The 57671-nt window shown below is 46.2% G+C and carries 50 protein-coding genes, 1 tRNA gene, 1 rRNA gene and 2 pseudogenes (1 of these 54 running past the window's edge); 34 read left to right on the top strand and 20 right to left on the bottom strand.

Annotated features, from left to right (window positions below):
• From DW769_RS11125 to DW769_RS11055, 14 genes and pseudogenes are all read left to right on the top strand, one after another.
• A protein-coding gene (locus tag DW769_RS11125) for a helix-turn-helix domain-containing protein (RefSeq protein WP_243105452.1) crosses the window boundary here: on the top strand, positions 1 to 447 show its 3' portion. It extends 408 nt beyond the left edge of the window; the window shows 447 of its 855 coding nt (coding positions 409-855); the start codon falls outside the window, past its left edge; its stop codon occupies positions 445 to 447.
• Position 448: 1 nt separating this feature from the next.
• Positions 449 to 1840: a tyrosine-type recombinase/integrase gene (locus tag DW769_RS11120; protein WP_182438773.1), complete on the top strand. Its 1392-nt coding sequence runs from the start codon at positions 449 to 451 to the stop codon at positions 1838 to 1840.
• Between the two features lie 161 nt (positions 1841 to 2001).
• A complete protein-coding gene (locus tag DW769_RS11115; protein WP_226855232.1) occupies positions 2002 to 2217 on the top strand; it encodes a hypothetical protein in 216 nt (71 codons plus the stop codon).
• A 797-nt stretch (positions 2218 to 3014) separates the two neighbouring features.
• Positions 3015 to 3341 (top strand): annotated as a pseudogene (locus DW769_RS11105) (GTP pyrophosphokinase); the annotation flags it as partial.
• 35 nt (positions 3342 to 3376) lie between these two features.
• Positions 3377 to 4936 (top strand): cardiolipin synthase, encoded by a 1560-nt coding sequence (cls, locus tag DW769_RS11100; RefSeq protein WP_055225912.1) that lies wholly within the window; start codon positions 3377 to 3379, stop codon positions 4934 to 4936.
• Between the two features lie 197 nt (positions 4937 to 5133).
• Positions 5134 to 6567: a phospholipase D family protein gene (locus DW769_RS11095; RefSeq protein ID WP_055225914.1), complete on the top strand. Its 1434-nt coding sequence runs from the start codon at positions 5134 to 5136 to the stop codon at positions 6565 to 6567.
• The gene (locus DW769_RS11090; RefSeq protein WP_044024695.1) at positions 6546 to 7256 is read left to right on the top strand and encodes a response regulator transcription factor; all 711 of its coding nucleotides are present in this window, start codon (positions 6546 to 6548) and stop codon (positions 7254 to 7256) included. Before DW769_RS11095 ends, DW769_RS11090 begins: the two co-directional genes overlap by 22 nt.
• Positions 7256 to 8299, top strand: coding sequence for a sensor histidine kinase (locus DW769_RS11085; protein WP_117802673.1), 1044 nt, complete (start codon positions 7256 to 7258; stop codon positions 8297 to 8299). The genes DW769_RS11090 and DW769_RS11085 overlap by 1 nt, the downstream gene beginning before the upstream one ends.
• Positions 8300 to 8330: 31 nt before the next feature.
• Positions 8331 to 9398: an FUSC family protein gene (locus DW769_RS11080; protein WP_118750388.1), complete on the top strand. Its 1068-nt coding sequence runs from the start codon at positions 8331 to 8333 to the stop codon at positions 9396 to 9398.
• A pseudogene (locus DW769_RS11075) lies at positions 9388 to 9557 on the top strand (CDP-alcohol phosphatidyltransferase family protein); the annotation flags it as partial. The gene DW769_RS11080 and the pseudogene DW769_RS11075, both read left to right, overlap by 11 nt.
• Before the next feature lie 353 nt (positions 9558 to 9910).
• Complete coding sequence (locus DW769_RS11070) at positions 9911 to 10090, top strand: hypothetical protein (RefSeq protein ID WP_055225919.1); 180 nt, start codon at positions 9911 to 9913, stop codon at positions 10088 to 10090.
• Positions 10074 to 10757: a Crp/Fnr family transcriptional regulator gene (locus DW769_RS11065; RefSeq protein ID WP_055225921.1), complete on the top strand. Its 684-nt coding sequence runs from the start codon at positions 10074 to 10076 to the stop codon at positions 10755 to 10757. Before DW769_RS11070 ends, DW769_RS11065 begins: the two co-directional genes overlap by 17 nt.
• 215 nt (positions 10758 to 10972) lie before the next feature.
• Complete coding sequence (gene hcp / locus DW769_RS11060) at positions 10973 to 12607, top strand: hydroxylamine reductase (RefSeq protein ID WP_118596011.1); 1635 nt, start codon at positions 10973 to 10975, stop codon at positions 12605 to 12607.
• A gap of 215 nt (positions 12608 to 12822) precedes the next feature.
• On the top strand, positions 12823 to 13152 hold the full coding sequence (locus DW769_RS11055) for a cupin domain-containing protein (RefSeq protein WP_118750387.1): 330 nt from the start codon (positions 12823 to 12825) through the stop codon (positions 13150 to 13152).
• Between the two features lie 95 nt (positions 13153 to 13247).
• Here DW769_RS11055 and DW769_RS16615 read toward each other — a convergent pair whose 3' ends face one another.
• Positions 13248 to 13499 (bottom strand): hypothetical protein, encoded by a 252-nt coding sequence (locus DW769_RS16615; RefSeq protein ID WP_118697722.1) that lies wholly within the window; start codon positions 13497 to 13499, stop codon positions 13248 to 13250.
• 579 nt (positions 13500 to 14078) lie between these two features.
• Here DW769_RS16615 and DW769_RS11045 point away from each other — a divergent pair.
• The 9 genes from DW769_RS11045 (at position 14079) to udk (ending at position 23695) form a co-directional block, all read left to right on the top strand.
• Positions 14079 to 14732: a YczE/YyaS/YitT family protein gene (locus DW769_RS11045; protein WP_022461580.1), complete on the top strand. Its 654-nt coding sequence runs from the start codon at positions 14079 to 14081 to the stop codon at positions 14730 to 14732.
• Between the two features lie 174 nt (positions 14733 to 14906).
• Positions 14907 to 15752, top strand: a complete 846-nt coding sequence (locus DW769_RS11040) for a purine-nucleoside phosphorylase (protein WP_117510620.1) — start codon at positions 14907 to 14909, stop codon at positions 15750 to 15752.
• Between the two features lie 30 nt (positions 15753 to 15782).
• The gene (locus DW769_RS11035) at positions 15783 to 17093 is read left to right on the top strand and encodes an amidohydrolase family protein (RefSeq protein WP_117510622.1); all 1311 of its coding nucleotides are present in this window, start codon (positions 15783 to 15785) and stop codon (positions 17091 to 17093) included.
• A 105-nt stretch (positions 17094 to 17198) separates the two neighbouring features.
• Positions 17199 to 18371, top strand: a complete 1173-nt coding sequence (locus DW769_RS11030) for a BMP family lipoprotein (RefSeq protein WP_117805238.1) — start codon at positions 17199 to 17201, stop codon at positions 18369 to 18371.
• 168 nt (positions 18372 to 18539) lie between these two features.
• Entirely contained in the window at positions 18540 to 20087 is a 1548-nt protein-coding gene (locus DW769_RS11025; RefSeq protein ID WP_416388191.1) for an ABC transporter ATP-binding protein, read from the top strand.
• An 18-nt stretch (positions 20088 to 20105) separates the two neighbouring features.
• Positions 20106 to 21227, top strand: a complete 1122-nt coding sequence (locus DW769_RS11020; protein ID WP_118750386.1) for an ABC transporter permease — start codon at positions 20106 to 20108, stop codon at positions 21225 to 21227.
• On the top strand, positions 21227 to 22162 hold the full coding sequence (locus tag DW769_RS11015; protein WP_055225933.1) for an ABC transporter permease: 936 nt from the start codon (positions 21227 to 21229) through the stop codon (positions 22160 to 22162). Before DW769_RS11020 ends, DW769_RS11015 begins: the two co-directional genes overlap by 1 nt.
• Positions 22163 to 22410: 248 nt before the next feature.
• Entirely contained in the window at positions 22411 to 23052 is a 642-nt protein-coding gene (gene deoC, locus DW769_RS11010) for a deoxyribose-phosphate aldolase (protein WP_022461750.1), read from the top strand.
• A gap of 13 nt (positions 23053 to 23065) precedes the next feature.
• Positions 23066 to 23695, top strand: a complete 630-nt coding sequence (gene udk, locus DW769_RS11005; protein ID WP_118750385.1) for a uridine kinase — start codon at positions 23066 to 23068, stop codon at positions 23693 to 23695.
• A gap of 87 nt (positions 23696 to 23782) precedes the next feature.
• Here udk and DW769_RS11000 read toward each other — a convergent pair whose 3' ends face one another.
• From DW769_RS11000 to DW769_RS16440, 6 genes are all read right to left on the bottom strand, one after another.
• A complete protein-coding gene (locus DW769_RS11000) occupies positions 23783 to 24661 on the bottom strand; it encodes a DUF3881 family protein (RefSeq protein ID WP_055225936.1) in 879 nt (292 codons plus the stop codon).
• A gap of 39 nt (positions 24662 to 24700) precedes the next feature.
• A complete protein-coding gene (gene serS / locus DW769_RS10995; protein ID WP_022461753.1) occupies positions 24701 to 25990 on the bottom strand; it encodes a serine--tRNA ligase in 1290 nt (429 codons plus the stop codon).
• A 179-nt stretch (positions 25991 to 26169) separates the two neighbouring features.
• Positions 26170 to 26685: a DUF4446 family protein gene (locus tag DW769_RS10990; RefSeq protein WP_022461754.1), complete on the bottom strand. Its 516-nt coding sequence runs from the start codon at positions 26683 to 26685 to the stop codon at positions 26170 to 26172.
• 11 nt (positions 26686 to 26696) lie between these two features.
• Positions 26697 to 27629 carry a ParB/RepB/Spo0J family partition protein gene (locus DW769_RS10985; protein ID WP_022461755.1) on the bottom strand — a complete coding sequence of 311 codons (933 nt, stop codon included), beginning with the start codon at positions 27627 to 27629 and terminating at the stop codon, positions 26697 to 26699.
• Positions 27629 to 28399 carry a ParA family protein gene (locus DW769_RS10980; RefSeq protein WP_022461756.1) on the bottom strand — a complete coding sequence of 257 codons (771 nt, stop codon included), beginning with the start codon at positions 28397 to 28399 and terminating at the stop codon, positions 27629 to 27631. The genes DW769_RS10985 and DW769_RS10980 overlap by 1 nt, the downstream gene beginning before the upstream one ends.
• A gap of 1126 nt (positions 28400 to 29525) precedes the next feature.
• Entirely contained in the window at positions 29526 to 29675 is a 150-nt protein-coding gene (locus DW769_RS16440; protein ID WP_158579819.1) for a hypothetical protein, read from the bottom strand.
• 732 nt (positions 29676 to 30407) lie between these two features.
• On the opposite strand from DW769_RS16440, the gene DW769_RS10970 reads away from it, so the two are divergent.
• Positions 30408 to 31370: an alpha/beta fold hydrolase gene (locus DW769_RS10970; RefSeq protein ID WP_117814430.1), complete on the top strand. Its 963-nt coding sequence runs from the start codon at positions 30408 to 30410 to the stop codon at positions 31368 to 31370.
• A 99-nt stretch (positions 31371 to 31469) separates the two neighbouring features.
• On the opposite strand, the gene DW769_RS10965 is transcribed toward DW769_RS10970, so the two are convergent.
• The 5 genes from DW769_RS10965 to DW769_RS10945 form a co-directional block, all read right to left on the bottom strand.
• Entirely contained in the window at positions 31470 to 32279 is an 810-nt protein-coding gene (locus DW769_RS10965) for a hypothetical protein (protein WP_055266712.1), read from the bottom strand.
• Between the two features lie 147 nt (positions 32280 to 32426).
• Positions 32427 to 34013 carry a DUF4340 domain-containing protein gene (locus DW769_RS10960; RefSeq protein WP_118750384.1) on the bottom strand — a complete coding sequence of 529 codons (1587 nt, stop codon included), beginning with the start codon at positions 34011 to 34013 and terminating at the stop codon, positions 32427 to 32429.
• Entirely contained in the window at positions 34013 to 35530 is a 1518-nt protein-coding gene (locus tag DW769_RS10955) for a GldG family protein (protein ID WP_118750383.1), read from the bottom strand. Before DW769_RS10955 ends, DW769_RS10960 begins: the two co-directional genes overlap by 1 nt.
• Positions 35531 to 35542: 12 nt before the next feature.
• On the bottom strand, positions 35543 to 36406 hold the full coding sequence (locus DW769_RS10950) for an ABC transporter permease subunit (protein ID WP_118750382.1): 864 nt from the start codon (positions 36404 to 36406) through the stop codon (positions 35543 to 35545).
• The gene (locus DW769_RS10945) at positions 36403 to 37512 is read right to left on the bottom strand and encodes an ABC transporter ATP-binding protein (RefSeq protein WP_118750381.1); all 1110 of its coding nucleotides are present in this window, start codon (positions 37510 to 37512) and stop codon (positions 36403 to 36405) included. Before DW769_RS10945 ends, DW769_RS10950 begins: the two co-directional genes overlap by 4 nt.
• A gap of 309 nt (positions 37513 to 37821) precedes the next feature.
• Here DW769_RS10945 and DW769_RS10940 point away from each other — a divergent pair, with 309 nt between their 5' ends.
• Complete coding sequence (locus tag DW769_RS10940) at positions 37822 to 39168, top strand: ArnT family glycosyltransferase (RefSeq protein ID WP_158579818.1); 1347 nt, start codon at positions 37822 to 37824, stop codon at positions 39166 to 39168.
• 82 nt (positions 39169 to 39250) lie between these two features.
• Here the strand turns inward: DW769_RS10940 and rsmG are convergent, their stop codons facing one another.
• The 8 genes from rsmG to rpmH all read right to left on the bottom strand — a co-directional run bounded on the left by rsmG (position 39251) and on the right by rpmH (position 46599).
• Positions 39251 to 39976, bottom strand: coding sequence for a 16S rRNA (guanine(527)-N(7))-methyltransferase RsmG (gene rsmG, locus DW769_RS10935; protein WP_117510643.1), 726 nt, complete (start codon positions 39974 to 39976; stop codon positions 39251 to 39253).
• A 124-nt stretch (positions 39977 to 40100) separates the two neighbouring features.
• Entirely contained in the window at positions 40101 to 41972 is a 1872-nt protein-coding gene (gene mnmG, locus DW769_RS10930) for a tRNA uridine-5-carboxymethylaminomethyl(34) synthesis enzyme MnmG (RefSeq protein ID WP_118750379.1), read from the bottom strand.
• 128 nt (positions 41973 to 42100) lie between these two features.
• Positions 42101 to 43489: a tRNA uridine-5-carboxymethylaminomethyl(34) synthesis GTPase MnmE gene (gene mnmE / locus DW769_RS10925; RefSeq protein WP_118750378.1), complete on the bottom strand. Its 1389-nt coding sequence runs from the start codon at positions 43487 to 43489 to the stop codon at positions 42101 to 42103.
• Positions 43490 to 43655: 166 nt separating this feature from the next.
• Positions 43656 to 44480, bottom strand: coding sequence for an RNA-binding cell elongation regulator Jag/EloR (gene jag / locus DW769_RS10920; RefSeq protein ID WP_118750377.1), 825 nt, complete (start codon positions 44478 to 44480; stop codon positions 43656 to 43658).
• A 13-nt stretch (positions 44481 to 44493) separates the two neighbouring features.
• Complete coding sequence (gene yidC / locus DW769_RS10915) at positions 44494 to 45789, bottom strand: YidC/Oxa1 family membrane protein insertase (protein ID WP_118750376.1); 1296 nt, start codon at positions 45787 to 45789, stop codon at positions 44494 to 44496.
• A gap of 23 nt (positions 45790 to 45812) precedes the next feature.
• Entirely contained in the window at positions 45813 to 46022 is a 210-nt protein-coding gene (gene yidD / locus DW769_RS10910; protein WP_022462271.1) for a membrane protein insertion efficiency factor YidD, read from the bottom strand.
• Positions 46019 to 46366 (bottom strand): ribonuclease P protein component, encoded by a 348-nt coding sequence (gene rnpA / locus DW769_RS10905; protein WP_022462272.1) that lies wholly within the window; start codon positions 46364 to 46366, stop codon positions 46019 to 46021. Before rnpA ends, yidD begins: the two co-directional genes overlap by 4 nt.
• A 98-nt stretch (positions 46367 to 46464) precedes the next feature.
• Positions 46465 to 46599, bottom strand: a complete 135-nt coding sequence (gene rpmH, locus DW769_RS10900) for a 50S ribosomal protein L34 (protein WP_005952426.1) — start codon at positions 46597 to 46599, stop codon at positions 46465 to 46467.
• 707 nt (positions 46600 to 47306) lie between these two features.
• Here rpmH and dnaA point away from each other — a divergent pair.
• The 9 genes from dnaA to DW769_RS10855 form a co-directional block, all read left to right on the top strand.
• The gene (gene dnaA / locus DW769_RS10895) at positions 47307 to 48647 is read left to right on the top strand and encodes a chromosomal replication initiator protein DnaA (RefSeq protein WP_118750375.1); all 1341 of its coding nucleotides are present in this window, start codon (positions 47307 to 47309) and stop codon (positions 48645 to 48647) included.
• A 342-nt stretch (positions 48648 to 48989) separates the two neighbouring features.
• Complete coding sequence (dnaN, locus tag DW769_RS10890) at positions 48990 to 50099, top strand: DNA polymerase III subunit beta (protein ID WP_022462274.1); 1110 nt, start codon at positions 48990 to 48992, stop codon at positions 50097 to 50099.
• 122 nt (positions 50100 to 50221) lie between these two features.
• A complete protein-coding gene (locus tag DW769_RS10885; RefSeq protein WP_117802687.1) occupies positions 50222 to 50431 on the top strand; it encodes an RNA-binding S4 domain-containing protein in 210 nt (69 codons plus the stop codon).
• A 40-nt stretch (positions 50432 to 50471) separates the two neighbouring features.
• The gene (recF, locus tag DW769_RS10880) at positions 50472 to 51569 is read left to right on the top strand and encodes a DNA replication/repair protein RecF (RefSeq protein WP_118750374.1); all 1098 of its coding nucleotides are present in this window, start codon (positions 50472 to 50474) and stop codon (positions 51567 to 51569) included.
• Positions 51570 to 53501, top strand: coding sequence for a DNA topoisomerase (ATP-hydrolyzing) subunit B (gyrB, locus tag DW769_RS10875; protein WP_118750373.1), 1932 nt, complete (start codon positions 51570 to 51572; stop codon positions 53499 to 53501). It begins immediately after the preceding gene.
• 29 nt (positions 53502 to 53530) lie between these two features.
• The gene (gene gyrA, locus DW769_RS10870; protein WP_118595954.1) at positions 53531 to 56038 is read left to right on the top strand and encodes a DNA gyrase subunit A; all 2508 of its coding nucleotides are present in this window, start codon (positions 53531 to 53533) and stop codon (positions 56036 to 56038) included.
• Positions 56039 to 56112: 74 nt separating this feature from the next.
• Entirely contained in the window at positions 56113 to 56817 is a 705-nt protein-coding gene (locus DW769_RS10865) for a lysophospholipid acyltransferase family protein (RefSeq protein ID WP_117762034.1), read from the top strand.
• 201 nt (positions 56818 to 57018) lie between these two features.
• Positions 57019 to 57106 (top strand) — tRNA-Ser (locus DW769_RS10860).
• A 420-nt stretch (positions 57107 to 57526) separates the two neighbouring features.
• Positions 57527 to 57671, top strand: a 16S ribosomal RNA gene (locus DW769_RS10855); the annotation flags it as partial.

The following is a 57671-nucleotide window of genomic DNA, read 5'->3' as shown; positions in this document are numbered from 1 at the left end:
ATGGCACAGCTACTTGGAACAACCAGAAGCGCAGTATATACAATTCTTGATAATCCGAAGTATAGTCATTTTTTTGAATTCATTGTGATTGCAGAAAAGAAAAGGATCACAAAAGAGAGTTTTCAAAAATTCCTGGAAGGTCAGGATCGGTATAAGCTGGATCCATCGAATGATTATGAAGAACTTGCACAGGAACAAAATATTGCCCTGGCCAATTTCCGGCGGAAGAAATTATCACAGACCGGAATACGAGGAAGCAATGGAAATATAAAGTATCTTACTTTTGATGAAGCTTCCTATCTGGCAAAGGTCAGCAGAAGCATGATCAACAAGTGGGCGGATAAAGGAAAGTTCACAGTAATAAAAGTTGGCAGTCGAGTTAGGATCCTTCGGGATGAATTTGAGGACTGGATGGAACAAAGAGATTTGGAAAGGAGCATGCAATAATATGGCATCAATAAGAGAACGAAACGGAAAATTTAATGTAATCTATTCTTATACGAATGAAAAAGGTGAGAGGAAACAGAAATGGGAAACCTATGAAACGAAAGCCGAAGCAAAGAGAAGAAAAAAAGAAATTGAATATAAAAAAGAGATGGGATCATTTGTCGTTCGTAAATGCAAAACACTGGATGAGCTTATTACAGAGTATGTTGCACTTTATGGAAAAGAAAACTGGGCGCTTTCTACATATGAAGGAAATGTCTCTCTTATCAATAACTATATTCTTCCAATTATTGGTGATACGAAACTTTCAGAGATCAATACCCGATTCATCGAAAGATATTATCAGAGTCTTTTGAAGAGACGTGCAGTTATCAATCCATTGAATAAAACCAGTCGAAATGAATTTGTATCTTCCAGTACGGTCAGGGATATTAATAAGCTGCTTAGAAACTGTTTTGAACAGGCAGTGAAATGGGAGTTGATGGAAAAGAATCCTTGCACCCATGCGACTGTACCAAAACATAAATCACAAAAAAGAGACATCTGGACAGCCGATACATTAATGTATGCGCTCAGTGTCTGTGAAGATGAGCGATTAAAGCTTGCAATAAATCTATCCTTTTCATGTTCCTTACGACTTGGTGAGCTGCTTGGTCTTACCTGGGATTGTGTAAATATTTCTCCTGAGGCAATTGAAGAAAACCGTGCATATGTCTTCATCAACAAAGAATCACAGCGTATAAGAAAAGAATCGTTGAATGCATTGGATGGAAAAGATGTGTTGTTGGTATTCCCGACAAATCATAAGAAGAATTCTACGGTCCGTATTCTGAAAACACCAAAGACAGAAAGCAGTGTGCGTAAGATATTCTTACCAAAGAGTGTCGCTAATATGCTGGTAGACTGGAAAGCTGAGCAAGATGAAATGAAAGAAATTCTTGGTGATGAATATATGGACTATAGCCTGGTTATGGCAAGTACCTTTGGTCTTCCTCTTGGTGATGGAGCAATCCGTGGTCCTTTAAAGAAACTGATCGAGGATTATAATCTTCCACCGGTTGTATTTCACAGTTTCCGTCATAGCAGTGTTACTTATAAGCTGAAATTGAATGGTGGAGACATCAAGGCGGTACAGGGTGATTCCGGCCATGCGCAGGTCAATATGGTTACGGATGTGTACTCTCATATCCTGGATGATGATCGAAGGAAAAATGCAGAGCTTTTTGAAGAAGCATTTTATGAGAAAAAGAATCTGGATCCACAGATGCATGTACAGCAGGAAAATAATAATGCACCTGTTGCTGATGAAGTCGATCCGGAACTTCTGGCAAAAGTATTGGCGAATCCAGAGATGCGGGCGTTGCTCAATTCACTGGCGAAAACGATGAAGTAATGAAAAATAGTGAAAAAATAGTGTAATTTTAGTGAAAAAACGATTCATAAAACGATATAATATATGGATGAAATGAGGATATTTATTGTGTATATGAATATTCTATCTCCATCATTTGATGATAGAATGATGGAGATAAATCTGAAATGAAGGAGATTCCTATGAGAGACTTTGATTTTATTGTAAGTCCTGCGAAGTTGTTAACACCTGAAATTGTTCAGATGGTTAGCAGCATCCATGAACATAAAGGCAAACAGGAATTATTTCTCGAAGCCAATGTAGATGAATTGAAAACACTCTTAGAAGTTGCATTGATTCAGAGTACGGGAGCATCCAACCGAATCGAAGGTCCATCTACTGGTTATGTCCGTATTTAAAAATATGAAAGCAGCTTATAAATTTGCCAGTCAAAAACGCATGGACAAACCGTCTCGTATGCGTTATATTATTTATAGACAAGAAAATATCTTGTACTTATGATAGGAAAGTTTAATTGAATACTGTTTACCATGATCGAACGTACGAAGCATGGTTGTCATATAACAGATGTCGATGGTAATATCAAGGCATTCCCCGATTATTAGCTGGAGCAAACAATCAGCTAACTTTCAGAGCTTTACAGAGCTTGACAGAGGGGGTATTCAGAATAACTCGAATTGAATCGGAAACAGTTTTATATAGTGTCCCACTTGGGTTTACCTTACCTCAGATTGACAGAGAGTGACAATAGGTTGGAGCTCTCCTAAGCGAGGGGTCGGAGGTTCAAATCCTCTTGGCGACGGGCTTCAAAGCGCTCGAAAATGTTAGCTGGATTAGCTGACAACGAACGCTTTTTTTGTTTTCTAATCACGTTCGTGACATGATTTTCCATTCAAAATGATCAATTACCAGCTAACGCAATCCGATTTTTGTTAGCTGACGGCTAATCAAAATCACCTGTTTGCAAACATGGGTTTCAGGAAGTCCAGCTAACATTTGGGTTTCGCTCTGTTGTCACCCCTTATTTGGGGATGGATACCTGGTTTGAAAAACTGATGGAGAAATAATCTGGGAAAATAGTTTAAAGTTTACATGTTATGATCATGTATGAAGTTGGAACAAAATAAAAGAATTGTGCTATACTATTGTTCAAGAAAAAACTCATTGACATATTTCAATCTATTTAGGAGGATAACAGCATGATATTAAAGTTATTGAAATAAAAGATTATATAAAAAATCCAAAATCGAATGGTTATCGAAGCTATCATATGATTGTTGAAATACCAGTATTTTTTGCTAAGGGTAAAACACCTATGCGTGTAGAATTACAGATTCGAACCAATGGTATGGATTTCTGGGCAACATTGGAACATCAACTTCGCTATAAAAAAGGAATTGAAGAAATGCCTGGCTATGATGAGATAAGTGAAGAATTACTTCATTCTGCAAGAGCTATCATTGAAGCAGATAATGAAATGCAGAGAATAAAAGACAAAATTGGTATGTTACACGAAATTTAGGGAGAAAACTGAGCAAGTAGGAAGGTGGAATATATATGAAACAAGATACTTTAGAGGGCAAAGCAAAAACAAAAAATGGGGTAAAACGGCTGTGCTTTTCCATAATCTGCATTCTTCTGGAAGTGATTTTTATTATTACTATCGTAACACGCTTGAATGAATATGCAGAAATCATAAATTTATTTACAAGGATTTTGAGTGGGATCTTGGTTTTGGGATTGTACGCATCAAATAAGACATCCTCTATGAAAATGCCTTGGGTCATCTTAATTCTAATTTTCCCAATTATGGGTGTAGGCCTGTATTTGTTGATTGGTTTGAATGGCGGCACACATAAAATGCGTGAGCGATATGCAGAAATTGATAGCAAATTGTTACCAATGCTCCCGGACAGTCAGGAGTGTTTGAGCAGAATAAAAGAAACAATTCCGAAAGCAGGAAATATAGCAAGTTACATACAAAGAAATTCGCAGTATCCAATCTATCAGAATACGGATATTGTGTATTTTGATGAAGCAGTGAAAGGATTAGAGGCACAGCTTAAGGATTTGGGGAAAGCACAGAAGTTTATCTTTATGGAATATCATGCGATAGAAGACGCTGAAGCATGGCATAAGATTCAAGATGTTCTGGAAGAGCGAGTAAAAGCAGGTGTGAAAGTTAGAGTATTCTACGATGATATGGGTTCTATAGGCTTTATTAACACAGATTTTGTGAAAAAGATGGAGGCAATAGGAATTCATTGCCGTGTATTCAATCCGTTTATGCCAGGTTTAAATCTGTTTTTGAACAATCGTGATCATAGAAAAATAACAGTTATTGATGGAAAAGTCGGATTTACAGGTGGATATAATCTAGCAAACGAATATTTTAATTACACACACCCGTATGGACAGTGGAAAGATACAGGTATTCGTTTAGAAGGAGATGCTGTTCAGTCGCTTACGGTGACATTTTTGGAAATGTGGAATGCAGTAAGTGATAAGGATGCTAATGATTCTGATTTTAGTAAATACCTTTTCCACTATGATTATGCGGCACAGCAAACTGGGTTTGTTCAACCTTATGCAGACAGCCCTATGGATAATGAGCAAGTAGGAGAAGAAGTTTATATCAGTATGATAAATAAAGCTGAAAAATATTGTTGGTTTATGACTCCATATCTAATCATAACAGATGAAATGACGCATGCGTTATGTCTGGCTGCTAAGCGAGGGGTAGACGTAAGAATTATCACACCTGGTATCCCTGATAAAAAATTCATTTATAATATAACTCGTTCTTTTTATCATGGATTGGTTAAACATGGTGTTCGTGTTTATGAGTGGACTCCTGGTTTCTGTCATGCAAAAATGAGTGTGGCAGATGACTGTATGGCAACTTGTGGAACAATTAATCTGGATTATCGAAGTTTATATCACCATTTTGAAAACGGCTGTTTTATGGCAGATTGTCAGGCAGTTGTGGAAATAAAAAATGATCTGATAAGAACGATGGGAGAATGTCGTGATGTGACAGACCAATATCAAACCGGACGAAGTGCATATTTGCGACTGGGACAATTATTTATGAGATTATTTGCTGGATTGCTATAAGAATCTGATGAAACGACCTTTCAAAAAACAGTTGATTTAGAAGTTAACTGTTTTTGAAAGGCCGTTTTTGCTATATCTAACAGTCTGTTGTACAAAGAAGATTTTGCATTGATGAAAAAACAAACCTTGTTGAGGTTAAATTGAGATTGACTTTGTATTGTATAAGTATGAAATAAAAAGGAATCAGGTGATATACAATGAAAAAGTATAAAATATGTAAAATCCTTCTTGTTATACTGGCAGTTTTTTTATGTGTGGCTTTTTATGAATTGCTCGGAATCCACGTTGCATATAAAAAGCAGCCGGAAGTGTCCAATACAACCAAAAAAGAAACAAAAAATGGGTCATGGAACGAATGCAGTGAAAATACAGAACGGGCAGTAATCATAGAAAAGAATCCAGAAGCGCTTTTACAAAGAGTGCGTTTGATCAAGAATGCAAAAAAGGAAATTATTCTTTCTACTTTTGCATTTCAATCCGATGAAAGTGGAAAATTGATTTTAGGAGCACTGCATGATGCGGCAGACAGGGGTGTACATATTCGTCTGTTAGTAGATGGAATGGAGAGCTGGATTGATATGGAAGGAAATCCGTATTTCTATGGATTATCTTCCCATGAGAATGTTGAAATTAAACTATATAATAAGGCCAATCCGTTGAAACCGTGGAAAATGATGGGTAGAATGCATGATAAATATTTGATTGCAGATGGAAAGAGATATATTCTTGGGGGAAGAAATACATACAATTATTTCCTGGGTGATTTTCCGGGACATAAGAACTATGACAGAGACGTGTTAGTGGTTTGCGATGAACCTGAGAAAGAAAATTCAGTTAACCAGTTGTTAGAGTATTTTGAAACGATATGGGAACAAGAAGACAGTGGTTATTTTCATGACAATAAAAAACTGGCAAATAGAAAATCTGTAAAGAACGCAGTTTTAGAACTGCAGAACGGCTATCAGAAATATTTTGAAGAGAATAAGGAAAGAATCTGCGATACCGATTACACGGACGAAACTTTTGAGACAGAAAAGATTGCATTAGTGTCAAATCCTATCCACACAGGTTCCAAGGAACCAGTAGTCTGGTATCAACTGGGAGAACTAATGAAAAATGCAAAAGAGCGCGTGAAAATTCATACACCATATATTATTTGCAATGATATGATGTATAATACATGGAAAGAGATTGCGGAGAGAGTTCCGGATTTTTCTATCATGACCAATTCGGTTGCCAACAATGGAAATCCGTTTGGTTCTGCTGATTATGCGAGAAACAGAAACAGAATTTTAAATACAGGAATTGATATCTGGGAGTATGAAGGCGGCTATTCTTACCACGGAAAAAGCATCCTGATTGATGATGATCTATCCGTAATCGGTTCCTTTAACATGGATATGAGAAGCACGTATCTGGATACGGAACTGATGCTTGTAATACGTAGCAAAGAGATTAATAAACAGTTGGAAGAAGGCATGATGGAATATGAAAGAGTGTCCCGACAGGTATTGGAAGATGGAACCTATCGTGATCCATATCATGTAGAGCCAATCGAATTAACAAAGAAACGTCAGAGAAAAATATTTTTGGTACAGCATCTGCTTGGATGGGCAAGGTATCTGTTTTAATAAGGAGGAAGGAAAACGTGTTTCAAATATTGATTGTAGAAGATGATAAAGAATTAAGCCAGCTATTCCAAAAAGTGCTTGAGAAGAATGGATATCAGGTCAAAAGTGCATCGGATGGAGCACTGGCATTAGAAATATTGGATAAAGAGTATATTGATCTGATCATTTCCGATATTATGATGCCGGTTATGGATGGTTATGAACTGGTGTCGGAACTCCGTTCAGCAGGATATCAGATACCGGTACTTATGATCACTGCGAAAGGTTCCTTTGATGATATGCGCCAGGGATTTCTTTCGGGAAGTGACGATTATATGGTAAAACCGGTAAATGTGAATGAAATGGTTTTAAGAGTTGGAGCACTGCTTCGCCGTGCACAGATACTGAATGAACACAAAATTGTGATCGGTTCAACAGAGTTTGATTATGATGCAATGACGGTTACAACTGATAAGGAAAGTCTTGTTTTGCCTAAAAAAGAATTCCTGCTTTTATATAAGCTTGCAGCTTCGCCAGGCAGAACATTTACAAAACAACAGTTGATGGATGAAGTATGGGGATACGAGACGGAGGCAGACCCACATACGATAGAGGTACATATAGGAAGAATCAGAGAGCGTTTTAAAGATAACCCTGATTTTGAAATCGTAACAATGCGTGGAATTGGATACAAGGTGGTGAAAAAATAATGGAACAAAAGAAAGAAAAAGGATTGCGGATCCGATCCTGTCTGACTGGTGCAATCTGGCTGGCACTTGTATTTTCAACAGTCATATCTGCTTTATTATTTGCTTTTTTGAATCATTTTTTTAATCTGCCGGGCAGCATATCTGTGCTTGGCTGGCTTTTGATTTTCAATACATTGATTGCCGGGCTGATCACTTCCTTTATTAATGCAAAGTTACTGGAACCAATTACCAGACTTAGTAAAGCAATGAAGGAAGTTTCTCAGGGAGATTTTGAACAGCATTTGGAAACGAACAGCCGTATAGCAGAAGTTGGAGAATCTTATCAAAGTTTTAACGTTATGACAAAAGAACTTCGTGCAACAGAGGTGCTGCAGATGGATTTTGTATCTGATGTTTCTCATGAGTTTAAGACCCCGATTAATGCCATTGAAGGATATACAATGCTGCTTCAGGGAGAAGAACTGTCTCCGGATCAAGAGGAATATGTAGAAAAAATCTTATTTAACACCCAAAGACTTTCCGGATTGGTTGGTAATATTTTGCTGTTATCCAAGTTAGAGAATCAGAATATACCAATGAAAAAAAAAGAATATCGTCTGGATGAACAGATCCGCCAGGCATTTCTTTCATTGGAAACAAAATGGACAGAAAAAGAAATTGGTTTTCAGGTAGAATTGGAGGAAGTTAAATATACTGGGAATGAAGGACTTTTTATGCATATCTGGATAAATCTTTTGGATAATGCGATTAAGTTCAGTCCTTCAAAGGGGACAATTACGATGTTTCTGAAACAAGAACAGGATTCTGTTAAGTTCATTCTGGAAGATGAAGGACCAGGAATAGAGGATGATGTAAAATCCAGAATATTTGACAAGTTCTATCAGGTAGATGGATCTCATAAAGCAGAAGGAAATGGCCTAGGTCTTGCACTTGTAAAACGGATTGTAGATAGTGCCGGAGGAACAATCAAAGCAGAAAACCGTGAATATGGTGGATGCAGATTTGTTGTAGAGCTTCCAATCCAGAAAGATAAGGCCATATAAGTTTAAGAAAAACAGATAGAGGAGGAATTACATGACATTTTATCAGGAGTTGCAGTTAAATCAGGCAGGTTCTAAAAACCTGTTGAAAAAGAGTGAAACACTAAAAGAAAAATCATATCATATGTGGGTATATCTGGTGAAGATAGCTGCTACAATGGCATTTTGTTTTTGCTTTGTTAGTATTTTCAGTATCCTATTTGGAAATGAGAACAGCATTGTAGGTGTAGTAGTCTTATTATGTCTCATGGTGTTTAGAAATGCGGATCTGGGGATCCACACCGGACAATCTACGATGCTTTTGGCTTTGTTCTTTGTAATTATGACTGTATGTCCGCATTTAGCAAATCAGTTTTCACCGGTATTGGGAATGCTGTTAAATATTGCGGCACTGGCTGTGTTGATTCTGTTCGGATGCCATAATCCATTCATGTTTAATCAATCTACATTGGTTCTTGGGTATCTACTGCTATATGGTTATGATGTTACGGGAAAAAGCTATCAGATGCGATTAGTCGGAATGGCTTTAGGTGCAGCACTTACCTGCTTCGTATTTTATCGAAATCATAAAAACAGAACCTATAAAAGAAATCTGAAAGATCTGATACAAGAATTTGATATCACTTCTTCCAGAACAAAATGGCAGATATGTCAGATTTTATGCGTACCGATTGTCCTTTGCATTGCAGAACTTTGTAATATGCCACGTGCAATGTGGGCTGGTATTGCGGCCATGTCCACGATTTTGCCGTTTATGGAAGATATGCACTACAGAGTCCGTAAAAGGATTGTCGGAAATATTGCAGGTGTTATATGTTTTACAGTATTATATTTTCTGCTTCCTTCGTCAATCTATGCATATATAGGAATTCTTGGTGGAATCGGTGTAGGATTTTCAGCACAATATGGCTGGCAGGCAGTATTTAACACATTTGGTGCTTTAGCCATTGCAGCAGAGACTTATGGACTACAAGGAGCGGTTAGTCTTAGAGTGATTCAAAATGTTTTTGGTGTTGTGTTTGCTTTAGCATTTTGTGTTATATTTTATTGGTTTATGTCTAAAAAAAAAAAGGAAAGTAAGGTGACCGTACATGCAGAGTGAAGTGAATCAGGAAGAAAATTTGAATAGAATTATTACGGTTCCTAATCTTCTTTCTTTTTTCGGCTTTGTCTGATTCCGGTAATTATATGGAGTTATTGTGTAAAGAAAAATCCTCTGTTAGCTGGTGAAATCTTATTGCTGTCTGAGCTTCCCGATATGTTCTGGTAAAGACTTGGACCATGGCAGAAGCTCTGTTAGAAAATCAGTTTTTTTATCCTCCACATGTTTAGGGATTTCTCTGAGCAGATGTCGAACTTTCCTATTATATAAGAAAATTCCGCATAGCCGCTGATGATAATGAGCTACATATCTTCCCGGATTTTTCTCAGCACCGAGCAGACTTCCAGTTCAAGTTCTTCCCCCAGGATCCTACCTTCCATCCTTTCTTTTCTGTCATACCCTGCTGTAAGTATAGCATAGACTTTTGTTTCCGACATTAAAAATTCCATCGACATCCGTTTCTGCACACGGTATAATAGGTATCATGTAAAGAAAAAGGAGGTTGTTTTCTTATGTTATCCTGCACCTACGAAGTAGTCGCCATCGATGGTGATTACGCGCATTTACGCCGCAATGACATCGAACCGGAGGACAATGAAATGAAACTGGTTGCCCGCGCACTGCTGCCGCCGGAAATTATGGAGGGCAGTATTTTGAAATACGAGATGCTGCAGTATGAAATCATTGGCTGATGCTGTTTTTCCGGCCGAGGTGTTTTCTCTCCCGCTCTTTCATGGCATCTCGGAAACCGGGCGGACGGCTCTTGTTTCGAGCGGGTGGCTGCGGACGTGTTCGTTTGAGAAAAACCAGACCATTTATCACATGGGTGACCGCGTGTCCGAACTGGGGATTGTGCTGTCCGGCAGCGTTTTCGTGGAGAATACGGATCTCTGGGGCAACCGCAGTATCTTAAGCAAGATCACCCCCGGCCAGGTATTTGCCGAAACGTATGCCTTCTGTCGGGAGCCGATGATGGTGAATGTCACGGCAGCCGAAGCCTCGACGGTTCTCTTTTTCAATCTTCGAAACCTCGACCAGACCGCCGATGGTGATGATGCATGGCTGTCCCAGCTTCGCAGTAACATGCTCCGCATCTCCATGCAGAAAAATCTTACCCTCTCCAACCGCATTTTCTGCACTACACCAAAGACGATCCGCGAGCGCGTGCTGGTCTACCTCGCCGCGCAGTCTGCCAAAACCGGCGCCGACACCTTTACGATCCCCTTCGACCGCCAGGGCCTCGCCGACTACCTGAACCTCGACCGGAGCGCCCTCTCCAAAGAACTCGGAAAAATGCAGAAAGAGGGAATCCTCGAATTTCATAAAAACAAATTTACGCTGCGTCATCCGTCTCTCTAGGCGGTACCGCAGCGTAAATTTTTTACCGTTTCATCGTTTCAAATGCTTATTTTTCATAAACGAATATACACAAAAAGTATTTTCCGTGGTTATAACCACATACTTTTCCTGTTATATCCGATATTCTGTACGTGTAAATTATGAAACTCCGCGCAGATCTGTTTTTCCCTCTGCGCTTAACCCCTCGGAAATACCCTACAGGAGGAACTATTTTTATGGAACAGAATATGTTTTGCTACCAATGTCAGGAAACTGCCGGCTGCTCCGGCTGTACAAAATCCGGTGTCTGTGGAAAGCGCCCGGAGACAGCGGCGCTGCAGGATCTGCTGATCTGGACGACGAAAGGACTTTCCGCCGTGACGACACAGCTCCGCCGCGAAGGAAAAACCGTCGATGCCAGCGTCAATCATCTCATCACCGAAAACCTGTTTACGACCATCACAAACGTGAACTTTGATGATGATACGATCCGCGCACGAATTGAGGCAACGCTTGAGACCAAAGCGCTTCTCGCTCAGCTTGCCGACTGCTCCGCTCTGCCGGAAGCCGCCCTCTGGAACGGCACAACCGATGAGTTTGCCGCAAAAGCAGTAACCGTCGGCGTACTTTCCACGGAAAATGAGGACATCCGCTCTTTACGCGAGCTCATCACCTACGGTCTGAAAGGACTTGCCGCGTACACCAGCCATGCCAATGTTCTCTTAAAAGAAAACGAGGAAATCGATGCCTTCCTGCAGCGTGCTCTCGCCGCAACGCTCGACGATTCCCTCTCTGCAGAGGAACTGACGGCTCTCGCACTCGAGACCGGCTCCTACGGCGTGCAGGGAATGGCACTGCTCGATGAGGCCAATACTTCCGCTTACGGCAATCCGGAGATCACCACCGTCGATCTCAGTGTCGGCACCCGCCCGGGTATTCTCGTCTCCGGTCATGATCTGCGCGACCTCGAGATGCTGCTCGAGCAGACCGTGAACACCGGCATCGATGTTTACACCCACTCTGAAATGCTGCCTGCACACTACTATCCGGCGTTCAAAAAATATGAACATTTTAAGGGAAATTATGGTAACGCCTGGTGGAAGCAGAAAGAAGAATTTGAAGCCTTCAACGGCCCGATTCTGATGACGACGAACTGTATCGTGCCGCCGAAGGACAGCTACAAAAACCGTATTTACACAACCGGAGCGGTTCGTTATCCGGGATGCCCGCACATCGACGGCGTCATCGGTGATACAAAAGATTTCTCTCTGCTCATCGAACAGGCAAAGCACTGCGCACCGCCGACGGAACTCGAGCAGGGAACCATTGTCGGAGGCTTCGCCCATGCACAGGTACTCGCCCTGGCAGACCAGATCGTCGATGCCGTGAAATCCGGCGCGATCAAAAAATTCGTTGTCATGGCTGGATGTGACGGCCGTGCAAAGAGCCGCAGCTATTACTCTGATTTTGCACAGGCACTGCCGAAAGACACCGTGATTCTGACCGCCGGCTGTGCAAAATACAAATACAACAAGCTGAACCTCGGCGATATCAACGGCATTCCGCGCGTCCTCGATGCCGGCCAGTGCAATGATTCCTACTCTCTTGCCGTGATTGCACTGAAATTAAAGGAGGTCTTCGGCCTCGACGATATCAACGATCTGCCGATCATCTACAATATTTCCTGGTACGAGCAGAAAGCTGTGATTGTTCTTCTGGCACTGCTGTCGCTTGGTGTCAAGAACATCCACCTCGGCCCGACACTCCCGGCATTTTTAAGCCCGAATGTTGCAGCTCTTCTCGTTGAAAACTTCGGCATCGCCGGAATCGATACCGTTGAAAACGATATGGAATTGTTTTTCGGGAAATAAAGAAAACCCCTTGCTTTCTTTCATTTTTCCACGTATACTGTATATGTTCAGACAAAAATATCTTTGAATTTGGGCATATCAGAAAACGGACCTCAGATTCCATTTCTATACACGCCCGACACCGATGAGTCATCTCATCTTAATCACACATTTTTAGAACGTGCCTGGGAATTTTTTCAGACACGTTCTCATTCTATCACGGAGATTTATGAACTATGAGCATCATGAAAAATATCAATAAAGCCAAGATTATGGTCTTAAAAGATCAGGTTTCCTACCAGGAAGGCCAGATCGTCAGCAAAACACTGGTACAGAATGAATCCGTCAGCATCACCTTATTTGCCTTCGACAAAGGCGAAGAAATCAGCACCCACGAGTCCGGCGGCGACGCCTTCGTCACCTGCCTCGACGGAACCGGTGAAATCACCATCGACGGCGTAAAATACGAACTCCACGAAGGCGAATCCATCGTCATGCCGGCAAAACATCCGCATGCAGTGTATGGCAAAGAGCAGTATAAGATGCTTCTGGTAGTGGTATTCTAACGTATCCTTTTTGAACCAATTATTGATATGCCTGACAAAATAAGGCAGCATGCCTCAGGATTTCCTGTGATATGCTGCCTTGCCTTTTTATTCATTTACGCCTTTTCTATCAGGCATTCATTCTTTTTGGTCTTTTTATCATAATTAATTCCAACCAGTAGAATATCTCCAATATACGGTTCCAATGATGCAATGTACTTTTTCTCTTTGATCTGATCCGTCTCCACCCACAGATGGGCTATGAGCTCCTCAGCAAATGGGATTCCACAAGACCATACGCCGAGGCGGCGCTCTACCACCATCTCTGGTACGACGAAAAAGGCGGCTATCCGCGCGAGTATACCCATAAAGGCAACGACAACGCCATTCTCTACCAGATCCTCACCTGCGCCGATTGTCTCGGTGCGCCAACCGATTCCGTCGGGCGGCTGATCACCGCGGAACGCGAACAGTTATACCGCGAAGTCTTCGGTAAAAACGTGGAGCTGGTTCTATAACTTTGGTTTCTGTTTATGGCGTTAATTCGTATATCCGTATATTGTAGTTCTTTTCAAGACTCTGTCCGTCTCGCGTGGACACATTGTAAAATGCACAAATTTCATTCAGCTCATATGTTTATTTCGTTAATTTGTTAATGAACGTGTTTTTTCAATTTTATGTTTTGTGTTAATTTATGTTCATTTATTATTCATCATTTTGTGAACATTAAGTTGACATCATCAAAAGAAAATAGTTTACATTTTGGAAAAAATATACTAAAATAACAGAAACGGTCAAATCTCCGCCAAAAAACGGCGGAGATTTTTCTGGAAAGAAGGGCGAAAAACGTGTTGGAAAGACGATCGAAAAATTTCGAAGGAAATGCGTAGAAAATCCGCCCGAAAAGGTGAAAAACCAAGCATAAATCACAGGGAGGAACTCATACTATGAAAGAAATCATCCAGGGCTTCTACCAGAAGAAACATTTCTGGACCCGCCTGATTCTGGTCATCGCTGCCGTCATCCTGATGGGCTTTGCGCTCTCATGGCTGCTTCTCGTCGATCTCGGCACCGATCCATGTACCTTGTTAAACCAGACCATCTCCACCCGCCTCGGCATCAGCATCGGAAACTGGCAGGCGCTCTTCAATACCGTCCTGCTCATCTTCGTTATCATTTTCGGCGGCAGAAACTTAGGCTTCGGAACCCTCGCAAACATGTTTCTCGTGGGATATTCCATCGACTTTTTCTCCTGGATCTGGGCGAAAGTCCTTCCGGCAGACCTCTTCACCTCGATGGGTGTGCGAATCGCCGTGCTGATCCCGGCGCTGATCCTGTTTATCCTTGCCGCATCCTTCTATATGGATGTTGATATGGGAACTGCACCGTACGACGCAGTATCCTTCATTATCTCCACCCACCTGCCGAACGTTTCGTTCCGTGTGATCCGCATCGTCTACGACTTCGTTGTCACCGCGATCGCCGTTCTGCTCGGCGGAAAACTCGGCATTGTTACCGTGCTGATGGTTATTACCCTCGGTCCGGTCATTGAATGGCTGGGAAATATCATGAAACAGCATCTGAATATTTTTGATGACTGAAATCATTGCTTTTCCGCGCTTTCTATACTACAATAGAACTACCAGATGATCTTTTTTCTAAAAGAAAAGCCTGCCTCCGGGACTCACATCTCTGTGGCAGGCTTTTCTTCCCTAAAAATAGCCGAAAAAAGACTCAAAAAGCAGAAAATCATTTATATTAAGGAGGTTTTTCCTATGAGCAACACCCCAAACCCTGTTTACGAAAAACTGATGAAATGCTACGAGAGCTTCCGCTCCCAGATCGATTTCCAGCCGGAAGTCGCACTGATTCTCGGTTCCGGCCTCGGTGATTTTGCGAATGATATCCGCGTTACCGCAACCCTCGATTACCACGATATCGAAGGCTTCCCGGTTTCCACTGTTCCGGGCCACGCGGGCCGTTTTATCTTCGGCTACGTCGGCGATGTGCCGGTTGTCTGCATGCAGGGCCGCGTTCATTATTATGAAGGCTATCCGATGACCGACGTCGTTCTCCCGACCCGCCTCATGAAGCTGATGGGCGCAAAAGCACTGTTCTTAACCAACGCCGCCGGCGGCATCAAACAGGGCACAAAACCAGGCTCTCTGATGCTGTTAAACGGCCAGATCGCCTGCTTCGTTCCATCTCCGCTTATCGGGCCGAACATCGACGAGCTCGGCACCCGTTTCCCGGATATGAGCCAGATCTACGACCTTGAATTCCAGAAAATCGCACGGAAAGCCGCAGCCTGCCTTGATATCGACCTGATGGAAGGCGTTTATCTGCAGCTCACCGGCCCGCAGTACGAGTCCCCGCAGGAAATCGCCATGTGCCGCACCCTCGGCGCAGACGCGGTCGGCATGAGCACCGCCTGCGAAGCCATCGCTGCACGCCATATGGGCATGCGCGTCATCGGTATTTCCTGCATTACCAATCTTGCCGCCGGCATCTCCCCGCAGCCTCTGTGCCATGCGGAAGTTCAGGAGGCAGCTGACATGGTTGCACCGCAGTTCAAAAAACTCGTTGCCGCAACGATTCAGGGCATCGCAAAGACACTGTAAACAGCACGTAAAATAAAGGAGAGATCTTTTTTGAATACACGTTTTTACAACGCCAAAATTCTCGTACTCGACGCTGAAAACCATTTTTCCATCGCCGAAGACGAACTTCATGTCACCGGCGACACCATCACCTATATCGGACCTGGTAGAAAAGCAGATCCAGATGCCGCAGAGACCCCTGTCTTCGACCGCGAAATTGACGCCCGCGGCAATCTTCTGATCCCGGGCTTTAAAAACGCACACACGCACACCCCGATGACCTTCCTCCGCTCCTACGCGGACGATCTCCCGCTCCACGAATGGCTCGAGCGCCAGGTCTTCCCGAACGAGGCAAAGCTCGCCGGGGACGACGTTTACTGGCTCAATATCCTCGGCATCATGGAATATCTGACGAGCGGCATCACCTCCAATTTCGACATGTACATCCAGCAGAAAAACAGCATCGCTGCCACGGTCGACACCGGATTCCGCACCGTTCTTACCAGCGGTCTCAACAACTTCGTCGACAGCCCGGAAATTCTCGAAGAGATGTATAACTATGTCAACAAACTCTCCGACCGCACCTCGTATCTGCTCGGTTTCCACGCCGAATATACGACCGGCGGCCCGCTTCTTGAATCCGTTGCCAAACTCGCCGAAAAATACCATTCCCCTGTCTGGACACACAACGCCGAAACAAAAAGCGAAGTCGAGGGCTGTAAAGAGCGCTGGGGACTCACCCCGACACAGCTGATGGAACGCTTAGGCATGTTCCAGTACGGAGGCGGCGGCTACCACTGCATCTGGATGGAGGACCGCGATTTTGAGATCTTCCGTGACCGGAAACTGACGGCCGTTACCAATCCCTCCTCAAACCTGAAGCTCGCCTCCGGCATCTGCCCGCTGAAGCGTTTTTACGATAACGGCATCAACCTCGCCATCGGCACTGACGGGCCAGCCAGCAACAACTGCCTCGACATGTTCCGCGAAATGTTCCTGACCACCGGTCTTTCCAAAGTCCGTGAGATGGACGCCGCAGGAATCCCGGCTGATGCGATACTCTACATGGCAACCGCAGGCGGCGCACACGCGATGCAGCTTACTGACTGCGACCGTCTCGCTGCCGGCAAAAAGGCCGATCTCGTCATGATTGACCTCCATCAGCCGAACATGCAGCCGGAGAATAATCTGATCAAAAACCTCGTTTACAGCGGCAGCAAACAGAACGTAAAGCTTACCATGGTAAACGGTCAAATCCTCTACGAAAACGGCGAATTCCATATCGGCTTTGACCCGGAAGAAATTTATGCAAGATCCAACGCCATTATCCGAAGAATTTCCGGCTCGCATGCAGATAATTAGTGGATTTCACGCAGTTTTTCCTTTGCTTGACATACTTTTTTCTTTTATATTATAATGTAGCCATACACGCAAAAACGCTGTACCTCTTGAAAGGAGAATACTATTATGAAAAAGAAAGTAGTTAGCTTACTGCTTGCAGCCGCCATGACAACTGCTGCACTCGCAGGATGCGGTTCCTCCAACGGCTCCTCTTCCTCCGACGCATCCACAAGCGCCGATTCCACCAGCGCAACTTCCGCTTCTGCTTCCACAGATGGAGAAAAAAAAGACGCCGCAGGTGAGAAAATTGCCATGATCACAGACTCCGGAGATATCACCGACGAATCCTTCAACCAGATCACCTGGGAAACTGTATGCGCCTACGGCGATGCAAACGGCGTAGAGTACGAGTACTACAAACCGGCAGAGGATACCGATGAAGAGCGTATCAACTCCATCGATCTTGCTGTTTCCGAGGGTGCTACCGTTGTTGTAATGCCAGGTTACCTGTTCGGACCTGCCATCGCTGAAGAGCAGGACACCTATCCGGATGTAACCTTCATCGCAGTCGATGTTACCGAAGGTGATATTGTAAAAAACGGCAAAGCTGTTGATCTCGGAAAGAACGTGTACATCTGCTCCTTCGAAGAAGAGCAGGCCGGCTACCTGGCTGGATACGCTGCAGTAAAAGACGGCTACACAAGTCTTGGTTTCCTCGGCGGTATCGCTGTTCCGGCCGTTATCCGTTTCGGTTACGGTTATGTACAGGGTATCAACGCTGCTGCTGAAGAAGACGGCGTAGATGTAAACGTAAAATATTACTATGGCGGCCAGTTCTACGGCGATGACTCCATCACCGCCCGTATGGAGGGCTGGTATGCAGACGGAACACAGGTTGTATTCGCCTGCGGCGGCGGTATCTGGACATCTGCTCTGGATGCAGCTGAGACACACGACGGAAAAGTTATTGGTGTAGACGTTGACCAGCGTTCCAAAATCGGCGAGCGCTGCCTGACTTCCGCTATGAAAGGTCTTCCAAGCGCCATCAACAACGCTCTGGATTCCTACTTCAACGGAAACTTCTCTGAACTTGGCGGAACTGCTCAGCAGCTTGGACTGAAAGACGGAGATTACATCGGCCTTCCTACCGATTCCGAATCCTGGGGATTCACAACCTTCACACAGGATCAGTATGAAACTGTACTGGCTGGTATCCGCGATGGTTCCATCGAAATCTCCAGCGATACAGAAAATCAGCCGGAAGTAGGTTCTCACGTAACCGTTGATTACATCAGCTAATGTGCATACTGTTTCTGTAACAATATGCCTTTTGGGGAAGAGAATATTATTTCTCTTCCCCTTTTTTTCTGTCACACAAAATGCTATACTAGACATAATGAAAGCCCGCAGTTCTGCCCTGTTTTCCATGCCTTCGGCAGTCCTGCCAAACCACGCTTGAAAGGGAATATGTATATGGAAAATGAGTACATTATTGAGATGTTGAACATCACCAAAGAATTCCCGGGTATCAAGGCGAACGACAACATTACGTTACAGCTCAAAAAAGGAGAAATCCATGCTCTGCTTGGAGAAAACGGTGCAGGAAAATCAACCCTGATGAGTATTCTTTTTGGTCTGTATCAGCCTACCTCCGGAATCATCAAGAAGAATGGGCAGGAAGTCCATATCAACACGCCGAACGACGCCAATGATCTCAACATCGGTATGGTGCACCAGCACTTTAAGCTGGTCGAATGTTTCTCGGTTCTCGACAACATCATCCTCGGCGTAGAGCCGACCAAAGGCCTTTTCCTCGAGAAAAAGAATGCCCGTGCAAAAGTCATGGAACTGAGCGAGAAATACGGTCTGATGGTCGATCCGGACGCTCTGATCTCGGATATCACCGTCGGCATGCAGCAGCGTACCGAAATTCTGAAAATGCTCTACCGTGACAACGAAGTCCTGATCTTCGACGAGCCGACCGCGGTTCTGACGCCGCAGGAAATCGACGAGCTGATGAAGATCATGAAGAACCTCGCAAAAGAAGGAAAATCCATCCTCTTCATCACCCATAAACTCAACGAGATCATGGAAGTTGCCGACCGCTGTACGATTCTCCGCAAAGGAAAATACATCGGAACCGTCAACATCAGCGAAACTTCCAAAGAAGAGCTCTCCCGCATGATGGTCGGAAGAAACGTCAGCTTCTCCGTCAACAAAAAGCCGTCAAAACCGGGCGACACCGTTCTGAAAGTAGAGCACATAACCGTACCGAGCAAGGTGCACGGAAACAACGCCGTCAAAGATGTTTCATTTAATGTAAGAAAAGGCGAGATTGTCTGCATCGCAGGTATCGATGGAAACGGCCAGTCCGAGTTCGTTCAGGGCCTCACGGGACTGGAAAAAGTATCCGGCGGTAAAATTCTGTTCAACGGACAGGACATCACGAAAGCTTCCATCCGCGATCGCTCCAAGATGGGCATGAGCCACATCCCGGAGGACCGCCATAAACACGGCCTCGTGCTGGATTACTCCATCGAGCAGAATATGGTGCTGCAGCGTTACTGGCAGCCGGAATTTGAATCCTTCGGCTTTATCAAATCAAAAGCCGTGCGCGAATATGCCGAGCGCCTGATCGAGCAGTACGATGTCCGCAGCGGCCAGGGTCCTGTGACCATCACCCGCAGCATGTCCGGCGGAAACCAGCAGAAAGCGATCATCGCGCGTGAGATCGACAAAGATCCTGATCTTCTCGTTGCGGTACAGCCTACCCGTGGTCTTGATGTCGGAGCCATCGAATACATTCACAGCCAGCTCGTTGCACAGCGCGACAAGGGAAAAGCCGTTCTTCTGGTTTCTCTGGAACTGGATGAGGTTATGGATGTTTCCGACCGTATTCTTGTTATGTACGAAGGAGAGCTGGTCGGCCAGCTGGATCCGAAAACCGTTTCTGTCGAAGAACTCGGTCTCTACATGGCAGGTGCAAAACGGGATCCGGTTCCCGAAGAAGTATAAAAGAGAGGTAAGAAAAGCATGAACGAAAAAATGAAAAACGCTCTTCTATCCATTGTCGCTTCTCTTGTATGTATTGTGATCGGTCTTCTTGTGGGATTTATCATTTTATACTGCATCAACGCGGAAAACGCAGTGGATGGATTTACACGAATCATCAAAGGCGGCTTTTACTTAAAGCCGAAGGGAATCGGAAGTGAAATCGCTCAGTCCGCTCCCCTGATTATGACCGGACTTTCGGTTGCATTTGCTTTTAAAACAGGTCTGTTCAACATCGGTGCTGCCGGACAGTACACCGTCGGTGTCTTCGGCGCCCTGTATTTTGCCATCATCCTCCACATGCCATGGTATGTATGCCTTCTGGCTGCTATGGTCTGCGGAGCCATCTGGGGAGCAGTTCCTGGTATCTTCAAAGCATACTTCAACGTAAATGAAGTTATTACTTCCATCATGTTCAACTGGATTGGTCTTTATCTTGTCAATGAGCTGATGTACAACACCATCCCGGGCATGTATGATCAGAAGACCACACGTACTTACAAATTAAGCTCCGCTTCTCCAAAATCCCTGATTCCGGACTGCGGCATGAACTCCATTTTCCGTACCAGTTCCACAACGATTGCGATTTTCATTGCGATTGCCATTGCGGTCATCATCTACATCGTTCTGAACAAAACAACCTTCGGCTATGAGCTGAAAGCCTGCGGGTTCAATAAGGATGCTGCCAAATACGCCGGCATCAGCGAGAAGAGAAACGTTGTTCTCTCCATGACCATCGCAGGTGCGCTTGCCGGAATCGGTGCAGGCCTCTACTTCCTCTCCGGTGCATCCGAGTGGAACCCGCAGGTATCGACAGCACTCCCGGCCATCGGATTTAATGGTATCCCGGTTGCGCTTCTTGCACTTAGCAACCCGATCGGCGTTATCTTTGCTGCTCTCTTCGTTGCTCATATTTCGGTCGGCGGTGCTTACCTGCCTACGAAATATTATCAGCCGGAGATCGCGGACCTGATCGTTGCCGTTATCATTTACCTTTGCGCATTCGTTACCCTGTTCAAGGGCATCGTTGCAAACCTGTTCAAGAGCAAAAAAGAGCAGAAAGCAAATGCCAATGCAGACAACGGAAAGGAGGAGAAGAAATAATGTTCCTTTTAATTAAATTTACCTTACTGTACGCCGTTGTTCTGATGCTCGTTGCGATGGGCGGTATGTTCTCCGAGCGAAGCGGTGTCATCAACATCGCGCTGGAAGGAATCATGGCGATCGGCGGCCTTGCCGGTGTCTTCGTCCTGGTTCTGTTCCCGGACCTCCCGGCTCCTGCACTTGTGGCACTTTCCATTCTGGCGAGCGCCGTATCCGGTATGATCTACTCTCTGCTGCTTGGCTTCTCCGCCATCACACTGAAAGCAGACCAGACGATCGGCGGAACCGCGCTGAACATGCTGGCTACTGCCATTGCCATCGTCCTGGTAAAAGCATTCAACAACGGCTCGGATGCCGGAAACGGTGCAGCTTCCGCAAAGCTGAACTACACCAACGCCGCTTTCATTTACAAGATCGGACCATTTACCGTGAACATCTTCCTGTTCATCGGCATCATCCTTCTGATCTGCAGCTACGTGTTCCTCTTCAAAACGAAATGGGGACTGCGCCTGCGTGCCTGCGGTGAGCATCCACAGGCAGCCGACTCTGTTGGTATCAACGTATACCAGTGGAGATACACCGGTGTTATCATCTCCGGTGCACTCGGCGGTATCGGCGGATTTGCCTACATCGTTCCGTCCGTTACCACCTGGAACTTCGAAGTCGGCGTAGCCGGTGCCGGATTCCTTGCCCTCGCTGTTATGATCTTCGGTCAGTGGAAACCGTTCCACATTGCCGGAGCAGCCGTATTCTTTGCGGTATTCCGTTCCCTGGCAAACATTGCGGACTCCACCGTCCTCTCCCATCTGGGACTGTCCAAGAACATTTACAACATGATGCCGTTTATCGCATCCATGATTATTCTCGCCTTCACATCCAAGAATTCCCAGGCTCCGAAAGCCGAAGGTATTCCATACGATAAGGGCGCAAGATAATATGTAACTATTCAGAGCCATGTGAAATGGAAGAAAAAATTGCGAATCATGCTTGCATGAATGAGCGGTTTTTTCTGGAATTTCATATGGCGAGCAGCCACATCGAGATGCAGCGCAGCGGAATCGAGATGTGGCTCTGAATAGTTACAATTTTTAAAGGCAGAGCCGTTAAATCCGAACTGTGTTTTTTCGGCTCTGCCTTTTCTCTATCATTCTGATTTATTTTTCATCAAAGAAAGGAAAAAATTATGCTGAACACCAAATTATTTGACCACACTATTTTAAAAGCAGACGCAACCGAAGCACAGGTTGCAAAGATCTGCGACGAGGCACTTGCACATGATTTTGCTTCTGTCTGCGTCAACCAGTACTACACCAAATTCGTTGCTGAAAAGCTCAAAGGATCTGACGTCAAAGTCTGCACCGTTGTCGGCTTCCCTCTGGGCATGTCCGATACCCGTGTAAAAGCGTTTGAGACCCGTGCAGCCATCGAAGACGGTGCACAGGAGGTTGATATGGTCATCAACGTCGGAGCCCTCAAAGACGGCAAATACGACTTCGTACGCTCCGATATCCAGACCTTAAAAGAAGTATGCGGCAAGGACATCGTTCTGAAAGTCATCATCGAGACCTGCCTTTTAACCGATGAAGAGAAAGTAAAAGCGTGCGAGCTCGCAAAAGAAGCCGGCGCTGACTTCGTAAAAACCTCCACCGGATTTTCTACCGGCGGTGCAAAAGCGGCTGATGTTGCCCTGATGAGAAAGACCGTAGGCCCGGATATGGGCGTAAAAGCTTCCGGCGGAATCCACAACGCAGACGAGGCACAGGCTATGGTAGATGCCGGCGCAAGCCGTCTCGGAACAAGCGCAACACTGGCTATCATCGGATAAAAAGGAGTTTCTTATGGATACGATACTGATAGGAATTGCCGGAGGAATCGGCAGTGGAAAAACGACACTGGCAGATAAGCTGGTAGAAAGTTTTGGACGCGATGAAGTGAGCATTCTGCGCCATGACAACTATTACAAACGCCATGACGATATTCCTTTTGAGGAGCGTGCCAAATTAAATTACGATCATCCCGATGCCTTTGATACCGACCTGTTATGCCAGCACATTCTCGAGCTGAAAGCCGGAAAATCCATCGAGATGCCGGTTTACGATTATGCCATGCATAACCGCTCGGATAAAACGATTCTGGTCCATCCTGCCCCGGTTATCGTGCTCGAGGGCATTCTCCTCTTCGTTGAGAAGGATCTCTGCGATCTGATGGACATCAAAGTCTTTGTCGATACCGATGCGGACGTGCGGATTCTCCGCCGGATCCTGCGCGATGTAAAAGAGCGCGGCCGTTCCCTGGACAGCGTTGTAACGCAGTACCTGACGACCGTAAAACCGATGCACGAGCAGTTCGTAGAGCCGAGCAAGCGCCGTGCCGACGTGATCATCCCGGAGGGCGGACAGAACACCGTTGCGCTTGAAATGCTGATCGAGCGGGTGCGTAAGCATCTGAATCTGGTGCAGAACCAGTAAACATCCGTTTATCGCTATAAAAATCTGCAAAAAAAGAACGAGGACTGAATTTTCTCTTTTTCCGTCCTCGCTCTTTTTATTTTTCCCTTACAGATGTTCCAGCATTCCCTGCAGCCAGATCTGGCCTTTGAAACGTCTTCCCACTTCCGGTACTCCAAATAAATCCTTTTCGTTGATACAGATGTCTATCGGCACATCGTTGCAGACGAGGCCGAGCTCATACACCTGCTCGCCCGTTACCGCGTTCTTCGTTGTATTCATCTCCGTAATTTCACCCATCACGCTGTACTGGTCACATTCGAGACCGCTCGGCATGAAAAAGCTATCTACAATAGAAAAGACATCTTCCTTCGTCAGACGCTGGGAAATCATGGCATATGTGTCAATATCATCCATGGTGAGACTTTCCATCGCATCCTCATCCCCGTTTCTGGCAGCCGAGATCAGTGAATTCTTCTGCTGCGTGCTGCGGCGCTCCTTCTCGACCTGTTCCGGGTCTTTCTGGATCGGAAGCAGAATTGTTCCTTCCGCTGCAAGACCGGAGACAGAAAGCGGGAGCGGAAGCGGCTGCAGCGCATTTTTCTGTTTCATCTCAAGATATTCCGCTGCATGCGTCAGATAAAAGATCATCGTGATGCCAAGCCGCATATCGTCGCAGGCGCCTGCAAACGATTCCTTATCGACGTGGCGCTCCACCGATACCTCCTCGTAGGAGCTGATCTGCCCGCCCTCGAAATAGGGATAATAATATTCCATCTGGAAACGGTTGTTCTCATCAATTTCCCCACAGACCGTGATACCACAGTCATATGCATATTCTTTCGAAAATTCAGCAAAAAGGTGGTGTTCTTCTGTTTCCACAATCTTTTTACGGTCGTAGTTTTCTACTACATCACGAAGAATCTCCTGGAGTTCCTTCGTCGTCTTGATCTTTGAAAATCCAATGGTTTTCAGGTAAGCGTGCATAAGAACACCTCCTCTCATTCCTTTGTATTTCTTATGCGATTAGTGTTTCGGAACCAGTTTCTCTTTTCCGCCCATGTACATACGAAGAACTTCCGGAATGCTTACGGTTCCGTCTGCATTCAGGTTGTTCTCCAGGAATGCGATCAGCATACGCGGCGGAGCAACTACGGTGTTGTTCAGGGTATGTGCCAGGTATTTCTTTCCGTCCTCGCCGTTGACACGGATTTTCAGACGTCTTGCCTGTGCATCGCCAAGGTTGGAGCAGCTTCCTACCTCGAAGTATTTCTTCTGACGCGGAGACCATGCCTCAACATCGACAGATTTTACTTTCAGGTCAGCCAGGTCACCGGAGCAGCACTCCAGAGTACGAACCGGGATATCCATGGAACGGAACAGGTCTACGGTGTTCTTCCACAGTTTGTCATACCACATCATGCTGTCTTCCGGTTTGCAGACAACAACCATCTCCTGTTTCTCGAACTGATGGATACGATAAACACCACGCTCCTCGATGCCGTGTGCTCCTTTTTCTTTACGGAAGCACGGAGAGTAGCTGGTCAGGGTCAGAGGCAGTTTCTCCTCCGGGATGATGCTGTCGATGAATTTACCGATCATGGAGTGCTCGCTGGTTCCGATCAGGTACAGATCCTCGCCCTCGATTTTGTACATCATGGACTCCATCTCAGCGAAGCTCATAACACCGTTTACGACGTTGCCGTGGATCATGAAAGGCGGTACGCAGTAGGTAAATCCTCGGTCGATCATGAAATCTCTTGCATAAGAAAGGATGGCAGAGTGGAGGCGTGCAATGTCGCCCATCAGATAATAGAATCCGTTTCCTGCAACTTCTCTTGCTGCGTCCAGATCGATTCCGTCGAAGGACTCCATAATGTCGGTGTGATACGGGATTTCAAAATCCGGTACAACCGGCTCGCCGAAGCGCTCTGCTTCTACGTTCTCGCTGTCATCTTTTCCGATCGGTACGGAAGGATCGATGATGTTCGGGATCACCATCATGATCTTCTTGATTTCTTCTTCTACTTCTTTTTCTCTTGCAGAAAGAGCCTCGATGCGGGAACCGTCAACAGCTACCTGTTTCTTTACTTCCTCAGCCTCTTCTCTCTTGCCCTGGCCCATCAGTGCGCCGATCTGTTTGGAGATTTTGTTTCTTTTTGCACGAAGTGCCTCTACTTCCTGTTTGATGTCACGGTTTTCTTTGTCCAGCTCGATGACTTTATCAACCAGCTCCAGTTTCTGATCCTGGAATTTATTTCGGATATTCTGTTTTACAACTTCCGGGTTTTCTCTTAAAAACTTAATGTCTAACATAATTTCCTCCTAGTAGATCTTATCCCCTCATTTTGGCGGGATTCTTTTTGTTCTTTCCAGCCCGGAACCACTGCCGTTTTTCCAGCATTTATGCGGGTTTGGCGCGTTCCAGTACCATCATATAACAGTATATGCATTTTTTCAAGCGTTCTTTCATGCTGTTTTTCTGCGGTCCGCTTTTACATCAGATCGATCGAATTCATCGTAATTGCCTGGCGCAGCGCGTCGATTTCCTCGGCGCTCAGCATGATATAGGACTCGCCTTTTACGATCTCTTTCAGATATAAAAAACAGTTGTCACGGCTGTGGATTGCATTCAGGATAAAACCTGTGTTTTCTTTGTCGAGCATTGCCAGCGCAAAACTCATCTTTCCGCCCACATCGTCAAACGCATCATATTTTACGATTCCGTATTTGTTCAGCGTCATGCCCTGGATCTTTTTCAGATCCGCAAGATTTTTTTTCGTCAGCTCATTCTGCTTGTTCAGTTTGTCAATTTCCTTGAACCGCTGATGAAACAGCTTTTCGAGTGACTGGGCGTCTTTTCCCTTCATAAAGCTTCTGTACTTCTGGTTCAGTCTGCTCAGACGCAGCGACATGCTGACCGTCATAATCATCATCACGATAATCAGTACAATCAGAAGAAGTACAACAACGCCAAGGTCAATTCCTACCTTACTAAATAAATCGCTCATTATTCTACCTCTTACTGTATTGATTCAAACAGATCCATGATTCTCTCGAGCTCTTCCTGGGAATAATACTCGATCTCGATCTTTCCTTTGTGCTTTGCCCCGCGGTGAATGGAAACCTTCGTACCAATGATGCTCTTAATTTTCTCTTCCAGACCTTCGTAGATGGCTTCCTCTTCCAGATTGACTTTCTTTTCTTTCTTCACCTTCGGATTCAGGATCTCTTTGACCAGGCGCTCGGTCTCACGGACACTGAGCTTTTCATCGAAGATTTTCATTGCCGTATTGTACTGGAGCTCTTTATTCTCCAGCGCCAGCAGCGTACGCACATGACCGGTTGTCAGCATTTCATCGACAACCATCTGCTGTACCCTGTCGTCCAGTTTCAGGAGACGCATCGAGTTTGTAACCGCCGTTCTGCTCTTGGAAACGCGCTCTGCGATTTCATCCTGGCGGAGATGGAACTCTTCCATCAGGCGTTTGTATGCGTGTGCCTCCTCAATCGGGTTCAGGGATTCTCTCTGAATATTTTCAATCAGGGAAATCTCGACAACTTCCTGCTCGGTAAAATCTTTGATGATGACCGGTACTTCTTTGATTCCGGCAAGCTTTGCAGCCCTCCATCTCCGTTCCCCTGCGATGATCTCATAATAATCATCTTTTTTCTGCACCAAAATCGGCTGCAGAACTCCGAACTGTTTGATGGATTCCGAAAGTTCGATCAGGCCGTCCTCGTCAAAGGATTTTCGCGGCTGTTCGCGGTTCGGTTCAATTTCGGAGATTTTCAGTTTCATCTCGACTGGTTTTTCGACAACTTTTTCAACAACCTTCTCGACTACTTTGACCTCCGGTTTTGCCGGTTTCTCTTTTGCTTCTGCTTTGGCCGAATGTCCCGGTGAAATCAGGGAATCCAGGCCCTTGCCTAAGCCTCCTCTTCTCGCTGCCATTACTCTTCATCCCCCCTGTGAATCACTTCGTCTGCCAGGAGACGGTAGCTCTCTGCACCGGTGGACCGCTTGTCGTAATAGTTGATCGGCATACCGTAGCTCGGTGCCTCCGCAAGGCGGACATTTCTCGGAATAATGGTTTTGTAGATATTCTGATCCAGGCTGTCTTTTACGTTTTCTACTACCTGCAGAGAAAGATTCGTTCTCGCATCGTACATGGTAAAGACAACGCCTTCCATCTCCAGTTCCGGATTCAGACGCTCCTGCACCAGCTCAATCGTGTGCATAAGCTGGGATAAGCCCTCCAGTGCGTAATACTCACACTGAATCGGCACCAGAACGGTGTCCGCGGTGGTCATCGCGTTGATTGTCAGCATATTTAAGGATGGCGGACAGTCAATAATAATGAAGTCGTACTGATCGCGGACCTGATCAATTGCGTTTTTCAGGATGAATTCTTTGTCTTCCACCCCGATCAGCTCGATCTCCGCTCCGGCCAGATTGACATTGGAAGGGATAAGGGAAAGATTGTCAAAATTCAGAGGAATGATGCAGTCCTCCAGTTTTGACTCTCCAAGAAGCAGCTCATAGATGGTATTTTCCACTTCATTTTTCTCTACTCCCATTCCGCTGGTGGTATTTCCCTGCGGGTCCATATCAATGGTCAGAACTTTTTGTCCCATTTCTCCTAAACAGGAAGAAAGGTTAATTGCGGTGGTAGATTTACCTACGCCGCCTTTCTGGTTTGCAATTGCAATTGTTCTTCCCAAAATATGTATTGCCTCCTTTCATCTTTTTGTTTTCCATTTGCAGTTTTTCCTTTTTACAGGAAATGACCTGCCGGCACTTCTTTCAAAAAAATGATTCATGCGGCAGGTGTTTTGGCATATAGATAGGAAAAATCTCCTTTTCTATGCCAGTCTATCTGAGGAATTCTTCAGATTCTATCTCAAAATTGCCCCAATTTGGGACAAAGATATTTTATCATACTACGCCGGATTTTACTACTGGAAATGTTTCACGTGAAACATTTTCTGCATTTTTGCATGATTAGGCGGTTTGAAGCATAAGAAAATTGGAGATTTTTGGCGATGTTTCACGTGAAACATTTTGAAAAGCACTGTTTTACAATAATTTTTCTCGGTTTTTACGCTGTTTAAAGGCTTTTTGGAATTTTTTCAGCGATGATTTTGCATTTTTTTGATGGTTTCCAAGTAATTCTGCAATGTCAGAACATTTTTTTCTGTTTCACACAGTTTTTATAAAATGTTTCACGTGAAACATTTTAATTTTTGACGTTTTTGAGGTATAAATATACTGGAAACGTTATTTTAATCGTGTGATGCTCTTTTTCAAGGAAATCTCATGTGATTAGAAAGAAAAAATCAACTTATCAGGATATTATTGATACATAGATCAGGAATCAAAACTGTTTATGGTTGTTCGGTGATCGTAAATGTCTCTTTTGTATATAAAATGTATTTTTATTCACCAGGGCTCTGTTTTTTCATCGTTCTTCCTCACTTTTTTCAAATTTTCAGCATTTTTCTCTTTATTTTCATCAGTAAGAGGCATAATCCGTGAGACATTCTCTTTTTCATTTTTTCTCCAGTTTTTCTCTTTTCGGGCGGTTTTTCTTTGATTTTTTTTATTTTACAGGCCAAGCTGCACATTTTCTGTTTTTTATCGATTTATTTGATTTCACTATAATTTTTCTGTTTTTATGGTTTTAATATTTTTCTCTCGCTGCCACGTCTTTTATCCTCTTTTCCATCTTTCTGGCTTACCTTTCTCTTTTTTTGTAAACAATCTCACTTTTTCTCTTTTATCAACATTTTTTATTCCTTCTCTCCGTTTTTTATCCCTCATCGCCATTTCACACCATTTTCTTGCCTTTCACTGCCTCTCCCTCCCGTTTTTATTCTTTTCGCCCATGTCTATACTACATTTTCCCCTTTTCAGTCGTTTTTTGCCTTTTCTCAACTCATTTTTATCTTTTTTTGCTTTTTCCGCCTCTTCCATCGTTTTATACCCTCTTTTTGCCATTTTTTAGATCGTCCTTCATTTTTTCGTTTCTACTTATGTCACTTTCCCCGTCTCATTTTTCACGTTTCACGTCTCTCAAAATGTTTCACGTGAAACATCGTTTTTTACGATTTTCGGTCTTCGGCGATCAGTGAGAAGCGATTTGCTTCCCGGCTTTCCGAAAATCACTCTCATTTTTCACCTCTCTTATTTTTAAAATAATCGTATTTTCTATTCTATTTTTGATTTTCTCCGTCTTTTCTACATTTTTCCTGTATTTTCGCGTGTTTTACGTAGTTTTTCGTCTCTGTTTTCTCTCTTTTATTAAATTATTTAATTATATTTTTATATTTTCGTATGAATTGAACTTTTATATTCGTTTTTTCGGATTTTCCAAACCATTTACTAAACGCATTTTGGGACCATTTTTTCATGGATTTTTACCAATCTGGAAGGATTTTATCCCATAGTGCCGTTTTCATGCTTTTATGTGTATTATTGCATCATTTTTTCTCTGTTTTTTGCAGTTATGTAAACTATTTAAATATGCCATTCGCCAGTAGTTGACATAACGTAGTTCTCCTGGAATTGTCTACGCTTTTCGTCAAATTGCGTCTTATTTTCGTCTCTTTTTCTCATTTTTCCCTTAATTTTTGCATTGTATCTTTCCCTTTTTTCGCTTATAATAAGCTCAACACAACGTTTCGAACCGATTCCTCCCCTCCGGGAGACCCCTGAAAGGAGTTTTATCATATGAAACACAGCAAAAAACTGGTCACCTTGAGTGTCCTCACTACGATGTCCGGCGCAGCGATTTACTTTCTGAATAAAACGCTCGATACCGCCGCCGTACGGAAAAACCTGCTCGCCTCGGCTGAAAAAGAGATCTTTTCCTGGCAGTTCGGCGATATTTTTTACACAAAAAAAGGCACCGGAACCCCGATGCTCTTACTTCATGACTTACATTGTGCCTCCAGCGGCCGCGAATGGCAGTATATTGAGGATACTCTCGCAAAGGATCACACCGTCTACACACTCGATCTTCTCGGCTGCGGCCGTTCCGACAAGCCGGCGATCACGTACACGAACTTTTTATACGTACAGCTCATCGTCACCTTCATCAAGCAGGTCATCGGATGTCCAACCGACGTAATTGCATCCGGTTTATCCGGTTCTTTCGTCGTAACCGCCTGCAATACAGCCCCGAAATGCTTTGGCCGAATCATGATGATCAACCCGACCGACCTTGCCAAGCTCAACAAAATCCCGGATAAACGCAGCCGCTTCCTGAAACGCATGATCGAGCTCCCGCTCGTCGGAACGCTGCTGTACCACACGCTCACCGGCCGATCCAACATCGAGCTTTTATTCACCGAGAGCTACTACCACAACCCGTTCCACCGCTCGCCGGAGGACGTAGACGCATTCTATGAGTCAGCCCACCTCCAGAGCAGTGCCGGAAAGTACCTTTTTGCAAGCCTTGCGGGCAATTACGTGAACCTCAACATCGGCCACGCCTTAAAGCACATTGACAACAGCATCTTCCTCATCGGCGGCGAGGAAGAGCCGGGCATCGCAGAAACCTTTGCGCTGTACACAGCGCTCAACACCTCCATCGAAACCCAGATCCTGCCGAAAACAAAGCACATGCCGCAGATGGAGGCCCCGCAGGCCCTCTTAGACCAGATCCAGATCTTCTTCGCACCGGTACAGTAATACCCCCTTCTGCTCCCGGCCTCGAGCGAAAAAAATGAGACAAAAAAACGGAGAATTTACTGATATTTCCATGTCAGTAAATCCTCCGTTTTTCTATTTTTAACCCGGCTCACAGTCCATTTCCAACGCATCTTCCTCTGCGCCCGGATAATCCGTTGGCGGCGCTGTATACGTTTCCATTCCCTCTTTTATTTCATCCATCGTATAAATATTAATTCTCTCCTCCGGCGCTGCATCCGGGTCAAATTCCACCGTTTCTCCCAGTGCAAGCATCATTGGCTCATCCGCATTTCTTTTCTCATCTGCAATCTCATACGCGTTTACATATTCACCCGACGCAGTCTCTACATACTGTCCAAACCCGTCGCAAAGCCGGTAATAAAGCTCCTTTTCCGCATCTTTCTCCAGAAAATACAAGGATTTCTGCCCGATCACCGGATCAAGGTCGCAGAAGCTGATCTGTATATAGTTCTCCCGCCGTTCCTCCTCCGAATACTCCGCTTTCAGCTCCTCTGCGTTCCAGTACGTAATTCCCGCATCCTCCATGGACTGCAGATACTCTTCCACCGTAACTGCTCCGCCCGGCTTTCGAACCGTAATATGTTCTCCGGCTTCCATATCACCTTTCAAAACGTCATCCACCCGCAGTGAAATATCGGTTGCAATCTCAATTCCCCCGGCAAAACAGCTATAATCCTCTACCGTTCCTAGAACAATGAGATCGCTTCCCTCTTTCTGCTCATAAAAGCTATTATAAAACCGATCCCACTCCTTCAACCCTCCGTACTGCATATTTACCTTTGCCGGATCCAGATTTTCAAACCGCATTTTCTCCTCTGTTTCCGCCGTTTCTGCATTACCGCAGCCCACCAGCAGAATACACAATACTGTCAAACAAACCTTTTTCATCCTTTCACCCCCCCATCCACCGTCTTTGTTATACTCCCATTATACTTCTTCCGCTTTCATTTTCCCATAAAAAAGCGGAAGACTTACTGATTTTTTCACTCTCAGTAAATCCTCCGTTTTCAATTTTAACCAGATTTTAATGACTCTTTATTCCGCTGATTCTGACGTGCTGTCTGAAGAACTGTCATCTTCCGTCTTTGCCGCAAGCAGTTTCCCGTAATTTTCCAGCATGGTCTTCACGTTATTTTTATTCACAAGAGACGGCACTCCGTCCTCATCTACCGTGTAATAGAAGCTCGAATCATACGGGCTGTAAGCAAATGTCAGGTCGCCGTCTGTCATATGGAAGACTGCGGTAAACTCGGCATCCTTGGCCTGTACGAGGCTCTCATCCTTCGTCTGCGCCTTCAGGCCAATGAGTGAAGAATAGAATGTGGTAAACGTTGATTTATCAATCGTTTCATCGCCGCAGGTGTAACTGATTTCCTGTGTTGTGGAATCGCTGTCGTCATCCTTTTTCTCTTCCACATGGCGTACATACGTCTTCGTCTCGCCGTTATACGTAATATCAAGACTCGTCAGATCCGATACATTTTCCATGCCGATATACATGTTCCAGAAATCAGATGCCTTCTTTCCGGTGAAGGTTTCAACGTTCGAAGCCGTCATCAGATGAACTTCATTCGAGCCGTCCAGCTTCACGTAATAAGAACCGCCGTCCTCATTTGCATTGCCGACATACAATACCAGATCTTTCTCCACCGTAACGGTTGTCGTTTCGGAAGAAGAGCTCGTTGCAGTGCTGTCGCTTGATGCAGAATCTGTTGTGGAATCCGAAGAAGTATCTGCCGTTGTTGTATCGTCAGCCTCAACCTCCTGCTCTTCCGTGTAATGCACGCGAATCGTCGTCTTTGGCTGATCCAGTCCGTACTGGGAAAGATCCGATGCGTTGTACGTAACAAGATCTCCAAAGCTAAGAGATGCCACCGCACTTGTCATGGTGCCGATCGAATCCGCATCACCGCCATGTGCCGCTCCATCTGCGTCCACAACCTGCCATTCATCCGTCTGGAGTGCCGAATCAGCAGCGCTTACTTCTTTTGTCAGCGTATATCCGTTCTCACCCTCCACCTGCAGCTTCGTAATGTTTTCCGCCGTCACAGATGGCATGGATTCCGTTGTCGCCCACTCCATCATATCGGACGGGAACATCGTTCCAAGCGATGTGCTTACCAGATAAACCTTACTCGTATCATCGTTCAGATAAATATAGTATCTGCTCGAGCTGTTCTTATCTCCGACATGAATCGTCGTTTTCTCGTCTCCCGCAGTCACTACAACCTCCTGAGACGGCGTCTCGAGTCCAAAATCGGCCATAGAATCGATTTCATCGCCTTCAATGACTCTTTCTGCTGTCATGCTGCTAAGAGAGCTTAAAACGCTCGTTATCTTGCCCTCATCCAGTGGGAATCCATCCTCCTGATCGTATGTCCAGATATCGGTATCATCGTCTCCTGCTGTTTTCGTAAAGGACACCGTCTCTCCGTTGATCTGGAACGAAAGCGCTGTTACATCATCTTTTGAAAAATCAACCACTTTTTCGGCGTCTGCACCAGAATCCGAACTGCCGCTGTCCGCATCGGCGGTGCTGTTTTTCTTCGTCAGCACCACCAGTACGGCAAGAAGCAGTACCAAAAGGATCAGGCAGGCCGCCATCTTTCCTTTTTTCTTCATCACTGTTTTCTCCTCTTCATCCAGATCATCACGCCAATCACAACAAGTACCAGCGGAATTCCCGCAATGGTAATAATAGACCAGGTGTTAACTGCTCCCTGTGTAAATACCAGGTTTGTATAGCTTGTGCTCTTGCTTGGAATAACAACGGTCTGCTCCACATCACACATGGAGGTCAGTGCAGTCGCTGCCAGCTTCGAGTTCGCACCGCTGATTGCCTGGTCAATCTGGCTGCTCAGCATCGATGCACTCGAGAAATAAATGATCTGTGTCTCTTTATCATCTACAGTCTCTGTGATGGAAACACCAAGGTCAAATGCGCCCGTCTCACTGTCCGCACTCTTCGACCAGGTGCTGTTCTCCGGGTCATTTTCAATATAAGCGTCCTCGGTGGTCGTCAGAAGGCTCTTGATCGTAATGGTATCACGATAAGAATCGAGCTTCTGAATTGCCTGTGCAACCGGCATCAGAATGTAATTACTCTTTACTTCGGTTGTAATGTCATCACTCTGAATGTTCGGCAGCAGATAATACGGCATCTGCGGATAATAATGCTGGGAATCGGTCTCCACAACAATTCCGCTGGAGCGTTTCACGCCGTAGTTCTCCAGTATGGAATCTAGATTCGGCATATCCGTTCCGGTATAGCTGGTGAACATCAGAAGTTTTCCGCCGTTTTCCAGGTAGGTAATGACTTTATTTGCCTCATCCTCGGAGAAATCGGTGGTCGGGGACATGATCACAAGCTCCTCGGCATCCTCCGGGATATCGTCTGTCATCAGGGCAAGATCACTGATTTCCACATTGTTTTTGTTAACGGCATCGCTGAAGTTCGTAGAGAGATCACTCTCGGAAGCCTCGCCGTGGCCGGTTACCCAGTAAACCTTCGGGTTGTTTTCACTCGTCACATACGTGATGGCGCTGGTAATCTGACCCTCGCCGTCAAAGCCGGTCGTCTGTGTCTGATAGGTCTGATAGTTTGTGGAAGTCTCCCACATATCACTGTTGCTGACCACCTTGCTCTTATCGCCGCATACGACAATTACACTGTTTGCAGCTACCGTCTGATCGGTATACTGACTCGTAAATTTCGGATACAGATCCGGGTCTTTTGTCTCTACTTTGATATGGTCAGAAAGCTCATCGTAGTGCTCCAGCAGCTTCTCGATGGTGTCATCCTCACTGCCCTTCTGCACAATATAATACAGGGTAACGTCTTGATCGAGATCCTTTAATGCCGTTTTCGTCTCATCTGTAATGGAATACATTTTCTGCGTACTCAGGTCAATCTGTGTTTTGCTGGTCGGAATCTGCGCCACAATCAGGTTAATAACCACAATCACAGCCAGAACTATCACCGTCATAATTGAAGAATAAGAGCCCTGTTTCAGGTGCTTTTTCTGCTCCTCGCCGGTGAACACTTCCTTCAGATGTTCTTTGGAGAACGTCTTTTTCAGCTTTTCTTTGATGTTAAAATTCACTTTATGCTGTTTCTTTTCTTTCTTTTCGCTGCTCATCGTCTCCACCTCCTAATTCCAGCGTTTCTTCTGCAGGGACTGCATTGCAAGGAAAGTGCAGATTGCAATGACGGACAGATAGTAAACAATACCACCGATGTCCAGAATACCGTTCACAAAGTTATCCATATGGCCTGCCATGTTGAATACACCGAGCAGATCCTGGATTTTTCCCTCAAGAAGGGTGGATTTTGTGAAATAAACTGCTGTCAGCGCACCCTCGCCAATCACGGCAATCACACCTGTAATGATCGGGTTTTTAATCATACTGCCGATCCAGAGGCATACCAGTGCAATGATGATAAAGAACGCAAAGAAGGAGCTTCCGGCTCCCTCCGGGAAGAAGTTTGCGATACCGCTCTCCACGTAGCACAGGAACAGGATCACAAAGCCGACAACGGCTGCGATGACCTGGCTCTCGGTGATGGAGGAAACGAACACACCGACCGAAATATAGGCTGCTCCCAGCAGGAAATAGCCAAGGATCGAAGTGTAGGATACAGCGTAGGAAACTGTTCCGTGGGTTCCAAGAAGCAGCGGATACAGGCACATAATCAGCACTGGAATCACATAAATGGTGAGAAGTGCCAGATATTTTCCAAGGATAATATCGGAAATTTTTACCGGTGCGGTAAGGAGCAGCTGATCCGTTTTATTTTTCTGCTCCTCCGACAGGACACGCATTGTCAGAACCGGTACTGCGATCAGCAGAATAAATGCGGAATTCTGCAGCGCGTATCCGATCTCCGGGTAACCCTGCTGCAGGTTGATGGCCGTAAAATACAGGCCGAACAGCGCCAGAGTAAACGCCATAAACAGATATCCGACCATGCTCGTCAGATAGCTTTTTAACTCTTTTTTATAAATCGCCGTCATTGTGCGTCTCCCTCCTCCTGTTTTGTTTCAGCGGCTGATTCCGCTGCATCTGTGCTTTTTTCTTCAGACGTTTCCCCGACAGCCGTTTTGTCTGCTTCTGGTTCACATTCTTTTTCACGTTCTTTTTGCTTCAGCTGTTCTTTCTCTGCTTTTTTCAGCTTTCTTGCAGCCTTTCCGGAATCATCTGTCAGCTCCAGGAAGACGTCTTCCAGAGACATCGAGGAGGAAGTCAGCTCGAGGATCGGGCAGTTGGCCTTTGCCAGTGCATAGAACAGCTCCTCGCGGATATCCTTATCCTTTTCCGTGGTAATTTTTACCTTAATCTGCTCCTCATTCGGCGTATTTTCATATTGAATCTCTTTTGCATCGAGCGCATTAAGCGCCGGAACCAGCTGCTTTCTCGTTCCGTGAACGGTACATGTAACCGTGTTTGATCCAAGCATCAGTTTACTTAAGTTTTCCGGGGTGTCGCTCGCAACAAGCTGTCCCTTTGCAATAATCATAACGTAATCGCAGACAGCGCTGACCTCGGAGAGGATGTGGGAACTTAAGATAACGGTATGTTTTTTACCCAGTGATTTGATCAGGTCGCGGATCTCAATGATCTGCTTGGGATCCAGGCCTACCGTCGGCTCATCGAGGATGATGATCGGCGGATAACCGAGCACTGCCTGTGCCAGTCCGACCCTCTGTCGGTATCCTTTCGACAGATTCTTGATCAGACGGTTCTGCATATCGGTGATCTTCACCAGATTCATGACCTCAAGAATCTGTTTCTTTCTCTGATCCTTTGGAATTTTCTTTAATTCCGCCACGAATTTCAGATATTCCAGAACGGTCATGTCCGTGTAGACCGGCGGCAGCTCCGGCAGATAGCCGATGCATTTTTTTGCCTCCTCCGGCTCCTCCAGGATGTTGTGCCCGTTGATCAGCACTTCGCCCTCCGTAGATGCCAGATAGCCGGTGATGATGTTCATGGTTGTTGATTTTCCGGCGCCGTTTGGGCCAAGGAAACCATAGATCTGGCCTTCTTCTACGGTAAAACTCAGGTTGTTGACAGCTACGTGGTCGCCATAGCGTTTCACCAGGTTTTTAACCTCTATCAATGTTCCTTCCTCCTTGTTTCTTAAAGCAGTCCCAGCCCGCCCTTGGGGGTGAAAGAGCCGGAGATGCTCTCATTTTCTAAAGACACTTTATCTTATTCTGAAAATGTGATAATTTGCTGGAAAATTTGTGAAAAAACGGTGAAGGCATGGAGCAGTTTGTTTGTTTTTCGACGAAAAATCAATTTCTTTTACCATAAGAATCATGTATACTATAACGTATCCGCGGACGGACGCTTTTCCATTTTTGTTCCGCCGCGAAACATTACGCCGGACTTTTCCCGTCCGGGACTGGAGATTTTAGGAGACTCTATGAATAAAAAAGACTACTACTGGGCCAAGTATATGCTGATTTTCAGCTTTTTCTGCATCTCTTTTGGCACCTCGATTTTCCTGAAAACCGAACACGCCCCCGATGAGGCGATGCGGATGCTGATTCCGGAATACATCGTCTCACACCACACACTGCCGAACGGCATGGAAGAATCGGTGCGCCATCCGCTGTGGGGATTCTCCTATGCGCTGTATCCGTATCTGACCGCGATCATCAGCTCCGTGTTTATGGCCATTACATCGCTGTTTACGAAAAGTGCAGCGGCTCTTTTAACTGCCGCTCGCCTCACCAGCGTCCTTTCCGGCACCGGCACACTGATCGTTGTGTTTCTGATCGGCGAAGAGCTCTTTGAACGGCGCGAATCCGCACTGCTCGGCGGTATTTTCGTCGGTTTTCTGCCGCAGTTTGTGTTCCTCTCCTGCTATGTGAACAACGACTCGTTCGCCGTTTTCACGGTCGCACTGATCATCTATTTCTGGATTCGCGGCATGAAAAGCGCATTCTGCAAAAAAGACTGTATCGGCCTGGGAGCAGGCTGCGGACTCTGCGCGCTGTCGTACTATAACGCCTACGCGTACCTGCTGTGCAGCATTCTGCTGTTCTTCGCGCTGATGATTCATTTCCGGAAACCGGCAAAAGAAATTTTTGTCAAAGCGCTGGCTGTTTTCGCTATCGCCTTCCTGATCGGCGGCTGGTTCTTCATCCGCAATGCCGTCATCCACGACGGCGATCTGCTCGGCATGCGCACCTCGAATGAATCCGCAGCGCTGTACGCAGCCGATGAATACAAACCAGAGAATCGTCAGACCCCGGCATCCGAAGGCTGGAACTTCCAGCAGACGTATTTACAGACCCCGGAGGGCCGCACCTCCAACTGGCTGTTCTCGACCGTCAGCAGCTTCATCGGCTCGTTCTCCTACATGACCGTCCATCTCCCGATGGTGCTTTATCTGCTGTACGGCGCCCTGATGGCATTCGGATTCCTAGTGTTTTTGTTCCTCGGCATGGTTCCGCACTGGTTCCACAAAAAGCCGCAGCTTCTCCTCTTTGTGATGCTGTTCCTCGCCTGCCTGGTCACGCTGTTCATGGACATGTACAACACGTATTTCAGCGACTACCAATCGCAGGGCCGTTACCTGATGCCGGCGCTCGTCCCTCTGATGATCTGGATCGACGACGGCTACTCTTCTCTCACCGCGAAACTTCCCGCCGAGTGGAAGCGCGCCTCCTGCCATCTGACACTCCTGCCTGGAACGATCTGGCTGGTACTGTTCCTCATCAGCTACATCAGATTTCTGATTCCGGGCTGCTGTATGGCGTCCTAAACGTTTTCAGAACGTCAAAAAGCGCTGCAAAGAACTTTTTTCTTCTGTTCTTTGCAGCGCTTCTTTTATTTTTTTGAATTTTTTACTGAATCGGCTCCTTCGCCGGTGTTCCCGCTTTTCTCGGGTACTTTTTCGGCGTTGCCTTCACCTTCTCGATGCAGACAAACGATCTCTCATCCTCGGTTCCCGTAAGCTGGAAGTAAACCGGCTCTTTCGCCTCGCCGCCGAGCACATGAATTGCTTTTTGGGCCGCGGTAAGCTCCTCATTCAATTTGCCCGATTTATACGAGACAAACCGTCCTCCCACCTTCACATATGGCAGACAATATTCCGAAAGGGAGCTTAAATTCGCCACTGCCCGCGACACCACGAGATCAAACTGCTCCCGGTAATCCTTCTGGCGTGCGAAATCCTCGGCTCTTCCGTGAACCGCCGTGATTTTCGAAAGGCCAAGCTGTCCGATCACCTCATTCAGGAATTTCACTCTCTTATTCAGTGAATCCAGCAGTACAACTTCCACCTCCGGAAATGCGATTTTCAGCGGGATTCCCGGAAAACCGGCTCCCGTTCCCACGTCGAGAATGCGTCCCGCCTGTTCCACATCACAGACCTTCACCAGCGACAGACTGTCGAGAAAATGCTTCGTAATCACCTGATCGAACTCCGTAATCGCCGTCAGATTCATAAACGAATTCCACTCTACAAGCAGCTCATAATACTGCAGAAACTGCGTTTTCTGCTCCTCGGAAAGTGTGATTCCAAGCTCAAAAAGGCCGCGCTCAAATCCTTCAAGATTGTATTCTTTCATGTTGTTCTCCGTTCTACTCTATTCTTCCAAGTGCCCGCTGCACTTTTTGTTCCTGTCCACGCAGTATCAAAACACTTGCTGTTTCGCTGCATAAGAATGTAATTCAGCCATGCATATCTGTCCTTTATTTATGTCCCAGATACACCAGCAGAACCGAAATATCCGCCGGGGAAACGCCCGAAATACGGGACGCCTGGCCGATGTTGATCGGACGGTACAGGTTCAGCTTCTGTTTCGCCTCGATGCGCAGGCTCTGGATCTCGTCGTAATTGATATTCTCCGGGATCTTCTTCTCTTCCATCTTCTTGAACTGCTCCACCTGCTTCATCTGGCGCTTGATGTAGCCGTCGTACTTGATGTTGATGTTGACCTGCTCCTGCACATCCTCCGGCAGCTTGGGTCTTTTCGGATCTACTTCCGCCAGCATCTTATAATTCAGCTCCGGCCGGCGGATCAGCTCTGCGAGCGAACTTCCGCCGGAAAGCAGCGTTGATCCATACTCTTCCAGAAGCTCATTGATGTTCGAGCTCGTTCCCACATACGTATTCTCCACGCGCTCAATCTCTTCCTGAATCTGCTGTTCTTTTACTTTCAGTGCCTCATACTGCTCCTCGCTGATCAGACCCACGCGGTAGCCGTATTTGCGCAGACGCAGATCCGCGTTGTCCTGACGGAGCAGCAGACGATATTCCGCGCGGCTCGTCATCATTCGGTACGGCTCGTGGTTCTCTTTCGTTACGAGGTCATCGATCAGAACACCGATGTACGACTCGGAACGGTCGAGCACAAGCTCCTCTTTTCCCTGCACGCGGAGCGCCGCATTGATGCCCGCGATCAGGCCCTGCGCCGCAGCCTCCTCGTATCCGGAACTGCCGTTGAACTGGCCGCCGGAAAACAGATTCTTGATCGCCTTGAACTCGAGGGACGGCAGAAGCTGTCTCGGGTTGATGCAGTCGTACTCGATCGCATACGCATTCCGCACGATTTTTGCATGCTCCAGACCCGGCACGGTGTGATACATCGCAATCTGCACATCCTCCGGCAGCGAGCTTGACATGCCGCCGACGTACATCTCGTTCGTGTATCGTCCCTCCGGCTCCAGGAACACCTGATGGCGGTTTTTATCGGCAAATTTTACAACTTTATCTTCAATGGATGGACAGTACCGCGGGCCTGTTCCCTCGATCATGCCGGAATACAGCGGCGAACGGTCGAGGTTTTCGCGGATAATTTTGTGCGTTTCTTCATTCGTATACGTCAGCCAGCAGGATTCCTGATCGATCTGTACGCTCTCCGGATCGGTCGAGAATGAGAACGGCACAACGCGCTCATCGCCAAACTGCTCTTCCATTTTCGAAAAGTCAATGCTCCGCTTGTCAATACGCGCCGGTGTTCCTGTTTTAAAACGCACCATCTCCACGCCGTTCGCTTTCAGGGAATCCGTCAGATGCGTCGCCGCCTGCAGTCCGTTCGGGCCGGTATATGTGCTCACATCACCGTAAATACACCGCGCATTCAGATAAACGCCGGTACAGAGAACGGCAGCCTTACAGTGGTAAACCGCGCCGGAAACGGCCTTTACACCCGTCAGAACACCGTCTTCCACGATCAGCTCCGCAATCTCCATCTGGCGGATCGTCAGATGATCGGTATTTTCAAGAACCTCGCGCATCGACTGGCTGTACGCCCGCTTATCCGCCTGCGCACGCAGCGAATGCACCGCCGGTCCCTTCGATTGATTCAGCATTTTCGACTGAATAAACGTTTTGTCAATATTTTTACCCATCTCGCCGCCGAGCGCATCGATCTCTTTTACGAGGTGTCCCTTCGACGTGCCTCCGATGTTCGGGTTGCACGGCATCATGGCGATGCTGTCGACACTTACCGTAAATACAACCGTTTCCAGCCCCATCCGCGCTGCCGCAAGTGCTGCCTCGCATCCCGCATGGCCTGCGCCGATGACGGCAATATCAATTGTTTCTTCTAAAACTGCCATTTTTCTTTTATCCTCTTTCTCTATCTACAGCTTCAGATTCTGTCTTAAGCTTTTTACTCTGTCAAAATCCGGCTGTCGTTCCTTGTAACTCTATTCCGGCAGATCTTCGTAATCTGCATTTGCTGCCTTTATTTACCTGTACAGAATTTGCTGAAAATCTCATTCACAAGGTCTTCTCCCACCGCTTCACCGATGATCGAACCCAGCTCCTCATACGCATTCATAAGATCAATGGAAAAGAAATCCTCCGGCATACCCATTTCGATGCTGCCTGCCGTCAGCTCCAGACTCTTTTTTGCTTCCAGAAGCGCCTGTTTATGGCGCGCATTCGTGATGTAAACCTCATCGTTGAACGAAATTTCGCCCTGGAAAAACATCTTTTTCATCTGTTCCTCCAGCTCTTCCATACCCGTCTCTTCCCGCGCGGAAATGCTGATGACCGGAGCGCCTGTCTTTTGCTCCATCTCCTCTTTTTCGATCACCGCAGTCAGATCCGACTTATTCAGCAGCACAATCGCCTTGCGCCCTTTCAGGATTTCCATGATTTTTGCATCATTCTCATCGAGCGGCACGGATGCATCCACCACATAGAGAATCAGATCTGCGTCCTTTGCATGCTCCAAAGCACGATCCACACCGATTTTCTCGACCGTATCCGCCGTTTTTCGGATCCCCGCCGTATCCAGAATCCGAAGGGAAATGCCCTTTAAGACCAGATTTTCCTCGAGCACGTCGCGTGTCGTTCCGGCGATATCCGTCACAATCGCTTTTTCCTCGCCTGCCAGCAGATTTAAAAGCGATGATTTTCCGGCATTCGGTTTTCCAAGGATCACCGTCTTGATGCCCTCCTGGATCATCTTGCCCTCATCCGCAGATGCAAGCAGCTTTTCCACCTGCTTTTTCTGCTCCGCAACAACCTGGGCCAGCCGCTTTGGATACCCGTCCAGGCTGATGTGCTCCGGGTCGTCGAGCGCCGACTCAATAAATGCGATCTCGTAAATCAGCTTCTTGCGGATTGCCCGGATCGCCTTTTTCACCGTTCCGCGAAGCTGGCTCTCGGAGCTTTTTAAGGCATAGGCACTTTTCGCCGAAATGACATCCATGACCGCTTCGGCCTGCGTCAGATCCATTCTTCCGTTCAGAAACGCCCGTTTCGTAAACTCGCCCGGATCTGCCGCCCGCGCGCCCGCATGTAAGACTGCCTCAAGCACCTTTTTTACCGCCAGCACACCGCCGTGACAGTCGATCTCGACGGTATTTTCACCTGTATATGTTTTCGGTCCTTTCATTACCATGACAAGGACCTCATCAATCACTTCCTCCCCTTCGGTAATCCAGCCATAATGAATGGTGTGCGATTTGACCGCGGAAAGCTTTTTTCCTTCTTTTTTTGCACGGAATACGCGGTCCGCCACTTCGAATGCATCGTTTCCGCTGATTCTTACAATACCAATTCCCGCCGGCGCCATCGCTGTGGACACTGCGGCAATTGTATCATCCAAATGAAATCCTGCCATTGTTTCCAGTCCTTTCTAAAACCTCTCTTTTTGGGGATCCCAGTATTCAGATCCACATCTTTTCTTTCGCATGGCTCTGAATAGTTCCATTTTAGCAGAAAACCAGAAAAGACGGTACCCCGTATTTTACACAGGTACCGTCTTTTTGCATATTTTTTACGCTTTCTTATCGTTTCGGCGCTACAACTACGTGGCGGTATGGCTCGCTGCCCTCGCTGTAGGTCTCCACGAATTTATTTCCCTGCAATGCAGAGTGGATGATTCTTCTCTCGTAAGGATTCATCGGCTCCAGAGAAACCGGTCTTCTGGTCTTTTTCACTTTGTAAGCGATGTTTCTTGCCAGATTTTCCAGTGTTTCTTTTCTGCGTTTGCGGTAGTTCTCCGTATCAAGTTTGACACGAACGTAATCCTTCTGCTCTTTGTTGACCACAAGGCTGGTCAGATACTGAAGGGAATCCAGTGTCTGTCCGCGTTTTCCGATCAGGATGCCCATATCCTCACCGGCAAAATCAACTTCAAGAGAATCGTTCTCGGCATTGTACTCCATCTGGATCTCAACCGGGAGCTCCATGGCTTTGAATACACCGCTTAAGAACTCAAGTGCCGTTGCCTTGATCCGGGCGATTTCTTCGTCTGTTCTCTGAACCACCTCGCGCTCTTCTCTTGGCTCGGAATGTCTTGCGTTTTCTGCCTGACGCGGAGCAGCTTTTCTTTCTGTTTCTTTTTTTACAGCTTCTTTTTTCGGCGCTTCCTTTACCGGTGCAGGAGCTGCCTCTTTTTTCTCTGGTTTCTGGGGTGCTTCCGGTTCTTTTTCCGGTGCGGCTTTTACAGCGGCACGGATCACAGCCGGTTTACTTCCGATTCCAAAGAATCCGGAACTGCCTTCGCTGATGACCTGGATCTCCAGTTTATCGCTGGCAGCCTGAAGCTCAATGCAGGCTTTTGTAATAGCGTCGTCCACGGTTTTTGCGGATACTTCGATAAACTCCATAAAGATTTACCCCCTATTTTTTCTTTTTGCTGTTCTTTTCATCAAACTGTTTTACCATGTTTGCTTTCGCAGCGATGCTTCCGGCGCGGTATTCCTGATTACTGTTGTAATACTCAGTCGAAGCTTTTCTTGCTGCCTCTTTTTCCTCAGCAGACGGCTCTTCGTTCTCCTGTACCTGAATATTACGCACACTCTGCGTTGCAGCCTGTGTGATTTTCTGCGGCGGAAGGCCGGCTTTTTCTCTCTTCTTGGCCGCTTTTTCCTGATTTTTGCGGATCACCTCATCCATGTCAATCGAGGACATATGACGGTTGATCACAACCTGCTGTACGCTTCGAACAAGCGCACCTGCAATCCAGTAAATACCAATACCGATGGAGAACGATAAACACATAAATGCGGAAAAAACAGGCATTACCGTGTTCATGGTCTTCATGGAATTTTCCATGGAGTTTGCTGTCTTATTTCCGTTGTTGGAAGATGGTGCCTGCGGCATCAGCTTGTAGTTCAGCCACTGGGTAAACCATGCCAGAATCGGCACCAGAATTGCTCCTGCAATCAGAAGCGCAGATCCGTTTGCCATACCCTCGCGGATGACATCCATCGGAGACTGTGTGATATTAAATCCAAGGAACATGTTGATATGCTTGGACTCCGCGGCGGTTTTTGTAATGGTATCCGCAATACCGGAGAACTCGCTGATGTCAGCCAGCTTCGTCCACTGGGACGGTTTCAGCACATAAAACATGTCCAGAAGGTTATTTTCGGTTAATGTTTCACTTACTTTACTGTACATGGTAACACGGTTATCTGTGATAAACTGTGTCAGGATGTCAGAATATCCTGATACACCCATCATCTGTGTTGTCAGTCCCTGGAATACATTGCGGACACTTCCGATATATCCCGGAATATGATAGATAACCTGGTACAGTGCAAGCAGAATCGGCATCTGAATCAGCAGTGTACTGCAGCTTCCTGTCGGGGAGACACCGTATTTCTGATAAACTGCCATGGTTTCTTCAGATTTTTTCATCTGAGAAGCCTGGTCTTTTTTGTTCTGATATTTCTTTTCAATTCTCTGCAGATCCGGCTGCATTACGCTCATCATCTTCGACATCTTCTGCTGCTTGATCTGAAGCGGCGTCAGAACGAGATAAATGATAATCGTATACAGAATAATCGCAATACCGATGTTCGGAATTCCAATTTTTTCCAGACAAAAATAAATTCCATTGATCAGCCAGCCGAGGATCTGGCATACCCACCCGATAATCGGCCACGTTGATTTACTCAGTACGATATCCAAAACGTCTTTTCCTCCTTATTTATCTACGGCACAGGGTCGTAACCTCCGTGTGAAAACGGGTTACATCTCAGTATTCTCCATAATGCCAGCAGACTTCCTTTGAAAGCACCATATTTCTGAATCGCTTCCAGCCCGTACTGCGAGCAGGTCGGCGTATAAGGGCAGTGCACCCTCTTCAGAGGAGACAGGTACTTCTGATAAAACCGGATACCTTTTATCAATACCGTCTTCATTTTTCTGTTTCCTTTAATATATGATGCAGTTTTCCCAGATGCAAAAGTGCTCCCTCTATCTCGAAATACGTACAGTTTTTTGCATTAACTCTTGCGATCACAACTACATCCATTCCACACTGAAATTCCTCTTCATGCAGACGATAACTCTCCCGGATCAGTCTCGCCAGATGGTGGCGCACAACGCTGTTTCCAACCTTTTTACTTACTGAAATTCCAATCCGGTTCCGTCCCAGCTGATTTTTCTTCACATACATGACCAGAAATCGGTTTGCAAACGATGTTCCCTGCTTATAAACCAGCTGAAAATCTCTGTTTTTTTTCAGGCTTTCCGAATATTTCATGAATCCATTCTTTCCTTCATGATTTGTCTAAATTTTCTTTTCATTGAATAGCTTTAGATAGAAGAAAAGACCACATAAATTTTATGCGGCCTTTGGTTTTATGCTGATAATTTTTTTCTTCCTTTTAATCTTCTTGCAGCTAAAACTTTTCTTCCACCTTTTGTGCTCATTCTTGCTCTGAATCCGTGAACTTTAGCTCTGGATCTTTTTTTCGGCTGAAATGTCATTTTCATAAGATAAGGCACCTCCTTTAAATTCTAATCAATAACTGCCTGCAAGGCAGTATTTCACTACATGTATGACAGAAAACATCATTTCAATTATATTCATAAACCCCCATTTCGTCAACCCTAAAATCAATAATTTTCGCAGTTTTTTCGGGAAAAATGCCGCTCTGACGCGGTTTTCCGGTCTGCCGCTGCCCGTGCCTTCCGTGTGCTGATTTTCGGTTTATCCACAACTTATCCACACTGTCCGCCGCACGCGTACAAATATCAGTTCGATTTTTGTGCTTTCCACACGATATCTTGTAACCGTAATCAACATTATCCACAATCTGTGGATAACCTTGTGGATAACTTTCGGTTTTGCTGTGTACAACCTGTGGGCATTTCCAATTTTTCCAGTATTTACGCCATGTATAATGTGTATATAAATTTTCCAGACTTTACACATTTCGGTTTTTCCAGCCCTCTATCCACAATTTTATCAACATAAGATTCCCTGTTATCCACAAACTATCCTCCATTTCATCAACAGGAAAATTTTTTACACATTCTGTGGATAAAAAAATAATTATCCACATTTTTGGGTTGAATAAAACGGCATTTTATTATATCATATAGAAGTAAAAATGCGACTATTCGGGGAAAATTTCGTTTTCCAGACAGAAGTTATCCCCAAAAAGCAATGATTATAGAAGCGGAGCGACAGAAAAAGCATGGAAATCGTACAAGATAAATGGAAAGAAATACTGCAGAGAGTGCGGGACGAGCACGAATTATCTGAGATCTCCTTTACTACATGGATTGAACCACTTACGATCCATTCGGTTGAGGACAATCTGATCACAATCCTGGTTCCATCCGAAAAAATGGGTCTCGATTACGTGAGCAAAAAATATACTCTTCCTATTAAAGTGGCAATCGCGGAAATCACAGGTGTCAACTATGAGATCCGCTTTATTCTTCCGGAAGAAGTGAAACAGGAAAAAGCGCCTGCTCCCGTCCAGAAAAATCTCTATGTGCCGAACCTGAATCCAAAGTATACCTTTGATACCTTCGTGGTCGGCAGCAATAACAAATTTGCCCATGCAGCTTCTCTCGCCGTGGCCGAATCCCCGGGAGAAATCTACAATCCGCTGTTTTTATACGGTGGTGTTGGACTGGGCAAAACCCATCTGATGCACTCGATCGCACATTTTATTCTTCAGAAAAACCCGTCTTCGCGGATTCTCTACGTAACGAGTGAAGAATTTACCAATGAAGTCATCGAGGCCATCCGAAACAGCAACAACACCGCAATGACCAAATTCCGTGAGAAATACCGCAATATCGACGTACTTCTCATCGATGATGTGCAGTTTATTATAGGAAAGGAATCCACGCAGGAAGAGTTTTTCCATACCTTCAATACGCTGCACGGCGCCAACAAACAGATCATCCTTTCTTCGGATCGTCCCCCGAAAGACATGGATATCCTGGAAGACCGCATCCGTTCCCGTTTCGAATGGGGACTCCTTGCCGACATCCAGAGCCCGGATTATGAGACGCGAATCGCCATTCTCCGAAAGAAACAGGAATTAGACGGCTATTCCGTCAGCGACGATGTGATCGAATACATCGCTTCCAATATTAAATCGAACATCCGTGAGTTGGAAGGCGCTCTCAACAAAATCATTGCATACGCAAACCTTGAAAAACGTGAAATCAACATTGATCTTGCAGAGCAGGTGCTGCGCGACATCATCTCCCCGAACGAGAAGAAGGTGATCACGCCGGATTTTATCATCGACACCGTTGCAGATCACTTCGATATTACGCCGTCCGACATTGTCGGCAGCAAGCGGAGCAGCAAAATCGTATTCCCGCGCCAGATCGCAATGTATCTATGCCGCGAAATGCTCGATGCCCCGCTGACCGGAATCGGAAAAATGATGGGCGACCGCGATCATACCACTGTCATGCACGGCATTGAGAAGATCGAAAAGGAAATGAGTGCCAAAGACAGTGTCCGCAACACGGTAGACATCTTAAAGAAGAAGATCAACCCGTCGAAATAGGCGGAGCCTTTGTAACTCTGTCAAAACGGTTAAAACCGATTTACATTTATATAAGAAGAAACTCATCGGTTGACAGGCCCTTATTTATACACAAACCGATGTGGAAAACCTGTGGATGAATTGTGGACAAATTTGGGGGCTGAAGTTATCAACATTTCATACACAGGTTCACGTTCGATTATTCACAGAGTTATACAGATCGATTTTTCCAGTATTTCCGCATTCTTGACGGGGTTTTCCACATATCCACAGCCCCTACGACTAAGACTACGGATTTTTACTATATTTTTTCTTTATAAGCAGACTCACCAAGCAGTGAGGAAAGGAGAGTTATCCACAATTATGAAATTAGTGTTTGACAAAGCAGACCTTGTAAAAAGCGTTGGTATCGCTATGAAAGCTGTCTCCGGTAAAACAACCATGCCGATTCTGGAATGCATTCTGATTGATGCATCTTCCAACGTGATCAAATTTACCTCCAACGATATGGAACTCGGAATCGAAACCATCGTCACAGGTATGATTCTGGAACGCGGTATTGTTGCTCTGGATGCAAAGATTTTTTCTGAGATCGTAAGAAAACTTCCGGATAATCAGGTTACAATAGAGACAGATGAAAACCTGGTAACAACAATTACCTGCGAAAAAGCAAAATTCAATATTCCGGGACAGTCAGGAGAAGATTTTTCCTATCTGCCGATTCTCGAAACTTCCGATTGTGTTTCCATTTCCCAGTTCACCTTAAAAGAACTGATCCGTCAGACCATTTTCTCCATTGCAGCCAATGAGAACAACAAACTGATGACCGGTGAGCTTTTTGAAATCAAAGATAACACACTTCGCGTCGTATCTCTGGACGGACACCGTATTGCGATCCGCAGAATTGAGCTGAAAGATTCGTATCCGGACCGAAAAGTCGTTGTTCCGGGAAAAACCCTGAACGAAATCAGCAAAATTCTGTCCGGCGAGATGGATGATCAGATTGATATTTACTTCTCGGAAAACCACATTATGTTCAAGTTCGATGATACAACGGTCGTTTCCAGACTGATCGACGGTGAATATTTCCGCATCGACCAGATGCTTTCGAGTGATTACGAGACAAAAGTGACGATCAACAAAAAAGAATTCTTAAGCTGTATCGACCGTGCGACGCTTCTTGTCAAAGAAGGCGACAAAAAACCGATCATCATCGACATCCAGGATGGAGCGATGGAACTGCAGATCAACTCCGCGATGGGTTCCATGAAAGAAGAGATCGATATCAACAAAGAAGGCAAGGATATTATGATCGGTTTTAACCCGAAATTCCTGATCGATGCACTTCGTGTTATTGACGACGAGGAGATTTCGATTTATCTGGTCAACCCGAAGGCTCCATGTTTTATCCGGAACGAAGAAGAGAGCTATATCTATCTGATTCTGCCGGTAAACTTCAATTCCGTGAGATAAGTCACATAAGTTTGAAATCTGCCGGAACCTTTTCTGAAAGAACTTTCAGCGGTTTTACAGCCACACAGGTTGAAAACTGCGAACTTACGTGAGGAAAAGGCACGGCAGTGCAGGAGGAAAAAATGGAAATTATTACGCTGCGTGAAGATTACATCAAACTGGGCCAGGCATTAAAAGCTGCGGCTCTGGTAGAAGACGGCGTGGAAGCAAAGCTCGTCATCAAGGACGGCGAAGTGACCGTAAACGGTGAAGTAGATACCCGCCGCGGCCGCAAGCTCTATGACGGAGATATTGTCTGCTACAATGGAAATGAGATACAAATTAAAAAATAAGGCTTAAAAACTTAAGCTGATTTTTCACGGACGAGTGCTCATGTATATCAAATCTTTAGAACTGAAGAACTATCGGAATTATGAAAACTTATGCATAAATATCAGCCCCGGAACGAATATTCTCTACGGCGACAATGCCCAGGGAAAGACGAATATTCTCGAGGCTTTATATCTCGCGGGTACGACAAAATCGCACCGTGGCAGCAAGGACCGCGAAATCATCCAGTTTGACCGGGAGGAAGCCCATATCCGGATGATGGTGGAGCGGAACGGCAGCACGCATAAAATCGATATGCATCTAAAAAAAAATAAATCCAAGGGAATCGCCATTGATGGAGTTCCGATCCGCAAAGCGTCGGAACTTTTTGGCATTGTAAATATTGTGTTTTTCTCTCCGGAGGACCTGAATATCATCAAAAACGGTCCTGCGGAGCGCCGGCGTTTCCTGGATAGCGAAATTTGTCAATTGTCAAGACTATACATGATCGAGCTTGCCAATTATAATAAAGTGGTGGCGCAGAGAAACAAGCTGCTTAAAGAGATTTCGTTTTCCGGCAGAATGGCGGATACGCTCGAGATCTGGGATGAGCAGATGGTCCGCTATGGAACAAGCATTATTTCCGAGCGGAAAAAATTTATCAGCCGCCTGAATGATATTTTATCCGAGATCCATCAGAATCTGACCGGAGGAAAGGAGCAGATTCTGATTACCTATGAACCGAATGTGTCCGAGGAAGGGTTTTCCGAAGAGTTAAAAGCCGGAAGAGAGCGTGATCTGCGTTTCGGACAGTCCTACACCGGGCCGCACCGGGACGATTTCTGTGTGCGGGTCAACGACATTGATATCCGTAAATACGGTTCCCAGGGGCAGCAGAGGACGGCGGCGCTTTCGCTGAAACTGGCGGAGATCCGTCTGGTCGAGGAGGAAATTCACGATACACCGGTTTTACTGCTGGATGATGTTTTGTCGGAGCTGGACGGCAGCCGGCAGAATTATCTTCTGCAGAGCATTCACAGCATACAGACACTGATTACCTGTACCGGACTGGACGAGTTTGTCGAAAATCATTTTGAGGCAAACAGCGTATTCCAGGTGGTCGAGGGATCTGTGTTTCACAAAGAAACAGGAGGAATCTAAATGAGTACAGAGAACATGGAAAAGACAGAGTATGGTGCAGACCAGATTCAGATTCTGGAGGGTCTGGAAGCCGTACGGAAGCGCCCAGGTATGTATATCGGCAGTACCTCCGCACGGGGACTTCACCATCTGGTCTATGAGATTGTCGACAACTCGGTAGACGAGGCACTGGCAGGATACTGCAAAAATATTGACGTTACGATTAACCCGGACAACTCCATCACCGTCATCGACGACGGCCGTGGTATTCCGGTCGGCATCAATCATAAGTCGGGCCTTCCGGCCGTTGAGGTTGTCTTTACGGTGCTGCACGCAGGCGGAAAGTTCGGCGGCGGAGGGTACAAGGTATCCGGCGGTCTGCACGGCGTTGGTGCATCCGTTGTAAATGCGCTGTCTAACTGGCTTGAGGTGCGCGTTTATCACGATGGAAAGGTTTACTTCCAGCAGTATGAGCGCGGAAAAACCATGAATAAGCTGGAGGTCATCGATACCTGTCCGATCGAAAAAACAGGTACCGAGGTCCGTTTCCTGCCGGATGACACGATGTTCGAGGAGACGGTTTATGATTACGACGTTTTAAAAACAAGACTCCGCGAGACCGCATTTCTGACCAAGGGACTGCGCATTGTTCTGCGCGATCTGCGCACGGATCCGGTAGTGGAAAAAGCATTCCACTACGAGGGCGGTATCAAAGAGTTTGTCAGCTACCTGAACAAGAGCAAAACGGCGCTCTACCCGGACATCATCTACTGCGAGGGAGAAAGAGACGGCGTTCTCGTTGAGGTTGCGATGCAGCACAACGATTCCTATCAGGAAAATACGTACGGTTTCGTCAACAACATTACGACGCCGGAGGGCGGTACCCATATCGTGGGCTTCCGGAATGCGCTGACGAAAACCTTTAATGAATATGCAAGAGCAAATAAACTGTTAAAAGACAGCGAACCGAACCTGACCGGAGAGGATATCCGCGAGGGTATGACGGCGATTGTCAGCATCAAAATTGAGGAGCCGCAGTTCGAGGGCCAGACAAAGCAGAAACTTGGAAACAGCGAGGCGAGAGGAGCAGTCGACAATATCGTGAGCACCCAGCTCGAGCTGTTCCTGGAGCAGAACCCGGCTGTCGCAAAAACGATCATTGAAAAGTCCCTGCTTTCCCAGCGTGCGAGAGAGGCTGCAAGAAAAGCGCGTGACCTGACGAGAAGAAAATCCGCACTGGACGGTATGTCCCTGCCTGGAAAACTGGCAGACTGCACCGACAAGGATCCGAAAAACTGTGAGATCTTCCTGGTCGAGGGAGATTCCGCGGGCGGTTCCGCAAAATCCGCGAGAAGCCGTGCAACGCAGGCGATCCTGCCTCTGCGTGGAAAAATCCTGAATGTAGAGAAAGCACGTCTCGATAAAATTTATGCCAATGCCGAGATCAAAGCGATGATTACGGCATTCGGAACCGGAATCCACGACGATTTCGATATCACCAAACTGCGCTACGACAAGATCATCATCATGACCGATGCCGATGTCGACGGCGCGCACATCGACACACTGATGCTGACGTTCCTGTACCGCTTCATGCCGGAGCTGATCAAACAGGGCCACGTTTACCTGGCACAGCCGCCGCTGTTCAAGATTGAGAAAAACAAAAAAGTATGGTACGCATACGACGACGATCAGATGAATCAGATCCTCAATGAGATCGGACGCGGAGATAATAAGATCCAGCGTTACAAAGGACTGGGAGAGATGGATGCGGAGCAGCTCTGGGAGACCACCATGGACCCGGAACGCCGTGTTCTGCGCCGCGTTGTGTTCGATGAAGAGTATTCTTCTGAAATTGATCTTACCTTCAATACGCTCATGGGCGACAAGGTAGAACCGCGCCGTGACTTTATCGAAGAGAGAGCAAAATACGCAAACAACCTGGATATCTAAAAGTCCTGTGAACTGAAGTGGAGGAAAAGATGGAAGATAATGTTTTTGATAAAATTCACGAGGTCGATCTGAAAGACACGATGGAGGAATCCTACATCAACTACGCGATGAGCGTAATTGCATCCCGTGCACTTCCAGACGTCCGCGATGGCTTAAAGCCGGTACAGAGACGTATTCTGTACTCCATGAGTGAACTGAACAATACGCCGGATAAGCCGCACCGTAAGTGCGCGCGTATCGTCGGTGATACGATGGGTAAATATCACCCGCACGGCGACAGCTCTATCTACGGAGCACTCGTCAACATGGCACAGGACTGGGCAACCCGTTATCCGATGGTGGACGGCCATGGAAACTTCGGTTCCGTCGACGGCGACGGCGCTGCGGCTATGCGATACACCGAGGCACGTTTAAGCAAAATCTCGATGGAGATGCTGGCGGATATCAACAAAGACACCGTAGACTTCGCCCCGAACTTTGATGAAACCGAAAAAGAGCCTGTTGTTATGCCGGCCCGCTACCCGAACCTTCTGGTAAACGGTACTTCCGGTATCGCAGTCGGTATGGCAACGAACATCCCGCCGCACAATCTGCGCGAGGTGGTAAGTGCCATTGTAAAAATTATTGATAATATCATCGAGGAGGACCGTACGACAGATCTCGAGGAGATTCTCGGCATTGTAAAAGGCCCTGACTTCCCGACCGGAGCAGAAATCCTCGGCACCCGCGGCATCGATGAGGCTTACCGTACCGGCCGCGGTAAAATCCGTGTTCGTGCGGTATCAAACATCGAGACACTGCCGAACGGAAAGAGCGAGATCATCGTAACCGAGATCCCGTACATGGTAAACAAGGCGCGCCTGATCGAGAACATCGCCGCGCTGGTAAGAGATAAAAAGATCGACGGCATCACTGGCATTGCGGACCACTCCAACCGTGAGGGTATGCGCATCTGTATCGAACTGCGCCGCGACGCCAATGCAAACGTCATCTTAAACCAGCTGTACAAACATACCCAGATGCAGGATACCTTTGGTGTGATCATGCTTGCACTGGTAAACAATCAGCCGAAAGTCATGAACCTTCTGGAGATGCTGACGTATTATCTGCAGCACCAGGAAGAGGTTGTGACGAGAAGAACGAAATACGACCTGAACAAAGCGCAGGAGAGAAGCCATATTCTGGAAGGACTCTTAAAAGCGCTTGACCATATTGACGAAGTGATCCATATCATCCGTGCATCCGCGAATGCGGCAGAGGCAAAGAAGAACCTGATGGAACGCTTCGATCTGAGTGATGCCCAGGCCCAGGCAATCGTAGACATGCGTCTGCGCGCTCTGACCGGTCTGGAACGGGAGAAGCTCGAGAACGAGTACAAAGAGCTGATGGCGCGCATCGAGCAGTTAAAAGCTATCCTCGCAGACCGCAAGGTGCTTCTTGGCGTTATCCGCAGGGAGATTCTGACCGTATCCGAAAAATACGGCGATGACAGAAGAACTTCCATTGGCTTTGATGAGTACGATCTCTCCATGGAGGATCTGATTCCGCGCGAGAATACCGTCATCACCATGACGAAACTGGGCTATATCAAACGTATGACCGTTGACAACTTCCGCAGCCAGAACCGCGGCGGCAAGGGAATCAAGGGCATGCAGACCATCGAGGACGACTACATCGAGGAGCTTCTGATGACGACGACCCATCATTACCTAATGTTCTTTACGAATACGGGAAGAGTCTACCGTCTGAAAGCATACGAGATTCCGGAGGCGTCCAGAACCGCAAGAGGAACGGCGATTGTCAACCTTCTCCAGCTGCAGCCGGGAGAGAAGATTACCGCTGTTATTCCAATGCGCAAATATGAGAAGGGCCATTATCTGTTTATGGCAACGAAAAAGGGACTGGTGAAGAAGACGCCGCTCGAAGAGTACGAGAACGTCAGAAAAACGGGTCTTGCTGCCATTGCGCTCCGCGATGATGATGAACTGATTGAAGTTAAGACAACTGATAACGAGAAAGAGATTATTCTGGTAACGAAATTCGGCCAGTGTATCCGCTTCAAGGAAAACGATGTGCGTACGACAGGCCGTGTTTCCATGGGTGTACGCGGCATCAACCTTCTGGACGGCGATGAAGTAGTCGGCATGCAGATCTGCACGCAGGGAGACTATCTCCTTGTCGTATCCGAAAACGGCATGGGCAAACGGACGCCGATGGCAGAGTTTACCGTACAGCTCCGCGGCGGCAAGGGTGTCAAATGCTATAAGATTACCGAAAAGACCGGAAACCTGATCGGTTCCAAGGCGGTCAACGAGGATAATGAGATCATGATGATCACCACAGAGGGAATCATCATCCGTACTCCATGCTCCGGCATTTCTGTGATGGGACGGATCACATCCGGCGTTAAGCTGATGGATGTGGACGGCGAAATCAAGGTTGCCAGCATTGCAAAAGTAAGAGACAAAGAGGCATCCGAGGAGACTCCGGTTTCGGTGGAAGAGACCGAAAGTGCTTCTGAGGAAACGAAGGAATAATACAGCGTCGCAAAACGTGTCTGAGAGAAAAAAGCTCAGGCACGTTTTTCTCGTTTGGGGAAGGGGAGAAAAATATGAAACGAATTTTACTGATGGTGCTGCGGAATCTGCTTCTGGTTCCGTGGATGTGGTGCCGGCTCTGTTACCATGCAGCGCATCCGGACAAGTACAGTCTGGAAGAGCACTTTAAAATGCTGCGCTTTATTGTACAGCGGGCGAACAAAGGCGGAAACGTCATTGTGGAATCCTATGGAGCAGAAAATCTTCCGGAGCAGGACGGTTTTGTGATGTATCCGAATCACCAGGGACTGTACGATGTGCTGGCGATCGCAGGAGCGTGCTCGCGTACCTTTACAGTTGTTGCCAAAAAAGAGGTAGAGCATATTCCGTTTTTAAAACAGGTCTTTGCGTGCATCCACGCGCTGTTTATGGACCGGGAGAATCTGCGGCAGTCAATGCAGGTTATCAATGAGGCGGCCGATGCCGTAAAAGAAGGCAAAAACGTCATTCTGTTTCCGGAAGGAACGAGGAGCAGAAAGGGAAACCAGCTGCTGGAGTTTAAAAGCGGCAGCTTCAAGATCGCAGTAAAAGCAAAATGCCCGATCGTGCCGGTTGCGTTAAAAAACTGTTTTGTTCCGTTTGACTCCAATACCGTCCGTCCCGTAACGGTAGAAGTCCATTTTCTCGACCCGATCCCATACGAGGAATACCAGGGAATGAAGACAACAGAGATTGCCGAGATGGTAAAGAAGAGAATTGAAGCCGTCGTAACCGCGTAGCGGTTTCAGAAAAGAGCGTGATATGCGCTCTTTTCTGCTATTCTGGGGGCTGATTTGGGTTCTGTAAGGCATATTTTCTATAATAGTAAGAAAAAAACAAAAAATTCGAAAAAACGGGTTGACAAGAACGTAAGGTTTTTGTATAATAAACCATGCGTCACGAATGAGTGACTGCACATATCATTTTATATTTAGGCATTTGGAGAAGTACTCAAGTGGCTGAAGAGGCGCCCCTGCTAAGGGTGTAGGTCGGGTAACCGGCGCGAGGGTTCAAATCCCTCCTTCTCCGTTTAAAAGCCAAAAACAAAATGATATTTTTTGTGGAAAAAGTTCTTGACAAACAGTTTCACATCTGATAAGATAGCAGAGTTGGTGATAGGTTTGAAAAAACTAATCCAAAAAATAAATTAAAAAAGTTCTTGACAAAAGCGAATGAGTTTGATAAAATAAACGAGTTGCTGATTGAAAGAACAGCGAAGAAGTTAAAAAAACTTCAAAAAAAATCAAAAAAGTTCTTGACAAACGAAAAGCTCTGTGGTAAAATAAACGAGCTGATCCGAGTCGGAACAGCAAAGATCCTTGATAATTAAACAGTGAAACACATCCTCGAAAGTTCTGAATAAGTAATTCAAAACGATCGAAAGATCCTTTAAAACAGTAAAAGGGATAAATTAGCTAGTATGTTGATTTTGAACTTGGAACAAACATTTTATCAGAGAGTTTGATCCTGGCTCAGGATGAACGCTGGCGGCGTGCTTAACACATGCAAGTCGAGCGAAGCAGTTAAGAAGATTCTTCGGATGATTCTTGACTGACTGAGCGGCGGACGGGTGAGTAACGCGTGGGTGACCTGC

This window comes from Blautia sp. AM29-29 (assembly GCF_003480555.1).
Classification (GTDB): Bacteria; Bacillota; Clostridia; order Lachnospirales; family Lachnospiraceae; genus Fusicatenibacter; species Fusicatenibacter saccharivorans.
The sequence above is the reverse complement of the archived record's forward strand: the minus strand, read 5'-3'. Positions and strand labels throughout refer to the sequence as shown.

Excerpts from the sequence above, each read along its gene's own strand:
- DW769_RS11120 (WP_182438773.1), top strand. The coding sequence starts at position 449 with ATGGCATCAATAAGAGAACGAAACGGAAAATTTAATGTAATCTATTCT.
- DW769_RS11115 (WP_226855232.1), top strand. The coding sequence starts at position 2,002 with ATGAGAGACTTTGATTTTATTGTAAGTCCTGCGAAGTTGTTAACACCT.
- cls (WP_055225912.1), top strand. The coding sequence starts at position 3,377 with ATGAAACAAGATACTTTAGAGGGCAAAGCAAAAACAAAAAATGGGGTA.
- DW769_RS11095 (WP_055225914.1), top strand. The coding sequence starts at position 5,134 with ATGAAAAAGTATAAAATATGTAAAATCCTTCTTGTTATACTGGCAGTT.
- DW769_RS11090 (WP_044024695.1), top strand. The coding sequence starts at position 6,546 with ATGGGCAAGGTATCTGTTTTAATAAGGAGGAAGGAAAACGTGTTTCAA.
- DW769_RS11085 (WP_117802673.1), top strand. The coding sequence starts at position 7,256 with ATGGAACAAAAGAAAGAAAAAGGATTGCGGATCCGATCCTGTCTGACT.
- DW769_RS11080 (WP_118750388.1), top strand. The coding sequence starts at position 8,331 with ATGACATTTTATCAGGAGTTGCAGTTAAATCAGGCAGGTTCTAAAAAC.
- DW769_RS11070 (WP_055225919.1), top strand. The coding sequence starts at position 9,911 with ATGTTATCCTGCACCTACGAAGTAGTCGCCATCGATGGTGATTACGCG.
- DW769_RS11065 (WP_055225921.1), top strand. The coding sequence starts at position 10,074 with ATGAAATCATTGGCTGATGCTGTTTTTCCGGCCGAGGTGTTTTCTCTC.
- hcp (WP_118596011.1), top strand. The coding sequence starts at position 10,973 with ATGGAACAGAATATGTTTTGCTACCAATGTCAGGAAACTGCCGGCTGC.
- DW769_RS11055 (WP_118750387.1), top strand. The coding sequence starts at position 12,823 with ATGAGCATCATGAAAAATATCAATAAAGCCAAGATTATGGTCTTAAAA.
- DW769_RS16615 (WP_118697722.1), bottom strand. The coding sequence starts at position 13,499 with ATGGGTATACTCGCGCGGATAGCCGCCTTTTTCGTCGTACCAGAGATG.
- DW769_RS11045 (WP_022461580.1), top strand. The coding sequence starts at position 14,079 with ATGAAAGAAATCATCCAGGGCTTCTACCAGAAGAAACATTTCTGGACC.
- DW769_RS11040 (WP_117510620.1), top strand. The coding sequence starts at position 14,907 with ATGAGCAACACCCCAAACCCTGTTTACGAAAAACTGATGAAATGCTAC.
- DW769_RS11030 (WP_117805238.1), top strand. The coding sequence starts at position 17,199 with ATGAAAAAGAAAGTAGTTAGCTTACTGCTTGCAGCCGCCATGACAACT.
- DW769_RS11025 (WP_416388191.1), top strand. The coding sequence starts at position 18,540 with ATGTATATGGAAAATGAGTACATTATTGAGATGTTGAACATCACCAAA.
- DW769_RS11020 (WP_118750386.1), top strand. The coding sequence starts at position 20,106 with ATGAACGAAAAAATGAAAAACGCTCTTCTATCCATTGTCGCTTCTCTT.
- DW769_RS11015 (WP_055225933.1), top strand. The coding sequence starts at position 21,227 with ATGTTCCTTTTAATTAAATTTACCTTACTGTACGCCGTTGTTCTGATG.
- deoC (WP_022461750.1), top strand. The coding sequence starts at position 22,411 with ATGCTGAACACCAAATTATTTGACCACACTATTTTAAAAGCAGACGCA.
- udk (WP_118750385.1), top strand. The coding sequence starts at position 23,066 with ATGGATACGATACTGATAGGAATTGCCGGAGGAATCGGCAGTGGAAAA.
- DW769_RS11000 (WP_055225936.1), bottom strand. The coding sequence starts at position 24,661 with ATGCACGCTTACCTGAAAACCATTGGATTTTCAAAGATCAAGACGACG.
- serS (WP_022461753.1), bottom strand. The coding sequence starts at position 25,990 with ATGTTAGACATTAAGTTTTTAAGAGAAAACCCGGAAGTTGTAAAACAG.
- DW769_RS10990 (WP_022461754.1), bottom strand. The coding sequence starts at position 26,685 with ATGAGCGATTTATTTAGTAAGGTAGGAATTGACCTTGGCGTTGTTGTA.
- DW769_RS10985 (WP_022461755.1), bottom strand. The coding sequence starts at position 27,629 with ATGGCAGCGAGAAGAGGAGGCTTAGGCAAGGGCCTGGATTCCCTGATT.
- DW769_RS16440 (WP_158579819.1), bottom strand. The coding sequence starts at position 29,675 with ATGGCAAAAAGAGGGTATAAAACGATGGAAGAGGCGGAAAAAGCAAAA.
- DW769_RS10970 (WP_117814430.1), top strand. The coding sequence starts at position 30,408 with ATGAAACACAGCAAAAAACTGGTCACCTTGAGTGTCCTCACTACGATG.
- DW769_RS10965 (WP_055266712.1), bottom strand. The coding sequence starts at position 32,279 with ATGAAAAAGGTTTGTTTGACAGTATTGTGTATTCTGCTGGTGGGCTGC.
- DW769_RS10960 (WP_118750384.1), bottom strand. The coding sequence starts at position 34,013 with ATGAAGAAAAAAGGAAAGATGGCGGCCTGCCTGATCCTTTTGGTACTG.
- DW769_RS10955 (WP_118750383.1), bottom strand. The coding sequence starts at position 35,530 with ATGAGCAGCGAAAAGAAAGAAAAGAAACAGCATAAAGTGAATTTTAAC.
- DW769_RS10950 (WP_118750382.1), bottom strand. The coding sequence starts at position 36,406 with ATGACGGCGATTTATAAAAAAGAGTTAAAAAGCTATCTGACGAGCATG.
- DW769_RS10940 (WP_158579818.1), top strand. The coding sequence starts at position 37,822 with ATGAATAAAAAAGACTACTACTGGGCCAAGTATATGCTGATTTTCAGC.
- rsmG (WP_117510643.1), bottom strand. The coding sequence starts at position 39,976 with ATGAAAGAATACAATCTTGAAGGATTTGAGCGCGGCCTTTTTGAGCTT.
- mnmG (WP_118750379.1), bottom strand. The coding sequence starts at position 41,972 with ATGGCAGTTTTAGAAGAAACAATTGATATTGCCGTCATCGGCGCAGGC.
- mnmE (WP_118750378.1), bottom strand. The coding sequence starts at position 43,489 with ATGGCAGGATTTCATTTGGATGATACAATTGCCGCAGTGTCCACAGCG.
- jag (WP_118750377.1), bottom strand. The coding sequence starts at position 44,480 with ATGGAGTTTATCGAAGTATCCGCAAAAACCGTGGACGACGCTATTACA.
- yidD (WP_022462271.1), bottom strand. The coding sequence starts at position 46,022 with ATGAAGACGGTATTGATAAAAGGTATCCGGTTTTATCAGAAGTACCTG.
- rnpA (WP_022462272.1), bottom strand. The coding sequence starts at position 46,366 with ATGAAATATTCGGAAAGCCTGAAAAAAAACAGAGATTTTCAGCTGGTT.
- rpmH (WP_005952426.1), bottom strand. The coding sequence starts at position 46,599 with ATGAAAATGACATTTCAGCCGAAAAAAAGATCCAGAGCTAAAGTTCAC.
- dnaA (WP_118750375.1), top strand. The coding sequence starts at position 47,307 with ATGGAAATCGTACAAGATAAATGGAAAGAAATACTGCAGAGAGTGCGG.
- dnaN (WP_022462274.1), top strand. The coding sequence starts at position 48,990 with ATGAAATTAGTGTTTGACAAAGCAGACCTTGTAAAAAGCGTTGGTATC.
- DW769_RS10885 (WP_117802687.1), top strand. The coding sequence starts at position 50,222 with ATGGAAATTATTACGCTGCGTGAAGATTACATCAAACTGGGCCAGGCA.
- recF (WP_118750374.1), top strand. The coding sequence starts at position 50,472 with ATGTATATCAAATCTTTAGAACTGAAGAACTATCGGAATTATGAAAAC.
- gyrB (WP_118750373.1), top strand. The coding sequence starts at position 51,570 with ATGAGTACAGAGAACATGGAAAAGACAGAGTATGGTGCAGACCAGATT.
- gyrA (WP_118595954.1), top strand. The coding sequence starts at position 53,531 with ATGGAAGATAATGTTTTTGATAAAATTCACGAGGTCGATCTGAAAGAC.
- DW769_RS10865 (WP_117762034.1), top strand. The coding sequence starts at position 56,113 with ATGAAACGAATTTTACTGATGGTGCTGCGGAATCTGCTTCTGGTTCCG.